The following is a 55,366-nucleotide window of genomic DNA, read 5'->3' as shown; positions in this document are numbered from 1 at the left end:
CGATATCTACCAGACCGAGACGCGCCTCGGCGCCGTCGAGATCGCCCCCGGCGCCACCGTGAACACCGAATCCCGTCTGTTCGCCGGCGCCAAGGAATGGGAGACGATCCGCGCCTACCAGAACGAACAGGGCGTCGCGGGCTTCGTCGACAGCATCGATTGGGGCTGGTTCTATTTCCTGACCAAGCCGATCTTCGCAGCGCTGCACTGGTTCAACGCGCTGATCGGCAACATGGGCATCGCCATCATCGTGCTGACTCTCTGCATCAAGGCGATCCTGTTTCCGCTGGCCTACAAATCCTACGTGTCGATGGCGCGGATGAAGGAACTCCAGCCCGAGATGGAGAAGCTGAAGGAGAAGGCCGGCGACGATCGTCAGAAACTCCAGCAGGGGATGATGGAGCTCTACAAGAAGAACAAGGTCAACCCGGCCGCCGGCTGCCTGCCGATCTTGCTGCAGATCCCGATCTTCTTCTCGCTCTACAAGGTGATCTTCGTCACGATCGAGCTGCGCCACGCCCCCTTCTTCGGACCCTTCCAAGACCTGTCGGCACCCGATCCCACCTCGCTGATGAACCTGTTCGGCCTCCTGCCCTTCGCCGCGCCCGAACCGGGCAGCATCCTGGCGCTGGTCTTCATCGGCATTCTCCCGATCCTCCTGGGCGTCTCGATGTGGCTGCAGCAGAAGCTCAACCCGGCGCCGACCGATCCGACACAGGCGATGATCTTCGCCTGGCTGCCATGGGTCTTCATGTTCATGCTGGGCGGATTCGCCAGCGGTCTGGTCGTCTACTGGATCGCCAACAACACGATCACTTTCGTGCAGCAGTACACGATCATGCGCAGCCACGGCGCCAAGCCGGACCTTTTCGGCAACATCAAGGGCAGCTTCAAGCGCAAGCCGGCAGTCGCGAATGACGGCAAGCCCCCGTCGAGTCGCAAGTGAAACTGACCGAGATCTGGCGGCACCCGATCAAGGGACACGGACGCGAGTCCGTCGCCGGATTCGACATTGCCGCAAGCGGAACACTGCCGGGTGACCGGGTCTGGGCCGTCGCGCATGAGGCGTCGCGTCTCGACGGCGGCACCTGGGTCCGGTGCGCGAATTTCATGCGCGGCGCGAAGACGCCCGCATTGATGGCCATTACCGCCGAGACCGGCTCGGACACCGTTACCCTGCGGCACCCGGATCGCCCGGACCTGACCTTCGATCCGGATGGCGACGGGCGGCCTTTCCTCGACTGGATCGCGCCGCTGGTCGACCCGACGCGCACCGCGCCGGTGGGGATCGTCCGCGCGACCGGGCGCGGCTTTACCGATTCAGATTTTCCGTCGCTTTCGCTGAACAACCTCGCCAGCCATGCCGCGGTCGAGGCGGCCGCCGGCAAGACGCTCAGCCGGGATCGCTGGCGCGGCAATCTCTGGATCGCGGACGCGGCGCCTTGGGCCGAATTCGATTGGATCGGACGCGACCTGACCGTGGGCGGCGCCCGGTTCCACGTCGAGACGCCGATCACCCGGTGCCGGGCCACGATGGCGAACCCCGATACGGGCCATATCGACACCGATACCCTCGGGATACTTGAGTCGCGCTGGGGTCACCGGGATTTCGGCGTCTATCTGCGTTGCATCGAAGGGGGGCCCGTCGCGCGCGGCGACGCCCTCGTCCTGCAATGACGGGGCCGGATCCGGACACGCTTGCACCGATGGCGCCGAGCTATGACGGAGTCGTCTTCCTGCGGACCTTGGCGCAGGGTCGCGCGAACGTCACCGTGGGCGCCTACAGCTATTACGATGACCGCGACGGCGCCCGGGATTTCTTCGACCGGAACGTCATGCATCATTACGACTTCACGGGCGACCATCTGACGATCGGGCCGTTCTGCGCGCTGGCCCATGGCGTGCGCATCTTCATGAACGGCGGGACCCATGCAATGGACGGATTCTCGACCTTTCCATTCAACATCTTCGGGCATGGCTGGGAAAAGGGGTTCGACCCCGAGAGCTGGAACACGGGGCACAAGGGCGACACGGTAATCGGGGCGGATGTCTGGATCGGCGACCATGCCGTCCTGATGCCCGGCGTCACCATCGGGGCGGGCGCGATCATCGCGGCCCACGCGGTCGTGACCGGCGACGTGCCCGCCTATGCCGTCGCGGCCGGCAACCCGGCGCGGATCATACGCATCCGCTTCGACGCGGAGACCGTGGCACGCCTGCTGGAGATCGCCTGGTGGGACTGGGACAGCGAACGGATCACGCGCAACCTGGACGCCATTCGCGGCGCCGACCTCTCCCGTCTGGAGAGTGCCCGATGAACGCCCTGCCCTTCCCCGAGGTCCCCGCCCCCAGCCCCGAAGCGGAGGAGGCGGGTCGGCGCCTGTTCGCCGGCGGCGGCGAGTTCCTGAAAGGGGTCGTCGCGATGTCGGGCATGCCCCCGTCGGACAGGCTGGAGGTCTGCTTCGCGGGCCGGTCCAATGTCGGGAAATCCAGCCTGATCAACGCGTTGACCGGCCGTAAGGCACTGGCACGTGCGTCCAACACGCCCGGACGGACGCAGGAGATCAATTTCTTCACGCTGGCCGACAGCCATTACCTGGTCGATCTGCCCGGCTACGGCTTCGCCAACGCGCCCGTGGCCGTCGTCGCCAAGTGGCAGGCGCTGCTCCGGGCGTATCTGTCCGGCCGGCCGAGCTTGCGACGTGCCTTCGTCCTGATTGACGCCCGCCACGGCGCCAAGCCCGTCGACGAGGAGATCATGTCGCTGCTGGATGCGTCCGCGGTGACCTTCCAGGTGGTGCTGACCAAGGCCGACAAGGTGAAGGCGGCCGAGCGCGAGGCGGCGCTGGCCCGCACTCGCGCGGTTCTCGCGACCCATCCGGCGGCGTTCCCCGAGCTGATCGTCACCAGCAGCGAGAAGGGCTGGGGCATGGCAACGCTGCGTGCGACCATAGCCGGGATGGAATGAGGATGAGGACCCAGGACGCCATGACCCGCGACAACGCCGCCATCGCGCGCACCCTGAACGAGGCGCTGCCCTATCTGACCCGCTATGACGACGCCGTCGTCGTCATCAAGCTGGGCGGCCATGCGATGGGGTCGGACGAGGGGATGGCCAGCTTCGCGCGCGACGTCGTGCTGATGCGGACGGTGGGCATCAATCCGGTGATCGTCCACGGCGGCGGTCCGATGATAAACGAGCTGCTGGCGCGCCTCGGCGTCACCTCGGAATTCGTGCGCGGCAAGCGCGTCACCGATGCCGAGACGGTCCGCGTGGTCGAGATGGTCCTGGCCGGTCAGGTCAACAAGCGGATCGTGCAGGCCATCAACTCGGCCGGCGGGCGTGCGGTTGGCCTGTCCGGCAAGGATGCCGACATGATGGTCTGCACCCAGGCCGATCCGGAGCTGGGGTTCGTCGGCGCCCCGTCGCGGGTCGATCCGTCGCTTCTCCATTCGTTGTTCCGCGACGAGATGATCCCCGTCATCGCGCCCATCGGGACGGGCGAGGCCGACGAGACGTTCAACGTCAACGGCGACACCGCGGCCGGGGCCATCGCCGGGGCGCTGAAGGCGGATCGCCTGCTGTTGTTGACGGACGTGTCGGGCGTCAAGGACGCTACAGGCGAGGTGGTGACCCAGCTATCGGCGGCGAAGGTTCGCGAGCTGACCGAGGCGGGCGTGATCGCGGGCGGGATGATCCCGAAGACGGAAACCGCACTCGACGCCTTGGCCGCGGGGGTCCGGGCCGTCGTGATCCTGGACGGTCGGGTGCCGAACGCCGTCCTGCTGGAACTGTTCACCAGCCACGGCGCCGGCAGCCTCATCCGTGCGGAGGCGGACGGCGCCTAGCTGCCCATGCCACGACGGATGCGTTGGACAACCATCCACACGAGGATGACCACCGGGAGCACGACAAGCGCGGCCACCATTTCCTTGGTCAGGCCCGCCCGCGCGCCGACCGGATAGAGCAGCGCCGATACCAGACCCAGCGCGTAATAGCTGATGGCCACGACCGACAACCCCTCGACCGTGCGCTGCAGGCGCAACTGCATCCCGGCCCGTTCGTCCATCGACCGCAGCAATCGGGCATTCTGCTCGGACCGGTCGACATTCACGCGGGTCGACAGCAGATCCCCCGCACGCTTGGCCCGTTCGGCCATTGCTTCCATTCGGCGCTGGACGGATTTGCAGGTACGCATGGCCGGATCAAAGCGGCGCATCATGAATTCGGCAAAGGTCTGTCGCCCGCCGAAACGCGTCTCCCGAAGGACGGAGATCCGCTGCTCGACCAGAGCCTCGTAGGCCTCACGCGCGCCGAAGCGAAAGGACGACCGCGCGAGCATCGACTCTAGGTCGGACCCGATGGTCAGAAGGCCGGCCAGCGTCTCTTCGGTCTGCGCGGCGCCGGCGCGAAGACCACCGACCAGCGACGACAGGGTCTGATCCATCTGCGCCAGTTCGGCCGACAACGCGCGCGCCCGCGGCAAGGCCAGCATCGCCACGGTCTTGTAGGTCTCGATCTCGCAAAGGCGTTGAACGATCCGGCCGACGCGCCGTTCGCCGGTGTCCTCGGCAGCGAAGACGGCGAAGCGGACATGCCCCGCGCTGTCGATGCGGAAGTCGCTGGCGATCACCGCGCTGTCGTCCAGGACGCGGCTGACGGCCAGGCTCTCTGCCGAGAACCAGTCGTTCAGCTTGCCGTCGATCTCGGCGGGCTGGATCCCGGCCTCGACCCGCACCAGTGCAGACGTCAGCGTCACGCCCGGCGCCTCGGCCAGCCAGTCGGGCGGGAAATCGGCGAAGGTGCTGCCGTCGAAGGGGCGGTCGGCCACGTTGTCGGTGAAGAGCGTGTAGGTGACGAACTCGGTATGGCTCTCCCATTTCAGGCGGTGCTTTCCCAGCGCGCCGAAGAAATGCGTGGCCCCCGGCGCGGGGTGCGCCGCGCCGAACCGGTCGAGCAGCGCCTCCAGATGGGCGCGATCGGCGGCACGGTCGCGATTGGCGGCGTCGGTTTCAGGCTTGATGGCCAGGAACGCGGCCCGGCAAGGTGCGCGAAGGGTCGGGAAGGGCCGCGCGTGCAACTCGTTCGCCAACTCGTAGCGCAGGGGATGGTCGCGCAGCATCGCAGTCTCCGGTGGCGGCCTTTCCTGTCAGGAGCTAGCGGACGTCCGTCGGAGGGCAAAGTCGTTTCGCGGCATGCGAAGGTATATGTTCCATTCACGTCACCATGCGGCGCCGGGCAAATTCCGCGTGTTCAAAGGCGCGCGTGTCCAGAACATCGGCCAGGTGATCGACCGCGCCATCGACTTCCGCCTCGCCGATGAATAGCGGGGTGAAGCCGAAGCGCAGGATGTCGGGCGCGCGGAAATCGCCGATCACACCGCGGGCGATCAAGGCCTGCATAATGGCATAGCCCTGCGGGTGACGCAGGCTGAATTGCGAGCCGCGCGGAACATGCGGGTCGAGCGCAGGGGCCAGATCGGGACACCGTGCCGCCACGCCCCGGGCGAACCTGTCCGAAAGCTGCTGCGACCGGGCCCGAAGCGCGGCCATGTCGACGTCGTCCCAGATGTCGAGCGCCGCTTCAAGCGCCGCGAGCTGCAGCACGGCCGGGGTCCCGACCCGCATCCGCGCGATGCCCGCGCCGGGACGATACGCCGCATCGAACGCGAAGGGTTCCGCATGGCCCAGCCAGCCCGACAGCGCCGGGCGGACACGGTCATGCAGGTCGGGGCGGACGTAGATGAAGGCCGGCGCGCCGGGTCCGCCGTTCAGGTATTTGTAGGTGCAGCCGACCGCGAAATCGGCGCCGGCCCGGGTCAGGTTCACCTCGTGCGCGCCGGCGGAATGCGCCAGATCCCAGACCGTGACGGCACCGGCTGCGCGCGCCCGTGCCGTCAGGTCGGCCATGTCGTGCATTCGTCCCGTACGGTAGTCGACCTGCGTCAGCAGCATGACAGCCACGTCGTCGTCGATCGCATCCGCCACCGCTTCGGGCGCGACGATCCGCATTTCGTGCCCCCGCCCGAGCGAGGCGATCAGCCCCTCGGCCATGTAGAGATCGCTTGGAAAATTGCCGCTGTCCGACAGGACCACGCGTCGTCCGAGGTTGAGTTCGAGCGCGGAGGCGAGCGCCTGATAGACCTTGATCGAAAGCGTGTCGCCGACGACGACCGACCCCGCCGGTGCGCCGATCAGGCGGCCGATCCGGTCGCCGAGGCGCGCCGGCCAGTCCATCCAGCCGGCGTCGTTCCAGCTTCGGACCAAGCCATCGCCCCATTCCTCCTCGACCGTTCGGCGGACGCGGTCGGCGGTTGCCTTGGGCAGCGGGCCGAGCGAGTTGCCGTCGAGATAGATCACGCCGTCGGGCAGGTGGAAGCGATCGCGGAAGGCGGACCAGTCCATCAGAACTCTCCTCCGGCGATTTGGATGGCCTGGCCGTTCACGCTTCGCGCGTTCGCACCGCAAAGCCAAAGCGCGGCGCCCGCGACCTCCTCGACCTCGATCAATCGGCGATGCGGATTCGCGCCGATCATGACCTCGCGCGCGTCGGACTCGGACATGCCGGTCCGAGACATGATGCGCGCGGTGTTGTCGGTGACGATGTCGGTGTCGACATAGCCGGGGCAGAGGGCGTTGAACGTGACGCCTCGGCCCAGATGGTCGGCGGCCAGCGCGCGGATGAGGCCGATCAGGCCGTGCTTGGATGCGGTGTAGGCCGCGGCGCCTTTCAGCCCCTTCAGACCTGCGATGGACGACACGGCGATCACCCGTCCCCAATCGTCCATGTCCGGCAGGCAAGCACGGATCACGCGATAGGCGCCGTCCAGGTTGGTGGCCATGACGGCGCGCCACATCTCCTCGTCGGTCTTGGCAAGGGACGCACCGACGGCGATGCCGGCATTCGGGACGCAGATATGGATGGGCCCGTTTTGGTCGCGGGCCGTGGCGATGCCCGCGGTGACGGAGGACGGATCCGCCACGTCCATGACCACCGGCGCGGCGCCGGTCACGGTCTGCAATGGCCCTGCCCGCCGTCCGGTCACGGTAACCGTTGCCCCCTCGACCATCAGCGCTTCGGCGATGGCGCGACCGATGCCGGTGCCGCCGCCGGAGATCAGGGCGTGCCTGCCCTTCAAGAACTGCCCCAACGTCATTCCCCCGTACGCAATGAAGTGTCGCAACGGCGCCTGTTGCCTTGAGCATCCTGAGCGCCGCAGATAGGACGACAGCACTGCCATCGCCCGGGGAGAGCATGCAATGAAGATCGGCGCACCGAAAGAGGTCCATGAGGGCGAAGCCCGCGTGGCGATCACGCCGGAAAGCGCGGGGCATCTGCAGAAGCTGGGCCACGAGGTCTTCGTCGAGACGGGCGCGGGCGCGGCGGCCGGGTTTACCAACCAGGCCTATCGGGACGCGGGCGTCGAGATCGTGAAGACGGCCGCGGCACTTTTCAAGGCGGTCGATATCGTCGCCAAGGTCCGCCCCCCGACCGAGACCGAGGCCAAGCGCCTGACCAAGGGGCAGACGCTGATCAGCTTCTTCTATCCGTCCTCGAACGAGGCGTTGATGGAACTGGTCAAGTCGAAGGGCGCGACGGCCATCGCGATGGACATGGTGCCCCGCATCAGCCGGGCGCAGAAGATGGACGCGCTGTCGTCGATGGCGAATATCGCGGGCTACCGCGCAGTGATCGAGGCGGGGAACAATTTCGGCCGCTTCTTCACCGGCCAGGTCACGGCGGCGGGCAAGGTGCCGCCGGCCAAGGTGCTGGTGATCGGTGCGGGCGTGGCCGGGTTGGCCGCGATCGGGACGTCGACCTCGCTGGGCGCGGTCACCTATGCGTTCGACGTGCGACCCGAAGTGGCCGAGCAGATCGAGTCGATGGGTGCGGAGTTCGTCTTCCTGGAGTTCGAGGACAGCGAACTGCCCGACGGGGCCGAAACGGGCGGCTATGCGCCCCCGTCCAGTCCGGAATTCCAGGCCAGGCAGCTGAAGAAGTTCCGCGAATTGGCGCCGGATATCGATATCGTCATCTCGACCGCGCTGATCCCGAACCGCCCGGCGCCGGTTCTCTGGACGGAGGACATGGTCAAGGCGATGAAGCCCGGATCGGTCATCGTCGACCTGGCCGCCGAGCGGGGCGGAAACTGCGAGTTGACCCGACCGGACGAGAAATTCGTGACCGACAACGGCGTCACCATCATCGGCTATACCGACTTCCCGAGCCGGATGGCGGCGCAATCCAGCACGCTTTACGGCAACAACATCCGTCACATGATGGCCGACCTGACGCCCGACAAGAACGGCGTGGTCGTGCACGACATGGAGGACGACGTGATCCGGGGCGCGACCGTCGCGCATGGGGGCGAGGTCACCTGGCCGCCCCCGCCGCCCAAGGTCGCGGCCATCGCCGCCAAGCCCAGGGAAAAGGTGGTCATCCCCACCGCCGAGGAACAGCGCGCGACCGAGGTCGCCGCGTTCAAGGCGCAGACTCGCAACCAGGTGGCGCTTCTGGGCGGGGGCGCGGTCCTGCTGCTGCTGGTCGGGCTCGTCGCGCCGGCCAGCTTCATGCAGCATTTCATCGTCTTCGTGCTGTCGGTCTTCGTCGGCTTCCAGGTGATCTGGGGCGTCGCGCACAGCCTGCACACCCCGCTGATGGCAGTGACGAACGCCATCTCCTCGATCATCATCCTGGGGGCGCTGATGCAGATCGGCTCCGGCTCCTGGCTGGTGATGATCCTCGCGGCGCTCAGCGTCTTCATGGCCGGGATCAACATCTTCGGCGGCTTCATGGTCACGCGGCGCATGCTCGCCATGTTCCAGAAATCGTAAGGCGGGACGAACGCAATGGATTACGGATTCACCATCGCGGCCTATGTCGTGGCCGCCGTCTTGTTCATCCTCTCACTGGGCGGCTTGTCGGGCCAGGAAAGCGCCAAGCGCGCCGTCTGGTACGGGATCGCGGGCATGGCGCTCGCCGTCGTCGCCACGTTGATCGGGCCGGGATCGGGGCTATGGCTGCTGTCGCTGATCCTGATCGCGGGGGGCGGCTTCATCGGGATGCAGCTGTCGCAGCGCGTGCAGATGACGCAAATGCCGGAACTGGTCGCGGCAATGCACTCGCTGGTGGGCCTTGCGGCGGTCTTCGTCGGCATCAATGCCCATATCGAGATTGGGCGCGTGGCCGCGGCCTTCTTCCGCGCCGACGTGCCCTTCCCGCTTGCCGTCGAGGGGGCACATCTGGCCAACGCGGCGGCGAACGCCGTGGCCGAGACGTTCCGCGGTTTCGCCGCCGTGGTGGCGCACAAGACCGAAACAGAAATCACCATCCTGCGGGTCGAGCTGTTCCTGGGCGTCCTCATCGGCGCGATCACGTTCACCGGTTCGGTCGTCGCCTATGGCAAGCTGGCGGGCCGCGTGGATTCCGCGGCGAAGAAGCTGCCGGGCGGGCACTTGTTGAACGCGGCGGCGGCGGCAATCTCGATCCTGTGCCTGTTCTGGTACACGGCCTCGGGCGGGTTCTTCCCGCTCTTCCTGATGACGCTGGCCGCACTCTTCATCGGGTACCACCTGATCATGGGGATCGGCGGGGCGGACATGCCGGTCGTCGTCTCGATGCTGAACTCCTATTCGGGCTGGGCGGCGGCGGCGATCGGGTTCTCGCTCGGCAACGACCTGTTGATCGTGGTCGGCGCGCTGGTCGGCTCCTCAGGTGCGATCCTGAGCTACATCATGTGCAAGGCGATGAACCGCAGCTTCGTGTCGGTCATCCTGGGCGGCTTCGGCGGAACGTCGGGCCCGGCGATGGAGGTCGAGGGCGAGCAAGTCGCCATTGACGCGGACGGCGTGGCGCAGGCGTTGAACGAGGCCGACAGCGTGGTCATCGTGCCGGGCTACGGCATGGCCGTGGCGCAGGCGCAGGGCGCGGTGGCCGACCTGACGCGCAAGCTGCGCGCGAAGGGCAAGGAGGTACGGTTCGCGATCCACCCCGTCGCGGGTCGCCTGCCCGGCCACATGAACGTGCTGCTGGCCGAGGCGAAGGTGCCCTACGACATCGTGCTGGAGATGGACGAGATCAACGACGACTTCCCGTCGACCGACGTCGCCATCGTCATCGGGTCGAACGACATCGTGAACCCTGCGGCGCAGGACGATCCGAACAGCCCCATCGCGGGAATGCCGGTGCTGGAAGTGTGGAAGGCCAAGCAGGTCTTCGTGTCCAAGCGTGGCCAGGGGACGGGCTATTCGGGCATCGAGAACCCGCTCTTCTTCAAGGACAACACGCGGATGTTCTACGGCGACGCCAAGGCCTCGTTGGACACGCTGCTGCCGAAGATCGACTGACGCGTTTGGGGCCGTGCCACGGGGCGGCCCTTGACATTTCCCGTCGCGAAGCCACTTCTGCGAATAATTCTCAATCGCAGGCTTCCGATGTTTCGCGCGCTCCTCGCCACCGTATTTCTCGCCACGCCCGCGATAGCGGACGACAAGCTGAAGGTCGTTACAACCTTCACCGTGATCGCCGACATGGCCCGCAACGTCGCCGGGGACGCGGCCGAGGTCGTTTCGGTCACCAAACCCGGCGCCGAGATCCATGGATACTCTCCAACGCCACGCGACTTGGTAGGAGCGTCTGACGCGGATCTGATCCTTTGGAACGGACTGAACCTGGAGTTGTGGTTCGAGCAGTTCCTGGCGAACCTGGGCGACATTCCCGCCGTGACCGTTAGCGAGGGCATCGCGCCCATCCCCATCGCCGAGGGCGCGTATGAGGGGCAAACCAACCCGCACGCCTGGATCGGAACGGATGCCGCGCTGATCTATGTCGATAACATCCGCGATGCGCTGGCCGCTGCCGACCCCGCGAATGCCGAGACCTATGCCGCCAACGCGGCCGCCTACAAGGACCGGATCGCAGCCGTGCTGGACCCGGTGCGCGAACGGATCGCCGCCCTGCCGGAAGAGGACCGTTGGCTGGTCACCTGCGAGGGGGCGTTCAGCTATCTCGCCCGCGATCTCGATCTGACGGAGCTGTATCTCTGGCCGATGAACACCGACGCGGTCGGCACGCCGCAGCAGGTGCGCCGTGTGATCGACAGCGTCCGCGAACACGAGATCCCGGTCGTGTTCTGCGAAAGCACGGTCAATACCGATCCCGCGCGGCAGGTCGCGCGTGAAACCGGCGCCCGCTATGGGGGCGAACTCTATGTCGACAGCCTCTCGGCGGCGGACGGCCCCGTCCCGACCTATCTGGATCTGCTGCGCGTCACCGCCGAGACCGTCGCGAACGGCCTGACGGCGTCGGACTAGGCCATGCTCAACAATGTGCAGGATGGCGGCGGGATCGATGCGACGGACGTGACCGTCACGTATCGGAACGGCCACACCGCGCTGCGCGACGCGACCTTTCATATTCCCCGGGGCACGGTCACGGCCCTTGTCGGCGTGAACGGTGCGGGCAAGTCGACGCTGTTCAAGGCGATCATGGGTTTCGTGCCGGCGCGTTCGGGCGAGATCCGCCTGCTGGGTCACACGGTGCGCGCGGCGCTACGCAAGAATATCGTGGCCTATGTCCCCCAATCCGAGGAGGTCGACTGGGCCTTTCCCGTCTTGGTCGAGGACGTGGTGATGATGGGCCGATACGGCCATATGGGCCCGTTGCGCAGACCCCGCGCCGCCGACCTCGCAGCGGTCGGTCGCGCGCTGGACCGCGTCGGCATGTCGGCCTATCGCCGCCGCCAGATCGGCGAGCTGTCCGGCGGCCAGCGCAAGCGCGTCTTCCTGGCCCGCGCTCTGGCGCAGGATGGCCAGGTCATCCTGCTGGACGAGCCCTTCACCGGCGTCGATGTGAAGACCGAGGACCAGATCGTGGCCCTTCTGCGCGAAATGCGGGCGGAGGGGCGGGTGATGCTGGTTTCGACCCACAACCTCGGATCCGTGCCCGAGTTTTGCGACCGGACCGTGCTGGTGAAGGGCACCGTCATGGCCTATGGCCCGACGGAAGAGGTCTTCACCCGCGAGAACCTGGAACGCGCTTTCGGGGGCGTGCTGCGTCACTTCACCCTGGGCGGGACCGACCTGCATGACGACGACGATGCGCGCGAGGTCCGCATCATCACCGACGACGAACGGCCCTTCGTCCTCTACGGCGAGAAGGACGACGAACCCGGTGCTTGAACCGTTCGCCTATTCCTACATGGTCAACGCGATGTGGGTGTCGGCTCTGGTCGGCGCCGTTTGCGCGTTCCTGTCGTGCTACCTGATGCTCAAGGGATGGTCGCTGATCGGCGACGCGCTGTCCCACTCGGTCGTGCCGGGCGTCGCGGGGGCCTACATGCTGGGCCTGCCCTTCGCATTCGGCGCGTTCCTGTCGGGGGGGCTCGCAGCCGGGGCGATGCTGTTCCTGACCGGACGGTCGGGCCTGAAGGCCGACGTCATCATCGGCATCATCTTCACCTCGTTCTTCGGTCTGGGCCTGTTCATGGTGTCGGTGAACCCGGTTGCCATCTCCGTCCAGACGATCACCATGGGCAACATTCTGTCCATCACGCCCGAGGATACGCTGCAGCTCGCGCTGATCGGGCTCGTCTCGCTCGCCGTGCTGTTGTTCAAATGGAAGGACCTGATGGTCACCTTCTTCGACGAGAACCACGCCCGGTCCATCGGGCTGCGCCCGGACGTGCTGAAATTCGTGTTCTTCACCCTGCTCTCGGCCAGCGTGGTGGCCGCAATGCAGACCGTCGGGGCATTCCTCGTCATCGCCATGGTTGTGACGCCCGGTGCGACCGCCTACCTGCTCTGCGATCGGTTTCCCAGGCTGCTCGCGGCCTCGGTCGCCATCGGGTCGACGACCAGCCTCGTAGGTGCCTATCTCAGCTTCTTCCTCGACGGGGCGACCGGCGGCATCATCGTGGCGCTGCAGACAGCCGTGTTCCTGCTGGCCTTCGTCCTCGCGCCGCGGCACGGCCTTCTGGCTTCGCGCAGGCGGGCGCGCGCGGCATGATCGAGACGCTTCTGCTGCCGTTCCAGTTTCCTTTCATGCGGAACGCCTTCCTGATCTCGCTGATCGTGGCGCCGCCAACCGCGCTTCTGTCGTGTTTTCTGGTCATGAAGGGCTGGGCCCTGATGGGCGACGCGGTCAGCCACGCCATCCTACCCGGCGTGGTGCTGGCTTATATCCTGGGTCTACCCCTGATCGCCGGGGCATTCGCCGCCGGCATGTCCTGCGCGCTGCTGACCGGGTATTTGGCCGAGAACAGCCGCGTGAAGCGCGATACGGTCATGGGCGTCGTCTTTTCGGGCATGTTCGCGATCGGGCTGATCCTGTTCGTCGCCTTCCCGTCCGACGCCCATCTCGACCACATCCTTTTCGGCAACATGCTGGGAGTCGGACCGGCGGACCTGTGGACCGCGCTTGCGATCTCCGCACCCGTGGTCGCGGTTCTGGGTCTCAAATGGCGCGATTTCCTTCTGCATGCGTTCGATCCCGCACAGGCGCAGGCGTCGGGCCTGCGGACCGGATGGCTGCATTACGGGCTGCTCACGGTCCTGTCGCTGACGGTGGTTTCGGTCCTGTCGGCGGTCGGCCTGATCCTGGCGGTGGCGCTCCTGGTGACGCCGGGGGCGGTCGCGTTCCTGTCGACGCGCAGCTTCGGACGCATGCTCGTGGTGGCGGTGGCGGTATGCATGTCGGGCATGCTCATGGGCGTCTATGCAAGTTTCTGGTTCGACAGTGCGCCCGCCCCGACGGTGGTTCTGGTGCTGACGGCGATGTTCGCGGTGACTTTCGGCATGCGGCGCAGGCAGACGCTGCGCCAGGCGTAAGTGCGACAGAAGACGCCCCGGCCCTTTCGGACCGGGGCGCCGCTCAAACGGCCACTCCCCGCACCGCACAACCACCGGGAAGCGTCCGGAGCCTCGTCAGGCCGACAATCCCGCGCCGCCGCTGCGGCCAAGGCGGGTCCGGTCGACCAATTCCCAAACCGAAGCCTCGAAAGGGTGTGTCCTGCCCGGCCCCGCGTGCGGCGGTCGGACGTTCCGGACGGTTCTGGCCCGCGTCGCCGCGACGTGGCGCCGCGATCTGGTGGCGGGTAGCATGGCGCATTGCCGGGCCCGATCGGTGCTTCGTAGACCGAACGGGGAGAGGGCACCGAATGTTCCGTCGAAATCAGCGCGGATCGCAACTTCGCGCGCCGATCGGCGGCGGACTCATCACTCGGCCGAAAGGACCCCGCGGGCGACCTGATCGGCCTCGATCGACTCGAACAGGGCCTTGAAGTTGCCCTCGCCGAACCCATCGTCTCCCTTGCGCTGGATGAACTCGAAGAAGATCGGGCCGATGCAGGTCCGCGAGAAGATCTGCAGCAGGATGCGGGTCTGCCGTTCGCCGCCATCGGCGTCGATCACGCCTTCGCCATCGATCAGGATGCCATGCCGTTCCATGCGGTCCAGCGGCTCCTCGTGGCCGACCACGCGCTCCCGGCTCATCTCGTAGTAGGTTTGCGGCGGCTTGGGCATGAACTTCACGCCGTTCTCTGCGATGGCGTCGACGGCCGCGTAGATGTCCTTCGCGCCGACCGCGATGTGCTGGATTCCCTCGCCGTTGTAGCGCTTCAGATATTCGACGATCTGCCCGGACTCGCCGCGGTCCTCGTTGATCGGGATGCGGATCCGGCCGCAGGGCGAGGTCAGCGCGCGACTCAGAAGCCCGGAATATTTGCCTTTGATATCGAAGAACCGAATCTCGCGGAAGTTGAACAGGTCGCCGTAGAACCGGAACCATTTGTCCATGTTTCCCTTGTGCACGTTGTGCGTCAGGTGGTCGAGGTAGTGGAACCCCACGCCCTCGGGATGCGCTTTCGCGATCCAGTCGAACTCGGCGTTGAAGGGCGAGGCGTCGCGATACTGGTCGATGAAATAGATCAGGCTGCCACCGATGCCGATAATCGCGGGCACATCCATCGTCCGACCCGGCCCGTCATAGCCCTGCGCGCCGCACGCGACCGCATGCGCGTAGGCATGGTCCGCATCGGCCACGCGCCAACCCATCGAAGGGGCACAGGGGCCATGCTCCGCCACGAATTCCACCGCGTGCCCGCCCGGCTCGGCATTCAGCAGATAGCTGATGTCGCCCTGCTGCCAAAGCTCCACCGCCTTGGTCCTGTGACTGGCGACATGGGTGTAGCCCTGCCGGGTGAAGACGTCGCGAAGGGCCTGCGGATCCTCGTGCGCAAACTCGACGAAAGCGAAGCCATCGGTGCCGGCCGGGTTCTGTTCCGAGACCTCGGCATAGGGGGCGTCGTGGGGAAAGGGGCCCATGGAAATCCTCCAATTCGGTTTTCCCGAAGATCGCATAGGTCCGAAGCGAAGGGTGCGCATAACGGGCGTCCTCTCGGTATCGGACAACGCCCTTGACGCACTGTTCAGATCTTCTATGCGGAAGATGCGCATGATACCCTCCGCTGATGTTGGATGATCTGGACCGCGCGCTGCTGCGCCTTCTGCAGACAGACGCCACCCTGACGGCCGAGGCGTTGGGACAGGCGCTGAACCTTTCGGGCAGCCAAGCGGGGCGTAGGCGCGCGCGGCTGGAAGCCACCGGACATGTCCGCGCGATCACGGCAAGGCTCGACCCCGATCGGATCGGCCTGAACGTCCAGGCCTTCGTTCAGGTGCAGATGGCGAGCCATGCTCCCGAACGGGCCCGCGCCTTCCTGCGCCTTCTGGAGGGTGAGCCGCGCGTGGTGTCCGTCTGGACCCTTACGGGCGAGGCCGATTACCTGCTGCGGGTTTGGTGCGCGACCCTGGCCGAGTTGAACGACCTCGTGCATCGGGTGCTTCTGCCGCATGATGCGGTCGCCCGGGTCCAAAGCCAGATCGTGATGGATCAGCCGAAACGGGACGGGCCGCTTCCCGTTTGATGCGGGCTGCCCTAGACCTCGGACATGGAATCCTTCCTTTTCCAGGCGGCGATCTACCTCGGCGCGGCGACGCTCTGCGTGCCACTGGCCGTGCGTTTCGGTCTGGGTTCCGTCCTGGGCTATCTGGTCGCGGGCATCCTGATCGGCCCGATCACGGGTCTGGTCGGGTCGGAGGCGGAAACCTTGCAGCACTTCGCCGAATTCGGCGTCGTGATGCTCCTGTTCGTCATCGGGCTGGAACTGGAACCGAAGGCGCTCTGGGACATGCGGGCCCGACTGCTCGGCCTGGGGCTGGGCCAGGTGGTGCTTACCTGCGCGGCGATCACGGGCATCGCGTTCCTGCTTGGACAAACGTGGCAGGTGTCGCTCGCCATCGGCATGGTCTTTTCCCTCTCATCGACGGCGATCGTGATGCAGACGCTGGCGGAGAAGGACCTGACCTCCACCGCCGGCGGACGGTCGGCCTTCTCGGTCCTTCTGGCACAGGACATCATGGTGATCCCGATGCTGGCGATCATGCCGTTGCTGGGGACTGGCCATGGCGGCGGCGGCGGTCACGGGTCGGAGCTTCCGGCGGTCGGCGACGGAGAGGGCGCCACGATGGCCGCGGACGTGACGTCCTGGGTGGGGGGCCTGCCGGGCTGGGGCGCTGCCGCGGCGACCCTGGCCGCGGTCGCGATCGTCGTTCTGGGCGGAATGTTCCTGACTCGTCCGGTCTTTCAGTTCGCGGGCCGGGCACGCCTGCGCGAGATGAACACGATCGTCTCGCTGCTGTTCGTGATCGGGGTCGCCGTGCTGATGATGCTGGTCGGCCTGTCCCCCGCGCTCGGCACGTTCCTGGCCGGTGTGGTTCTGGCCAATTCCGAATTCCGGCACGAGCTCGAGGCCGATATCGACCCGTTCAAGGGGATCCTGCTGGGACTGTTCTTCATCACGGTGGGCGCGGGCATCGACTTCGGCACGTTCCTCGGCGCGCCGTTCGTCGTCCTCGGCCTCGTGGTGGCGGTGATCGCGCTGAAGGGTGCCATCCTGCTCGCCCTCGGGATGATGTTCCGACTTCGCGGACGGGATCGCGTCCTGTTCACCCTCAGCCTCGCACAGGCGGGGGAATTCGGATTCGTCCTGGTTTCGGTCGCCGTGACCGACGGCGTGTTCGGCGCCGAGGCCGCCGCTATCCTTCTGCTGTCGGTGGCGCTGTCGATGCTGCTGACGCCGCTTCTGTTCATCCTGTATGAACGGCTGACCATGCGGATGCTGATTGCGACCGAGGACGCGCCCGACGACAAGATCGACGAAAAGGCCGATGTCATCATCGCGGGCGTGGGTCGGTTCGGACAGGTCGTGCACCGCATGCTGCAGGGGGCCGGGCTGCGCCCCGTCGTCTTGGACCGCGACATTGAGACGATCCGGCTGCTTCGCACCTTCGGCATCAAGACCTACATGGGCGACCCCACCCGGCCGGAACTGCTGCAGGCGGCGGGCCTGGCCACAGCGAAGGTCCTGGTGATCGCGCTGGATTCGCGGGCCGACGCGGTTCGCCTGGCCAAGATGGCCCGCGCGGCCAATCCCGACATCCACATCATCGCACGCGCCTATGATCGCGTGCATGTCTATGAGCTGTTCCGCGCCGGCGCCGATCAGATCGTGCGTGAGATGTTCGACAGTTCCTTGCGGGTCGGCCGGTACGTGCTCGAACGCATGGGCTGGTCCGAGACCGAGGCGCATCATGCCCGCGAGGCCTTCTTCCGACACGACCGCGGGGCGATGCTGGATCTGGCGAAGCTCTGGCGGCCTGGCGTGCCGATTTCCGAGAACGCGGCCTATGCCGAACGTGCACGCGAATACAACAAAGGGCTGGAAAACGCCCTTCTGGCCCGCTTCGGCGAGGATGCGGCCGCGCAGGCCGAGTTGGAGGAGAAGGAGACCGATGGCTGAGGCGGGCCCGGAGCCCCCGTCCCGATCGAGCTAGAGCCCCTTGGCCTGATAGCTCGCCGCGATCCGGCTGATGGAGACAAGGAACCCTGCGGTGCGCAGGTCTGCGACCTCGTCACGGGCGTGCCAAACCTCGCGCATGGCGCCGTATGCGCTTCGCATCGTGTCGTCGAGGCCGGACCGGACGAGTTCCAGCTCACCCGCTCCGCGCAGGTAGTCACGCTTGAAATTGTCGGACAGCGTCCAGGCGACCTCCTTGTTCTTCGACAGGCGCTCCAGCTCGTTGACGAGGACTTGGTGGCGGGCCTCCTCGGCGCGGCGCTCCATCCGTCCGAAGCGGATATGGCTCAGGTTCTTGACCCATTCGAAATAGCTGACCGTGACGCCGCCGGCATTCGCGTACATGTCGGGAATGATCACGCAGCCGCGCTTGCGCAGGATGGCATCCGCCTCGGCCGTCACCGGGCCGTTCGCCGCCTCGATGATCAGTGGCGCCGTCACGCGGGCGGCATTGCCCTCGTGAATGACGCCTTCCAGCGCGGCGGGAATCAGGATGTCGCAATCCGCTTCCAGCAACTTGGCGCCCTCGGCCTCGAAACTGGCGCCGGGGAACCCCTTCACGCCTCCGTTTTCGCGAATGTGCATGTGCAGCTCGTCGACGTCGATGCCGTCATCCGAATGGACCGCGCCGTCGCGTTCGATGACGGCGACGATCTTGGCCCCGTCCTCGCGCGACAGGAAGCTGGCTGCATGAAAACCCACGTTGCCCAGGCCCTGCACGACGATACGCTTGCCCTCCAGACTGCCGGAGAGGCCGGCGATCTTCATGTCCTCGGGGTGGCGGAAGAACTCGCGCAGGGCGTACTGCACGCCGCGCCCCGTCGCCTCGATCCGGCCGGCGATGCCGCCGGCGTTCAGCGGCTTGCCGGTCACGCAGGCGCGCCCGTTGATGTCGGTGGTGTTCATCCGCTGGTATTGATCCGAAATCCAAGCCATCTCACGCTCGCCGGTGCCCATGTCGGGGGCGGGCACGTTCTGGGCCGGGTTGATCATGTCGCGCTTGATCAGCTCATAGGCGAAGCGACGGGTGATCTGCTCCAACTCGTGCGGCTCCCACTGGGTCGGATCGATGCAGAGCCCACCCTTTGACCCGCCGAAGGGGGTTTCGACCAGCGCGCATTTGTAGGTCATCAGCGCGGCCAGCGCCTCGACCTCGTCCTGATTGACCGCCAGGGAATAGCGGATGCCGCCCTTGACCGGCTCCATGTGTTCGGAGTGGACGGACCGGTAGCCGGTGAAGGTGTGGATCGCACCGCGCAGCCGCACGCCGAAGCGGACGGTGTAGGTCGCGTTGCAGACGCGGATCTTCTCGGTCAGGCCCGGGCTCAGATCCATCAATGCCACCGCCCTGTCGTACATCGCATTGACCGAGGCGCTGAAGCCGCCCTTGTGAACACTCATCGCTGTCTCCTCCTGCAGTCGGAGCGGCCCGGACCGCCTCGCGACGATCCTAGCGCGTGATACGCGAAACGACACCCACGTCGGTCATCCAGCGTAATCGATCCGTTAACAGTGCCTTCTTTTCACCTTATTCGCGCCCGTCAGGCACCCCGTTCGCCGTGCATAGAATTCGTCGCGACCACTCCGTCGCTTTGACTGATTCTGTAATTGAAGCGCGTGGTATCTGCCGTGAAACGCCAACAAGACCTGACCTGCCGCATCGCCCGTCCAGGGATGATCCGCGGCTTCCGCACCGCCGAAGACGGCAGCCTCACCATCTTCGGGCTGTTCATCTTCTTCATCATGATGCTCGCGGGCGGGATCGCCCTGGACATCATGCGATCCGAGGCCGAGCGCACCGAACTGCAATATGCTGTCGACCGTGCCGTCCTCGCGGCGGCCGGTCTGGACCAGGAGCGCGAGAGCGAGGCCGTTGTCCGCGACTACTTGCGCGCCGCCGGTCTGGACGAGGACAGCGTCACGGTGACGGCGACCAATACCGGCTCCGACCGGCGGGTGAAGGTCGAAAGCGACAGCAAGACCGCCAGTCTGTTCCTGGACGCCCTGGGGGTCGACGAACTGGTGCAGCCGATCTCGACCGAGGCGCGCGAGGTCCGCACCAGGCTGGAACTCTCGCTGGTGGTCGACATCTCGGGCTCCATGGGTGGCGCGAAGATCGAAAGGCTCCGCACGGCCGCGAAGGATTTCGTCGCCGAACTGCTGGAGGGCCGCGAGGAACTCACCACGATTTCGTTGGTGCCGTATAACGACCGGGTGAACGTGGGTTCGGTCCTGGGCAACGTCTTCGACCTGACGGACGAACATCACCTGTCCAACTGCGTGGTCTTCGACGACGCAAGTTTCAACCGCCTGCATCTCGATCCTGGCGAGCAGTTGCAGCGCATGGGCGATTTCGATTTCCGCACCAGCCGCAACTCCGGCAACCGTACGGGTCTGACCCGCAATCCGAATTGCCTGCGCAACGAGTATGGCGCCATCCTGCCCTGGTCGAACGACGTCGATGTCCTGCACACCCATATCGACGGGCTCGGCGCCGGCAACTGGACTGCGGTGGACCTCGGCGTGAAATGGGGCACCCTGCTCCTCGATCCGTCCTCGCAGGACGAGCTGTCGGTCTTCGCCAACTCGCCCGACATCCCCGCGGCACAGCGCGTCGACGCGAGCTTCGTGGGACGGCCGGTCGACTACGGCACCGAAGGCACGCACAAGGTGCTGGTCGTGATGACCGACGGCGAGAACACCCAGCAATGGGACCTGAAGGATGGCGACGGCGTCTATCGCAAGAGCGGTCCGTCGGCGATCTATGTCTTCCGCGAGCCGCGCGGTGCGAACAGCAACGGATGGGCCACCGGCACCTTGCCACGCCAGACCGGCGTAACCAGCAACCGCTTCTGGAAGAGCAGCAAGTACTGCTCCGACGAGTCCGAAGGCTACGCCTATTCGGAATGCCGCGCGCAGTTCGATGACACGGGCAACGGGGCCTATCGCATCCGTTACTCCGTCTGGTCGCCGCGCGTGGGCAAGTACTGGATCGACCACATCAACAAGTGGCGCGACCATCCCTATGGCGGCAACAACGCCGTGCGCCTGGACTGGGCCGATGTCTACTCCTCGCTGTCGATGCGCTACATCCGCTACTATATCGTGGACGGATCGGGCTGGTGGCCCAGCTGGCTCGACTACTCGAAGGGTTGGGAACAGACCCACAACCGCACCAGCGCCGACCGCAACCTGTCGAACATCTGCGCCGAGGCGCGGGCGAACGATAAGATCGTGATCTACACGATCGCGTTCCAAGCCCCGCCTGCCGGCCAGGCCGCGATGCGCGATTGCGCAGGTCCCGATCATGCCGCCAGGTATTTCGATATCACGTCGCTGAATATCGAATCGGCCTTCGACGACATCCTGGCATCGGTCAGCCGCCTGAGGCTCATCCAGTGATCCGCTTCCGCAACCTCGATCCGGGTCCGCGCCGTCTGGCGCGGGCCTGGACCGGCCTCGCCGACCGGACGATCGGCCGGCTCGACCGCGCCGCCGGCCTGTCCGCGCGTTTGCGCGAACGCGGCGCCGCAACGGTCGAATTTGTGCTGCTGATGCCCGCATTCATCATGGTGTTCATCTCCAGCTTCGACTCGTCGCTGCTGCTGATCCGCCAGGTCATGCTGGAGCGCGCCGTCGACATCGCCGTCCGCGAGGTGCGGCTGGATACGCCGGGCAACGTGACGCAGAACCAGATCCGCAACAGCATCTGCAACCGCGCGCGGATTCTGCCCGACTGCAACGAGAACCTTCTGGTCGAACTGTCCGAGGTCCAGCGCCCGGCCTACAGCTTGCCCGACTCGGACGCGCCCTGTGTCAACCAGCTCACCTCGATCTCGCCGCGTGCCGCTTTCGCAACGGACCGCACCGGCAAGCTGATCCTGCTGCGCGCGTGCTACTCCGTTCGCCCCGCGCTTCCGATGGCGATCAACACGATCAACCGCACGCTCGCCTCCAACCTCGTCAATGACGACGACGGCACGATCCGCATGGTGACGATGACCGCCTTCGTCGTCGAAGCGAACTGAGGAAACCCGATGAAACCCTTCCTGAACCGCATCGCCGCCCGATCCCGCGATTTTATCGCGAGCGACGACGCCGCGCTGTCCATCGAAGCCGCCATCATGCTTCCTCTGCTCTGCGCAATGTATGTGTCGGGCTACCAGTTCTTCGACGGCTACCGGCGCGAGGCGCAGATCTACAAGGCGAACTACGCCGTCGCCGACCTCGTGACCCGTCAGACGAAGTCGGACACGATCACGCCCGTCGACCTCGAGGGGTTGCAGCGTGTGTTCGAGACGCTCACCTCCTCGGAAGATCAGAGCTACATGCGCTTCACCGAAGTGCGGCGGAACGACGACGGGATCGAGGTGATCTGGTCCTATGCGTCCGACGGGCAGCCGGGGATGACTACGGCCCGGGCGCAGGGTTTCCTGAACCAGATCCCGACTTTGTCCCATAACGAGCGTGTCGTGTTGGTCGAGAGCTATACATACGATGCGCCGTTCTTTTCGGTCGGACTGGATGATCGCATCATTGATGTGATGATCCCGATCAGCCCGCGCTATCACGGTTGCATTCCCTTCACCGCCGATCCCGATCCGAACGCCCAGCCGATCGGATGCCAGGAAAAGGGCCCCGATCCCGACTCGGCATGACACCGCGCCCGCGCCCTCGGCAGGGCAATACGAACGAGAAAGGGACGGCCCGTCGATCGGGCCGTCCCTTTGATTTACCGGGGTCGCGCGGAACCGGCAGCGCCGTCACGGGTGGGGATCGACGCCCCGCGCTTCCATCGCGACGTTCAGGACCGCGATCTGATCCGCCGCGCGCCCCGGGTTCGAATAGTCCGGATCGGCCGCGCGATTGCGCCATGTCCGCTGCTGGTTGCGCAGCTGGTTCTCGCTCATGTCGTTCATTGCGCGGTCGAGCCGGCGTTCGGCCCAGCGATCGGACGATCCCTGGAGGTCGATATCGGCAACCACTTCGGCGGGACTGCGGCCGAAATTGGCGTTCCGAAACCGGGTCTCATCGGACGTCATGGCGCCGACGAACTGTCCGGTTGTACCGGCGGACCCGCCGATCACCACGCCGGTGACGAGCAGGCCGAGGCCGAGGACCGAGGCGGACAGGACGACCCAATTGACCGTCACGGCGCCGTGCTCGGATGCGAAGAAGTAGGAAATCGAATCATTTTTCATGGCGCGAGGGTCGTGGACATACACGACATGCGGATGCTCTGGATATGGCATCATGATGGCGCCTCTCGACTCTGGCATCGACGGCCCCGATATTCGGGATATGCGCCTGCCCGACAGTTTCCTCGACGATCTTCGCAACAGGCTGAGCCTGTCGCAGGTGGTCGGCCGCAAGGTGACCTGGGACATGAAGAAAACCAATCAGTCCAAGGGCGATTGGTGGGCCCCCTGCCCCTTTCATCAGGAAAAGACGGCCAGCTTCCACGTCGATGACCGGAAGGGGTTCTACTACTGCTTCGGCTGCCAGGCGAAGGGCAACCTGTTCGGTTTCGTCCAGGAAACCGAGAATGTCGGTTTCATGGAAGCCGTCGAAATCCTGGCCGCCGAGGCCGGGATGGGGATGCCCGAACGAGACCCGCGCGCCGCCCAGACGGCCGATCTCCGCACCCGCCTGGCCGAGGTGACGGAGGAGGCGGTACGATGGTTCCGTCTGCAGCTTCAGACCGGCGCCGGATCGCATGCCCGCGAATACCTCGACGGCCGCGGCCTTTCCCGGCAGACGCAGGAGCGGTTCGAGATCGGGTTCGCCCCGGATGCGTCGGACGCCTTTCTGCGCGACATGGCCGCCAAGGGCATCCCGTTCGACCTGCTGGAAGGTGCGGGCCTGGCCGTTGCCGCGGAGGATGGCCGCCCCGCGCGCGACCGGTTCATCCACCGCATCATTTTTCCGATCCGCGATGCCCGTGGACGGTGCATCGGCTTCGGCGGCCGGGCGATGAACCCGAACGCCAAGGCAAAATACCTCAATTCCCCCGAGACGGCTTTGTTCGACAAGGGCGCGAACCTTTACAATCTCGGCCCCGCGCGGACCGCGGCCGGCAAGGGGCAGCCGTTGATCGTGGCCGAAGGATACATGGACGTGATCGCCCTGAACCAGGCGGGGTTCGAGGCGTGCGTCGCCCCGCTCGGCACGGCGGTGACGGAGCGGCAGTTGCAGATGCTCTGGCGCGTCTCCCCCGAGCCCCTGATCGCGTTGGACGGCGACGCGGCGGGCCAGCGCGCCGGCCTGCGCGTGGCGGACCTGGCGCTACCCTTGATGCAGGCGGGCCAATCGCTCCGCTTCGCCATCCTGCCGGAAGGCTGCGACCCGGACGATCTGATCCGCGACAAGGGCGCCTCCGCCATGCAGGAGGTGCTGGATGCCGCCCGGCCGATGATTTCGCTGCTATGGCAGCGCGAGACCGGCGATCGAAGCTTCGACAGCCCCGAACGTCGCGCGATGCTGGACCGCGACCTGCGCGCGGTGCTGCGACGGATCGCGGACCCCAGCCTTCGGCGGCACTATGGCGACGAGATCGCACGCCTGCGCGGCGACTTGTTCGGCGTGCCGCCCCGGCGGCCCGACGGGCCCCGCACGTCCGACCGACCCTTCGTTCCGGGACGCCGGTGGCAGGCGCCGGCGGGCGCGAGTGCGACGGCGCGCGCTTCCGGTCTGGCTTCGGGCCAGTTCGACGGGGATGCGGTGCTTGAACAGGTCGTGCTGGCCGGCTTGGTGACGCATCCCGCACTGATCGCCGAGATGCGGGACCGGATCGAGCTGGCGGACTGGTCCCGCCCCGAACTCGGGCGGCTCGCGACGGCGCTGCTTGACGTCGATCCGGGATCCTCGAGCGCCGAGACCCGGGAAACGGTTGCGGAGAGGATCGGTGCGGAGGCACTTGAACTCGTGCTTGCGCAGCGCCATGTCCGCATCTCGCCCGTCGTCCGGTCGGACCTGCATGGCGCGCGGGTCTGCATTCTGGACGCGTGGACGAAACTGGCCGCCCGACACGGTGCGAACCGAGAAGCCCGCGAGGCGATGGAGGACTTCGCCGAAGGCGCGGATGAGGCGATGACCTGGCGTCTGGTGCAGGCGGCCCGCCGACGCGATGCGGCACAGCGCGCGTCGCGTGCGGATGAGGCAACCGATGCCGACGAGGCCGGGCTGTCGGAATACCTGCAAGGCCTTCTGGACACGAAGGTCTGGGAAAAGACGAAGAGAAAGTGATTCGGGGTGCGGCCCCTGGCGATTCGCGCTAGTGATTCGACCGAGCGACCCCGAAGAATCACTCCCTGAACGGAGCGCGGCGATGGCCAAGGACACGGACGACGACAAGCAGCAGGATGCGGACGGCGATCATTCGCTGGACATGAGCCAGGCGGCCGTCAAACGCATGATCGGCGAGGCGCGGACGCGGGGCTACATCACCTACGATCAGCTGAACCAGGTCCTGCCGCCGGAGCAGGTCTCGTCCGAGCAGATCGAGGACGTCATGTCGATGCTGTCCGAGATGGGCATCAACATCGTCGAGGCGGAGGAAGCCGAGGACGAGGACGAAGAAAAGCCGTCGGGTTCGACCGCGATCGTCGACGCGTCCAAGAAGGGTGGCGACGTCGCCACGACCGAGGGATCCACCGAGAAGCTGGACCGCACCGACGACCCCGTCCGCATGTACCTGCGCGAGATGGGGTCGGTCGAACTTCTCTCCCGCGAGGGCGAGATCGCCATCGCCAAGCGGATCGAGGCGGGCCGGAACACTATGATCCTGGGGCTTTGCGAAAGCCCGCTGACGTTCCAAGCCATCACGATCTGGCGTGACGAACTTCTGTCCGAAGATATCCTTTTGCGGGATGTCATCGACCTGGAGACGACGTTCGGCGACCAGCTGGGTGAGGACGAGGACACTGCCGTCGTGGGCGCGCCCGTAGCCCCCGCCAACGACAACAAGGCGGAGGCCAGCGCGGCCAAGCCCGAACTGGACGCCGACGGCAACCCGATCTCCACCGATGACGACGAGGAGGAGGACGAGGGCGCCAACATGTCGCTGGCCGCGATGGAAGCCGCGCTCAAGCCCCGCGTGCTGGAGACGTTGGACCGCATCGCCGACGACTACGCGCATCTGGCCGAGATGCAGGACCTTCGGATCAGTGCGACCCTGAACGAGGACGACAGCTTCACCGAGGGCGAGGAAGCGCAGTATCAGCAACTCCGCTCCGAGATCGTCGAGCTGGTGAATGGCCTGCACCTGCACAACAATCGGATCGAGGCGCTGATCGACCAGCTCTACGGGATCAATCGGCGCATCATGTCGATCGACTCGGGCATGGTGAAGCTGGCCGATCAGGCGCGCATCAACCGCCGCGAGTTCATCGAGGAATACCGCGGGCACGAGCTCGATCCCGGCTGGGTCGACCGCATGGCCGAGAAGACCGGTCGCGGCTGGCAGGCCCTGTTCGAACGCTCTCGCGACAAGGTGGATGAATTGCGCGCCGACATGGCCCAGGTCGGTCAGTATGTCGGCGTCGACATCAACGAATTCCGCCGCATCGTGAACCAGGTGCAGAAGGGCGAGAAGGAAGCCCGGCAGGCCAAGAAGGAGATGGTCGAGGCCAACCTGCGCCTCGTGATCTCGATCGCCAAGAAATACACCAATCGCGGCCTGCAGTTCCTGGACCTCATTCAGGAAGGCAATATCGGCCTGATGAAGGCCGTGGACAAGTTCGAGTATCGCCGCGGCTACAAGTTCTCAACATATGCGACCTGGTGGATCCGCCAGGCGATCACCCGGTCCATCGCCGATCAGGCGCGCACGATCCGCATCCCGGTGCACATGATCGAGACGATCAACAAGCTGGTCCGTACCGGCCGCCAGATGCTCCACGAGATCGGCCGCGAACCGACGCCGGAGGAACTGGCCGCCAAGCTGCAGATGCCGCTCGAGAAGGTCCGCAAGGTGATGAAGATCGCCAAGGAGCCGATCTCCCTCGAGACGCCCATCGGCGACGAGGAGGACAGCCAGCTCGGCGACTTCATCGAGGACAAGAACGCCGTTCTGCCACTGGATTCAGCCATTCAGGAGAACCTGAAGGAAACGACGACGCGCGTGCTGGCATCGCTCACCCCGCGCGAGGAGCGTGTGTTGCGTATGCGCTTCGGCATCGGGATGAACACCGATCACACGCTGGAAGAGGTCGGGCAGCAATTCAGCGTGACGCGCGAGCGCATTCGTCAGATCGAGGCGAAGGCCCTGCGTAAGCTCAAGCACCCCAGCCGGTCGCGCAAACTTCGGTCTTTCCTCGATCAATAGCAACGACAGGGACCCGGATCGCGTCGGGGTGCCGTCCTATTTCCGCGATTTCTCGTGCGTTTCGTCTTCGCCCTTGGGCGGATAGACATCGCGCGTCGGCTCCTCCGGGGTGCCGGTCGTGACCGAATTCGGATCATGCGTCGTCCCACGTGCGGGCGACGGCGCGACAGGCACGGTTCCAAGGCTTTCGCCCTGTGGCGTGGCGGCGCGGTCGCGCAGCGGCCGATCGTCGTCCTTGCGAATGGTCATGAGGATTGCTCCTTCCCGGTTATCGTTTCCTTGGGAAGGGCCAACGACGAACCGGCGGCGCGGGTTTCCCGCGGCGCCGTGACATCCGGCCTCAGTCCTCCAGGATGAACGTCACCATCATGTTGACCTGATAGTGGTCGACCTTGCCGTCGGTGACGCGGACATATTGCTCCTTCACCCAGGCACTCTGAACGTTGCGCAGCGTCTCGTTCGCGCGGGCGACGCCCTTGGCCACGGCGTCGTCGAAGCTCTGCGTCGAGGTGGCGGAAATCTCGGTTACGCGGGCGATGGACATGGGGTCTCTCCTATAAAACCGGTTCTCTTAGACTGCACAGGACGTTGCCGTAGCGTCAAGAACGCTGGACGCCAGCCAACGCGGCATCTGTCCGGCAGACAGGGATCGCGCTAGTCCTGCCGAGATGGAAAACGCCGTAGATTCTATCTTCGCCACGTGCGTCGCGATGGACCCGCTTGACAGGCGACTCCTCAACTTGTTCGCCTGATGCACACCATGTTCGAGATCCGCACCCATGGCCCCGGTCTGATGGAATTCACCGCCGATGTCGCGGCCTGGTTGCCTGCGGCATCAGGCCTGCTGACGCTGATGATCCGACACACCTCCGCCAGTCTGCTGATTCAGGAAAACGCCGACCCGGAGGTGCAGGTCGATCTGACCGAATGGCTGCGCCGCACCGTGCCGCCCACGACGGACCCTTCGATGGCCTATCTTACCCATACCTACGAGGGGCCCGACGACATGCCCGGCCATATCAAGGCGATGCTGCTGCCCGTCAGCTTGCAGATCCCGGTCTTGGACGGGCGGATGCGACTGGGCACGTGGCAGGGCCTCTACCTCGTCGAACATCGCGACCGGCCGCACACCCGCAGCGTCGCCGCGCATTTCGCCGCTGACCGCTAGGGCCTTGCCACACCACGGCTGGGGCGGCAGAGTGATGCGGCACCAAGGACTGGAGCCGTCGGCCATATCTGGCGGGTCCGAACCCCGGAGACCGCCTCATGCGCTGCCCCTTCTGCGGAAACGTCGACACGCAGGTCAAGGATTCCCGCCCCGCCGAAGATCACGTCGCGATCCGAAGGCGACGGTTCTGCCCCTCTTGCGGCGGGCGGTTCACGACCTATGAGCGTGTCCAGCTTCGCGATCTGGTGGTCATCAAGACCTCGGGCAAGCGCGAGGAGTTCGACCGCGACAAGCTCGAACGGTCGATCCGCATCTCGATGCAGAAACGCCCGGTCGAGCCGGAACGCATCGATCAGATGATCTCGGGCATCGTCCGGCGGCTGGAATCGATGGGCGACACCGATATCAAGTCGACCACCATCGGCGAGATCGTGATGGAGAGCCTGGCCCGCATCGACACCGTCGCCTATGTGCGGTTCGCGAGCGTCTACAAGAACTTCCAGGCCGCCGACGATTTCGAGGATTTCGTCCACGAATTGCGCCCGCCCGACGATACATGACCCTGCCGGATCGACGCTTCATGGACCACGCGCTGACCTTGGCGGCGCGGGGGCTCGGTCGCGTCTGGCCCAACCCCGCCGTGGGCTGCGTGATCGAGAGTGGCGGCATCGTCCTGGGCCGGGGATGGACCGCCGATGGCGGCCGACCGCACGCCGAAACCATGGCCTTGGCACAGGCCGGGTCCACCGCACACGGGGCGACCGCGTATGTCACGCTCGAACCCTGCGCGCATCATGGCCATACGCCGCCCTGCACCGATGCGCTGATCGATGCAGGGATCGCCCGCGTCGTCATCGCACAGCGCGACCCGGACCCGAGGGTGAATGGCCGCGGACTCGCGCGTCTTCACGCCGCGGGCATCGAAATCGTCGAGGGGATGAGAGAAGCCGCGGCCCGAACGCTTCAAAACGGATTTCTGACGCGCGTGACCATGGGCCGCCCGATGGTCACGCTCAAGCTCGCCACGACGCTCGACGGGCGCATCGCGACGGCCAGCGGGGAAAGCAGGTGGATCACGGGTCCCGCCGCGCGCCAGCACGTTCATGGGCAGCGGGCGCAGCATGACGCTGTCATGGTGGGTGCCGGAACGGCCCGCGCCGACGACCCCCGATTGACCGTTCGCGGGTTCGGCCAGAAACGCGCAGATAGCCCCCAACCGGTACGGATCGTACTTTCACGACGCCTGGGTCTGCCGGTGCCCTCTGCCCTGACGCGGGGCGGGCCGCCGGTCTGGGCCCTTCATGGCCAGGATGCCCCGGCGGCCGCGCGAGACCGCCTGCAGGCCCACGGTGTAAACCTGATCGCTGTTCCCGGCGACGGGGGTCGGCAGCTGGACCTGGTTGCGGCGCTGGCCGAACTGGGCGCGCGCGGATTGACGCGGGTTTACTGCGAAGGCGGCGGCACGATGGCCGCAGGGCTTCTGTCGGCGGGGCTGGTCGACCGGCTGGACTGCTATGTCGCCGGCGCCGCGATCGGAGCCGAGGGCATTCCCGCCATCGGCGCGATGGGTCTGTCGACGCTGGCGGAAGCGCCGCGCCTGCAGCTGGCCGAGACGCGACGCCTCGGCCCCGATCTGCTGCATCGGTGGATCGCAGTCTGACGGTTGTCAGACGTGCTTGGTCAGCGCCTCGGTCAGGTCCGTCCGTTCCCACGAAAAACCACCATCGCTTTCGGGCGCGCGGCCGAAATGACCATAGGCCGCGGTCCGTTCGTAGATCGGCTGGTTCAGCGCAAGATGCGTGCGGATTCCACGCGGGGTCAGATCCATGACCTGCCGGATGGCCGCCTCGATCGCGGTCTCGGGGACCTTGCCGGTGCCGTGCGCGTCCACATAGATCGACAGCGGCTGCGCCACGCCGATCGCGTAGGAAAGCTGCAGCGTCGCGCGCGTGGCCAGGCCCGCCGCGACGATGTTCTTGGCAAGATACCGGGCGGCATAGGCGGCCGACCGGTCGACCTTGGTCGGATCCTTGCCGGAAAACGCGCCGCCGCCATGGGGGGCGGCGCCGCCATAGGTATCGACGATGATCTTGCGTCCGGTCAGCCCGGCATCCCCGTCCGGGCCGCCGATCACGAAGATCCCGGTCGGATTGACCCACCATTCCGTCCCGTCATGGATCCAGCCATCGGGCAGCACCTCGCGGATATAGGGCTCCACGATCGCACGGATATCGGCCTGCGTCTGACTTTCGTGCCGATGCTGGGTGGACAGCACGATAGAATCCACAGCCACGGGGCGCCCTTCTTCGTAGCGCACGGTCAGCTGCGACTTGGCGTCCGGCAGCAGCGTCGGCTCGGTGCCGTCCTTGCGGACCTCGGCCAGTCGCCGAAGGATCGCGTGGGAATAAAGGATCGGCGCCGGCATCAGTTCAGGCGTCTCGCTGCAGGCATAGCCGAACATGATGCCCTGATCGCCCGCCCCCTCGTCCTTGCCGGCATCGGCATCGACGCCCTTTGCGATATGGGCGGACTGTTCGTGCAGAAGGTTGGTCACCTCCACCGTCTCGTGGTGGAACTTGTCCTGTTCATACCCGATGTCCCGAATGCAGGCCTTCGTGATCTGCTCTATCCGGCCCATGTAGTCCGCCAGCTTCGCCTGGTCGGCCAGCCCGACCTCGCCGCCGATCACGACGCGGTTCGTCGTCGCGAAGGTCTCGCAGGCGACGCGCGCTTCCGGCTCCTCGGCGATCAGCGCGTCCAGGATGGCGTCCGAGATGCGGTCGCACACCTTGTCCGGGTGCCCCTCCGAAACGGATTCGGAGGTGAAGGAATATGTCTCGCGACTGCTCATGGAATATATGCTCCGGTTCAGATGCCCTTACCCCGTCAGGAAGCCGTTGGGGCGGTCGACACTGGCTAGGTGGCTTTCCGGACGGGTTCAACACCATTCCGGCGCCGCAGGATCACGAGGGCGAGGGCGAGGCAAACGAGCAGCAGGCCCACGACCCAGTCTCCCAGCTTCACATAGGGCGTGGCCGACAGTGCGGCGGGAACGGCCACGTCCAGATGGCCATGTACCCCCAGTGGCAGCGAAGCCAGCACGCGGCCCCGGGCATCGATCGAGGCCGACACGCCCGTATTCGCCGCGCGCAGCACGGGCAATCCGGATTCGGCCGCGCGCAGCCTTGCCAGGGCGAGGTGTTGCTGCGGTCCGAACCGGGTTCCGAACCACGCATCGTTTGTCAGGTGCAGGATCGCGGCCGGTCGCGCGACCCGGCGAATGTCCTGCGGAAAGATCGCCTCGTAACAGATCAGCGGTAGAACGGACCCGACCCCGGGCAGGTCGATCAGCGATGGCCCCGGGCCGGCCGCATAGGTCCCGGCCAGCCGCTTGGCCATGGGCCCGATACCCACGGCGTCGAAGACCGTCTGCAGCGGAAGGAACTCTCCGAACGGCACCAGACGATGCTTGTCGTAGATCACTTCGATATCCCCGGCCGCGCCGTCCAGCAGGACCAGCGCGTTGCGGGGGCTTCCGTCGTCGCCGTAGCGTTGTGCCCCGACGATGACGGGACTGCCGCCCGAAGCCGCCGCCAGCATCGGCCTCAGATCGTCGGAATTGCTCAGCAGGGTGGGCAGGGCCGTCTCCGGCCAGACGACCGCGACGGGCGGCGTCGCGGCGGCGGCGGCGGTCTCCTGCAGGCCGCGGCGCCAGAACACGCCCTGCCACTCGGGGTCCCATTTCTGATGCTGCGGCGCATTCGGTTGAACCAGCCGGACGACCGGCCCCTCGTCCGCAGGCGCCGGGGGCAGCGAAAGCCCGACCGCGAACGGCGCGGCCCAGATCAGGCAGCCGACGGTCAGGGCGACCGGCCTGCGCAGGGCGACCGCCCCCGCCCCCAGCAGGATCGCCAGCCCCAGGCCATGCGCACCGCCAACGGACGCGGCGGACAAAGCCACCGTATCGATCAGGACATGCCCGGGAAGCGCCCAAGGGAAACCGGTCAATAGGTAGGACCGCACGAGTTCCACCATCGCCAGCGCGACCGCGACGCCGATCGCCCCGCCCAGCCAACGGCGCCCGGCCCAGGCGGCAATCGCCCAGAACAGCCCGAAGCCCACCGACACGCCCAGAAGCGCAAACGGGGCCAGCCAGGCCGTGGCCTCCGGGTCGACCTGGAACGGCTCGGTAATCCAGATCAGGGCCAGCGCGAAATGGGCCATGCCGAATATCAGCCCCGCGATGAATGGCCTGCCCGCCCGCATGATGGCATCGATGCCCAGCACGAATCCCGCGAAGGCCAACCACCACAGGCCCCAGGGCGCCTGTCCGAACGCGGCGGAAAGCCCCGCGACCGCGGGCACCAGAGGTCGCAGGACGCGCAAGTCAGGCCGCCTGCGGCATCCGAACGCGCAACCTCTTTATCCGACGGGGGTCGGCGTCGACGACCTCGATCTCGGCGCCGGACGGATGGGGGATCACCTCGCCGCGCGCGGGCACGCGCCCGGCCAGCATGAAGACCAGTCCGCCCAGTGTGTCGATCTCCTCCTCGTCCTCCGCCTCGACGAGCTTGAAGCCAACTTCGGCCTGGAAATCCTCGATCGGGGTGCGGGCCAGCGCCAGATAGCAGCCGGTCTTCTCCTGCCGCCAGAACTTGCCCTCCTCCTGGTCGTGCTCGTCCTCGATCTCGCCGATGACCTGCTCGATCAGATCCTCCAGCGTCACCAGGCCGTCCACGCCGCCATATTCGTCGATGACCAGCGCCATATGCGTCCGCTGCGTCTGCATCTTGGTCAGCAGCACGCCGATCGGCATCGAGGGCGGTGCATAGATCAGCGTGCGCAACAACGGCCGCATCTCGAACGGCTTGTCGCGGTCGCCGTTGAACCCGTGGTTCAGCGCCAGGTCCTTCAGGTGGATCATGCCCAGCGGCTCGTCCAGCGTCCCTTCGAAGACCGGTATCCGGGTCATCCCCGATTCCCGGAAGCGGGCCACCAGATCCGGCAGCGAGATGTCGACCGGCACCGCCACGACCTCGGCCCGGGGAATCAGCACGTCGTCCAGCCGCTTGAGCCGCAGGTTCAGCAGACCCGGCATCCGGTCCCGCGGCACATCCCGTTCGGGGCGTCCTTCGGTTTCGGGCATCAGGCCGCCGAAGACGCGGGCGATGAATCCGGGGCGCGGTCCGATATGGCCGCCTTCGTATCTGTCTTCGTCCTGCGCGCCCTGCGCGGCGCTAGACGATCCGTCTTTGTCCATCGGACCGGGAAAACCTCTTACCTGGCCGGATCGAACACCGGCGCCGTCAAACCTTACCAGATGCGTAGGGATCGGGGAATCCCAACACGTTCAAGATCTCGACCTCGCGCGCTTCCATGCGCGCGGCCTGATCGTCCTCGACATGGTCGTGTCCTAGCAGGTGCAGCGTGGCATGCACCAGAAGATGTATGACATGGGCGTCGAACGGCTTGCCCTGCTCGGCGGCCTCCCGCGCGCAGGTGTCGTAGGCGATGGCGATATCGCCGAGTTCGGGGCCTTCGGGGCTGTCATCCGGCGACATCTCCTCCGCGGGCCAGCTCAGTACGTTCGTGGGCACGGGCTTGCCGCGAAACTCCGCGTTCAACGTGGCGATGCGGGCGTCGTCGCAGCCCAGCACGGCGACTTCCCATTCGCCAGGCAGACCATCCAGCGCCGCTGAAATGGCGACTTCGGCCAGGCGTTCGAGCCGTTCCCAACGCGCATCCTCGACGATGACATCGACGTTCATGCGTAAAACGACCATAGGCCCAGAGCCACGACCGGCACGAAAAGCCAGCCTTGCGGCAACACGCGATAGCCCACGCCCAGTGCCGGCGCGGCGGCCAGCCCCCCCAGGGCCACCGCCGCGGCAAGCAACGTTCCGGCCAGGATGAGATCGGGCCGCCCGCCCCAAGCGCCCCAGAACAACAGGATCGCCATCAGAAACAGGGTGGTCGTGACCATGTGCCAGCACATCCAGGACGTCGCCCGGACGACCGTGGGAAGATCGGTCGCCTGACGAAGCGGACGCGCGATTGCCCGCCCGCCGACGAATGTGTGAACACATGCCAGCATCGCGGCCAACACGGCGGCGGCCAGTCCGGCGATCATCGCTCCGGTCCGGCCTCGCGGCGCGCATCCTCGGCATCGTAGGCGGTGATGATCTTGGCCACCAGCGGGTGCCGGACGACATCCGTGGCGCTGAAATAGTTGAAGCTGATCCCGTCGACCCCCCGCAGGATGTGTTCGGCATCGCGCAGGCCCGACTGCACGCCGCGCGGCAGGTCGACCTGGCTGCGATCGCCGGTGATCGCCATGCGCGACCCCTGCCCCAACCGGGTCAGGAACATCTTCATCTGCATCGTCGTCGCATTCTGCGCCTCGTCCAGGATGACGAAGGCGTTCGACAGCGTCCGGCCCCGCATGAAGGCCAGCGGCGCAATCTCCACCCGCTTCTCCTCGCGCAACTTCTGAAGCTGCTTGCCCGGCAGAAAGTCGTTTAGCGCGTCGTAAAGCGGCTGCATGTAGGGATCGACCTTCTCGTCCTGCGTGCCCGGCAGGAAGCCCAGCTTCTCACCGGCCTCCACCGCCGGGCGCGTCAGGATGATGCGGTCCACCTCGCCGGTGATGAACTTCGACACGGCGACCGCCACGGCGATATAGGTCTTGCCCGTACCCGCCGGACCGATCCCGAAAGTCAGCTCGTTTTCCAGAAGAGCGCGGGTATAGGCTTTCTGTGCCTCGGTCCGGGGCTCCATCGTCTTCTTGCGGGTGCGGATCTCCAGCGCCGGACCCGAGAACATTTCCTGCTGGTCGCCGTCGCGTGTGCCTTGGTCCTCCTCGACGGCACGCAACCGGATCAACCCGTCGATCGCGCCCATATCCACCTGCTTGCCCGATTCGAGCCGCGCATAGAGCGCGTTCAGCACCCGTTCCGCCTCGGCGGCGCCCTCGCCATGCACGACCAGCGCGTTGCCGCGATGGACGATCTGCACACCCAGAAGCTGTTCGATCTGGGCAAGATGCGCGCCATGCGGGCCCACCAGGTCGATCATCAGGCGGTTGTCGGGGAACTCCAGCTGGAGTGCGATGGACTCATCGGGGGCAAGGATGGTGGCCAAACAAGGCTCCTACGTGAGGTGTCGTCCAAGGGTGCCCCGCCGTCGCGGGGGCCGCAAGGCGGTGCGGGGGCGTTCGGCGGGAAAACACGCCTCGAATGCAACAGGGCCGTGACGTTTCCGCCACGGCCCCTGCCCCGCCGACCAGTCGGACAAGGGATCAGGTCGGGTCGTTGATGTCGGCGCCCCCCTGGAACGGTCCCGTCACGTAGGTCGGTGGCGCGGTGTTCCGGTCACAGACCGGCCGGCGTGTGCGCGGATCGAAGCGCGGCGTCAGATACCCCTCGACCCCGTCGTCGATCAGCCAATGCTCGCATCCCGTCGGATCGACCCAGATGCCAGGCGTCAGGTCGGTCAACGGCGTCGTGCCGACGGATCCACGGTCGACGGTCTTGTCGGGGCTGCTGCGCCCCTCGGCACAGGCGGACAGCAGGGCCGTCGCGGCGACCAGCGCGATGAATCGATGCATCGTCATCGTCCCGCCCCCCCGCAGATGGGTCGGCCATGCCGATCCAGGCGCGGTGACATGTATCCTTCGAACCCGTCATCCATGACCCAATGCTCGCATCCGTCCGGATCCACCCAGATCGCCGGGATGAAACGTTCCGCGAGGATCGTGCGATCGTTGCCGGGTCCGTCGCGACCCGGTGTCCACACGCCGCGGCCTTGGGCGTCGCGGGTGTAGGTATAGATGTTGCCGGCGCTATCGGCCCCCACATCGCCCACGTTCTGGCCCATGGCGGGCATCATGCCCGCCGTCGTCAGGGCGAATGCCAGGACACCCCGTTTCATCATCGTTCCGCTGCGCGACACCTTGTGGCCCCCAATTGCTGTCATCGTCCCGGTCCGCAACCTAGCAGGGTTCCCGCCGTTGCATACCCCCCGGCCCCAGATTTGGCGCTGAATTCGGCAACGCCGCATAGACCTTGTGGCCACGATGCGCTGAACCGCCGCGCGATCAGGCCCCGACGAGCACCGCCGCAAGGGAGTTCGCCTTCGCCTCGGTCACGCGCACGCGGGCGACCTTGCCAATCATGTCCTCCGGCGCCTGGGCATGGACGCCCTGCAGATAGTCGGACTTGCCCACCAGCTGCCCCGGCAGGCGACCGCGCTTTTCGAACAGCACGTCCGTCTCGCGACCGACCATCGCCTCCTGCGCCTGGACCTGCTGCTCGGTCAGCAGGGCCTGCAGACGGTGCAGCCGCGCGACTGCCACGTCCTGCGGGACATCTGGCCGCTCGGCGGCGGGCGTTCCCGGTCGGGCCGAATAGCGGAACGAGTAGGCCGCCGCATAGCGGACCTGCCTGACCAGGTTCAACGTCGCCTCGAAATCCTCGTCCGTCTCGCCTGGAAAGCCGACGATGAAATCGCCCGACAGCGCCAGATCCGGCCGCGCCGCACGCAGGCGTTCGATCAGGGTCAGGTAGGACGCCGCCGTATGCTTGCGGTTCATCGCCTTCAGGATACGGTCGCTGCCCGACTGGACCGGCAGGTGCAGATAGGGCATCAGCTTGGCGCAATCGCCATGCGCGGCGATCAGGTCGTCGGTCATGTCGTTCGGATGGCTGGTCGTGAACCGGATCCGCGCCAGCCCCTCGATCCCGTCCAGCGCCCAGATGAGGTCGGCCAGCGACCACGTGCGCCCGTCCGGCCCGTCACCGTGATACGCGTTCACGTTCTGGCCGAGCAGCGTGATCTCGCGCACGCCGCGATCGACCAGCGCGCGGGCCTCGTCGATCAGGCGTGCGGCCGGCCGGCTGACCTCGGCGCCGCGGGTATAGGGCACGACGCAGAAGGCACAGAACTTGTCGCAGCCTTCCTGCACGGTCAGGAAAGCGGACGGCCTGGCCACGGGCGCGCGCAGCCTGGGCAGGTGGTCGAACTTGTCTTCGGCCGGCATGTCGGTGTCGATGACCTTCTCGCCGCGGTCGACGCCGCGCATCATCTCGGGCAGGCGATGATAGGTCTGCGGCCCCACGACCAGGTCCACCAAAGGCTGCCGGGCCATGATCTCCGCCCCTTCGGCCTGGGCCACGCAGCCGGCCACGCCGATCTTGAGGTCGGGCTTCGCATCCCGCAACGGCCGCAGCCGGCCCAGATCGGAATAGACCTTTTCGGCAGCCTTTTCGCGGATGTGGCACGTGTTCAGCACGATCAGGTCCGCATCGGCCGGATCATCGGTCGTGACATAGCCTTCGGAGCCCATCGCCTCGGCCATGCGCTCGCTGTCGTAGACGTTCATCTGACAACCATAGGTCTTGATGTGCAGCTTCTTCGGCGTCGGCATTCCAAGAACCCCCGTTGTCGCGTTGCGCCAATACCGCAGAGGCTCCTCGCCCGCAACGCGGCCCCGTTGCGACCGCGCCCGCTTTGCGGGACAGTGCGTCGAAAAGGCGGGCGGGCATGGATTTCACCTCTCTCGAGGATCTGACGGCACGGGCGGGGACGCTCGGCGGCGCGCCGGCGCTGATGATCCTGTGCGAGGACGATTGCGAAGTCGCCAGCACCGTGCGCCATCACCGCGAGGTGGGTTTCGGCACGATCGTTCTGGCCGTTCCGCCGGGTGTGCCGGTCCCTCCCGTCCTGCCCGAGGGCGTTCACCGCCTGAACCTGGACCGACGCCCCGGAATGCTGGCCACCGCCTGCGTGAACGCATTCATCGCCGGGCGTCCCGACGGCGCCTGGACGGCCTATGCCTATAACGCGGAATACCTGTTCCACCCCTTCGCCGAGACCCGCCGCATCGGCGAGGCCATGGCTTTCTGCACCGAGGAGCGGCGCGACGCGATCCTGAGCTTCGTGATCGATCTCTATGCCGGGCGGCTGGAGGCGGGGGGAAACGGCGTCGATGCCGACGATGCCTGGATGGACGAAGCCGGATATTTCGCCCTCGGCCGGATGGGCGAGGACGGCCCCCTCGACCGACAGCTCGACTTCTTCGGCGGGCTTCGCTGGCGCTTCGAGGAGCATGTCCCCGAGGCGAGACGCCGCATCGACCGGGTCGCGATGTTCCGTGCCCGCAAGGACATACGCCTGCTGGCCGATCACCGGATGTCCGATGCGGAAATGAACACCTATGCCTGCCCCTGGCACCATTCGATGACGGCCTGCATCGCCTCGTTCCGTGCGGCGAAGGCGCTTGCGTTCAATCCGGGCTCGCGCGCGGCGATCAAGGGGTTCCGCTGGGATGGATCGGTCCCGTTCGAATGGCGCTCGCAACAGCTCATGGATCTCGGGCTGATGGAGCCGGGTCAGTGGTTCTGACGGGCGCCCGACGGCCCGCGAACCCGTGCGGAGGCTTGGCCGAAACCGGCAGGTGAGGCGCGGCTCGTCACCGGGTTCTGGCCGGATCGGTCCGCGCGGCATAGGCTGCAAAGGGTCTGGCCCAGCGAAGGAGCGAACATGAAAAAGATATCTGCCATCGGCGCCGTCTGCCTTTTGCCCCTTGCGGGATGTGTCGAACCTGACAGCGGGCCGGGCTATTCCCCGCCCGAGGCGTCCGGCCTCGTCGCGGTCCGCCCCTACCCGACTGACGACGACGTCTGTCAGGTCATCGGCGAGAACGCGCTGACCGTCGAATATCTCGACCATACCCGGACGCTCGTCGGTTGTCCGGCGGTCGAGACCGGCGCGATTGCCGATCGGATCGCCGAAGGCGGCGTCCGGGTGGACAGCGCAGGCGAATGGGTCCTGATCTCGATCCCCGACAGCTAACGGACCCCGCACGAAGAACGCGCGCCCCCGTTTCCGGGGACGCGCGCCACTCCTTCAACCGAAGGCACAGTCTTGGGGATCAGGCCTCGACGGTCTCGGAGGTTCCTTCCAGCGCCGGCGCATCCTCGCCCTTGGCGATCTCGATGCGGCGCGGCTTCAGGGCCTCGGGCACCTGACGCTCCAGCTCGATATGCAGCATTCCGTCGGCATGGCGCGCACCCGTCACATGGACGTGGTCGGCCAGCTGGAAGCTCTTCTCGAACGCACGCGTGGCAATCCCGCGGTGGAGGTAGGTCTTCTCGCCATCCTCCTCGGCCTTGCGGGCGGTGACGATCAGCGCCGTCTCGCGCGTCTCGATGCCCAGCTCGTCGGCGGTGAAGCCCGCGACCGCGATCGAGATGCGATACTCGTTCTCGCCGGTCTTCTCGATGTTATAGGGCGGATAGGTCGTGGCGGTGTCGGCTGCCATTGCCCTGTCGAGCAGGTTCGCCATCCGATCGAAACCGACGGTGGCACGGTAGAGGGGGGTAAAATCATAGGTTCGCATATCTGCATCCTTTTCAAAGCGATACATTCACGGCCCCCTCCTCGCGCGGACGGGGGCCCCTGGTTGCGCCGGACCCGATAAGGCGTCCGACGCCACAGATTTGGGATGTCCCGGCCTGCCGTTCAAGGGGTCCGTGTCGCGGATGCCGGGATGCGCGATCAGGCGCCGCGACCAGTCCGCTCCTGAAGCGCGTCGATGCGTTTCGACGCCTCGGCCTTGGTCATGTCCGGGTCGAAAGTCTCGCCGGCTTCCTCCGACAGGGTCTTGAGATAGCTCGCCTGCGCACCGGTCATCGGCTCGTCGCCGGTGGTCCAGTCATCGGGGTCCTTGTCGGCGTTGCCGGGGGCGTCCTGCTTGGGGGTCTGGGTCGTCTTGTCCATGGGAACTCCTGTGGTGGATGTTCCCATAACGTTCCAGCCAGTTTTGCGTTCCCGCGATACCTTCAGGCAGGTTCGATCAGATCCCACCGGTTGCCCCAGGGGTCGCGCCAGACGGCGACGGTGCCGTAAGGTTCGACGCGCGGCGCTTCCTCGAAGGTGCCACCGGCGGCCTCGATCCGCCGGGCGTCGCCGGCGAAGTCGTCGCTCCGCAGGAAAAGCCCCACCCGCCCGCCGAACTGGGCACCGATGGCGGCCATCTGCTCGGCGCCCTCCGCACGGGCCAGCAAAATCCGGGCCTCTCCGCCCGCGACGGTGACCCAGCGCTTGCGCCACTGGTCCTCGTCCTCCTCCACCCGCCAGTCCAGCGCGCGGGAGACGGCGATGGCCTCGTCGTAGTCGGGAACGAGCAACGCGACCGCGCCCAACCGACTCATGCCCGGGTGCCGGCGAAACGCGCCTCCCATTCCTCGCGCTGCGCGTCTGTGATCTTGGCGAACAGCACCTCCGGCACGGCAAAGGCATGGCCCGGGCCGAGTGCGGCCAGCGCGTCATCCACGTCATCGGGCCAGCCCGCACCCTCGTCCCCCATCGCCCGCAGCATTGCCTGCGCGGCGTCCGGGATGAATGGCGCCGACAGGACGGCATAGAACCGGATCAGGTTCAGCCCCAGACGGATCTGCATCGCCGCAAGATCCGGATCGGTTTTGAAAGTCGACCAGGGCGCCGCCTCCTGCAGGTATTCGTTCCCCGCGACCCAAAGGCCGCGCAATTCCGCCGCGGCCTTGCGGATCTCGATGGCGTCCATATGGCCCTCGTAGCGCGTCAGACCTTCGGCCAGACGCGCGACCAACGCCCGCTCCGCCTCGCCCCATGCACCACCTTCGGGCACGGCCTCGCCGAACTTCGAACGGCAGAACTTGGTCACCCGGCTGACGAAATTGCCCAGCACGTCGGCCAGATCCTTGTTCACGTCGGCCTGGAACCGCGCCCACGTGAACTCGGTGTCGCTGCTTTCGGGGACATGCGACAGGAGCCACCAGCGCCAGTAATCCGCCGGCAGGATCGACAGCGCCTGGTCCATGAACACGCCACGGCCCTGGCTGGTCGAAAACTGGCCGCCGTCATAGTTCAGGTAATTGAAGGACTTCAGGTAATCGACCGTCTTCCACGGCTCGCCCGACCCCAGGATCGTCGCCGGGAAGGACAGCGTATGGAACGGCACGTTGTCCTTGCCCATGAACTGGACGTAGCGGACGTCCTCCGCCCCCTTGTCGGCGCGCCACCAACGCTCCCAATCGCCGCCCGTCGCATCCGCCCATTCGGCGGTGCCGGCGATGTACTCGATCGGCGCGTCGAACCAGACATAGAAGACCTTGCCCTCCATCCCCGGCCAGGGCACGTCGCCCTTCCGAACCGGGATGCCCCAGTCGAGGTCGCGCGTGATGCCGCGATCCTGCAATCCGTCCCCGTCATGCAGCCACTTCTTGGCGATCGACGTGGTCAGGACGGGCCAGCCCTCCTGCCCGTCGATCCAGGCGTCGAGCCGGTCGCGCAGCTTGGACTGCAACAGGTAGAGATGCTTCGTCTCGCGCACCTCCAGATCGGTGCTGCCGCTGATCGCTGAACGTGGCGCGATCAGATCCGTCGGATCCAGCTGCTTGGTGCAGTTCTCGCACTGATCCCCCCGCGCGCGCTCATAGCCGCAGTTCGGACAGGTCCCCTCGATATACCGGTCCGGCAGGAACCGCCCGTCCGCCTTGGAATAAACCTGCCGCTCCGACCGCTCCTCGATCAGGCCGGCCTCATCCAACCTGCCCGCGAAATGCTGCGTCAGGCGGTGGTTCTGCGGGCTGCTCGACCGGCCGAAATGATCGAAGGACAGGCGGAAACCGTCAGCCAGATCCTTCTGCACCTGCCACATCTCGGCGCAATATTCCGCGACCGGCTTCCCGGCCTTCTTGGCCGCCAGTTCCGCAGGCGTGCCATGTTCGTCGGTGGCGCAGATGAACATGACCTCGTGCCCCCGCGCGCGGACATAGCGGGCATAGAGATCCGCCGGAAGCTGACTGCCGATCAGGTTCCCGAGATGCTTGATCCCGTTGATATAGGGAATGGCCGAAGTGATGAGCGTGCGGGGCATGGCTTTCTCCAGGACGTCGCGGCGCATGTAGTCCCGTGCGGGCCCCGGTCGCAAGGCGCAGGCGCGGGGTGCTTCCTCTGGCCGCAAATACCTCGGGGTCCGGGGCGGCGCCCCGGCGGGCCAAAGCCGGGCGCCGTCAGGTAAACTGCTCGCGCAGAAGTCGCTCCTCCAACCCGTGACCGGGATCGAACAGCAGGCGGTGGCGGACGGCTGGCTCGCTTGCCACCTCGACCGAGACGACGTCGCGCACCGATTGCCCATCCGCCTCGGCCATCATCGGGCGCTTGCCCGGCGTCAGTACGTCGAGGCGAACCCGCGCCGACTTGGGCAGAAGCGCACCGCGCCAGCGGCGCGGCCGGAACGCCGACATCGCCGTCAGCGCCAGCACCTCCGACCCGATCGGCAGGATCGGGCCGTGCGCGGAATAGTTGTAGGCGGTCGACCCGGCCGGCGTCGCGACCAGCGCGCCGTCGCAGACCAGCTCCTCCATCCGCACGCGATCATCGACGCTGATCCGCAGACGCGCCGCCTGCGCCCCCGCCCGCAGGAGCGAGACCTCGTTGATCGCCAGGGCCTCCACGATCTCGCCGTTCATCCGGGTCGCGACCATCTTCAAGGGGTTGATCGCCGCCTCCTCGGCGCGGGCCAGCCGGCCGGTCAGTCCGGTCTCGCGGTAATCGTTCATCAGGAACCCGACCGTGCCCCGGTTCATGCCATAGACCGGCGCGTCGACATGCATCGTGCCGTGCAGGGTCTGCAGCATGAAGCCGTCCCCGCCCAACGCGACGATGATCGCCGCCTCCTCCAACGGGGTCTGCCCGTAGCGCCCGGTCAGGCGGGTCAGGGCAGTCTGCGCCTCGGGCGTCTCCGAGGCGAGGAAGGCGATGTTCTTGGCGCGGGGCATGCGGTCCGTCCGGGTTTCGAAACAGGGTTGTCGCGCGTGGGCCCGAAAGGCAAGGCACCCGTCCGGGTCGTGCCCGATCCCGGATGCGCCGTTTTGGTCGCTTTCATGTCGGCGTCGGGCGGCGTATCACCCGGCCAGTCCTTGACCCCGGAGTGCATGCCATGAACGCCCCTCACCGCGATCAGACCTTCTTCACCGCAACGCTGGCCGAGACCGATCCCGAGATTGCCGAAGCCACCCGACGGGAGCTAGGCCGCCAGCGCGACGAGATCGAGCTGATCGCATCCGAGAACATCGTCAGCCGCGCCGTGATGGAGGCGCAGGGCGGCGTCATGACCAACAAATATGCCGAAGGGTATCCGGGCCGCCGCTACTATGGCGGCTGCCAATATGTCGACCTTGCCGAGGAGCTGGCGATCGAGCGGGCCAAGGCGCTGTTCGGCTGCGGCTTCGCGAACGTCCAGCCGAATTCTGGGTCCCAGGCCAACCAGGGCGTCTATACCGCGCTGCTGCAGCCGGGCGACACGATCCTCGGCATGTCGCTCGACGCGGGCGGTCACCTGACCCATGGCGCACGTCCGAACCAGTCGGGCAAGTGGTTCAACGCCGTCCAGTACGGCGTGCGGCGCCAAGATCTGACGCTGGACTACGACCAGGTGCAGGACCTCGCCACGGAGCATCAGCCGAAAATGATCATCGCCGGTGGCAGCGCGATCCCGCGGATCATCGACTTCGCCCGCATGCGCGAGATCGCCGACAGCGTCGGCGCCTACCTGCTGGTGGACATGGCGCATTTCGCCGGGCTCGTGGCCAGCGGTCACTACCCTTCGCCCTTCCCGCACGCGCATGTCGCGACGACGACGACGCACAAGACCCTGCGCGGCCCGCGCGGTGGCATGATCCTGACCGATGACGAGGGGATCGCGAAGAAGGTGAACTCTGCCATCTTCCCGGGCATCCAGGGCGGCCCCCTGATGCATGTCATCGCCGGCAAGGCCGTGGCCTTCGGCGAGGCGCTGCGCCCCGGTTTCAAGGACTATCAAACGCAGGTGATCGCCAATGCGCAGGCCCTGGCCGACCAGCTGATGCGCGGCGGGCTGGATATCGTCACCGGCGGCACCGACACGCACCTGATGCTGGTCGACCTGCGCCCCAAGGGCGTCAAGGGCAACGCGACCGAGGCCGCGCTGGGCCGGGCGCACATCACCTGCAACAAGAACGGCATCCCATTCGACGACGAAAAACCGACGGTCACCTCTGGCATCCGCCTCGGCTCTCCGGCGGGAACCACGCGCGGCTTCGGTGAGACCGAGTTCCGCGAGATCGGGGACCTGATCGTCGAGGTGGTCGACGGTCTGGCCGCGAACGGACCCGACGGCAACGACCGGGTGGAAGCGACCGTCAAGGCGAAGGTCCAGGCCCTGTGCGACCGGTTCCCCGTCTATCCCGGTCTCTGACCCGGCCGGTTCGGGCGTGACTTTCGGACGGCGGTTTCCCACCCTACGCGAAACCGCCCACCCGGAGGTGAACGATGGCGACTGGTTTCTTCCATGATGAACGCTGCCTCTGGCATGGCGGCGGCAACTACGCGCAGATGGCGCCGGTCGGCGGGCTGGTCCAGCCGATCGCCGGCGGCGGCGGCCTGCCAGAGAACCCCGAGACCAAGCGGCGCTTGGTCAACCTGCTGCGCGTGACCGGCCTTATGGCCGAACTCGAGGAGCGCACCGCCCCGCCCCTCACGCGCGAGGATCTGCTGCGCGTCCACCCGGCGGACTATCTGGACGCCTTCGCCGCCGCGTCCGAAGCGGGGGGCGGCGAGCTGGGCCTGCGCGCGCCGTTCGGGCCCGGCGGCTACGAGATCGCGGCCCTGTCCGCCGGGCTGGTCGCGGACGCGGTCGAGGCCGTGCTGGCGGGCGACATGGCCAACGCCTATGCCCTGTCGCGCCCGCCGGGGCACCACTGCCTGCCCGACCGGCCCAACGGATTCTGCCTGCTGGCCAACATCGCGCTTGCGATCGAACGCGCCCGTGCACGCGACCAGTGCGCCCGTGTCGCGGTGCTGGACTGGGACGTCCATCATGGCAACGGGACGGAGGCGATCTTTCTGGACGATCCCGACATCCTGACCGTGTCGATCCATCAGGAGCGGAACTATCCGCTGGACACCGGCGGCTTCGACGTGCGCGGCGCACATGGCACAAACCTGAACGTCCCGCTGCCGCCGGGGGCCGGCCACCGGACGTATCTGGCCGCGATGGAACGCCTCGTCCTGCCCGCGATCCGCGCGCATGCACCCGAGATAATCATCGTGGCCTGCGGCCTCGACGCGGCCGTAATCGACCCGTTGGGCCGGATGCTGGCCACGGCCGAGACGTTCCGAATGATGACGTCGCAGGTGATGGATCTGGCGGACGATATCTGCGACGGCCGCGTGATGTTGGCGCACGAGGGCGGATATTCGGAGGTCTACGTTCCGTTCTGCGCACATGGCGTCGTCGCGACGATGGCCCGCTCCGCAACCATCGCAGCCGATCCGTTTGCCGACACTTTCACGAAGCGGCAGCCGGGCCCGGCCTTCGACGCATTCGCCGAAGGGCAGCTCGCGCAGATAGCCGAGGCATTGCGCGGCTAGGGCCCGGGCCGCCCGCGCGCCGGGACGCGGGGGCGGATTGAAACCGTCCGGTGCAGGCGATACGACCGGTGCAGGCGCAATCGGGAAGGGGCGGATATGAAGAAGGTCTACGGCTCGGCCGCGGAGGCCCTAGACGGGCTCCTTCGGGATGGCATGACGATCGCGGCGGGCGGATTCGGCCTCTGCGGCATCCCGGAGCTTCTGCTGCAGGCGATCAAGGAAGCCGGAACGAAGGACCTGACCTTCGCGTCCAACAATGCCGGCGTCGACGATTTCGGCATCGGCATCCTGCTGCAGACGCGGCAGGTGAAGAAGATGATCTCCTCCTATGTCGGCGAGAACGCGGAATTCATGCGCCAGTACCTATCGGGCGAGCTGGAACTGGAATTCACGCCGCAGGGCACGCTGGCCGAGCGCATGCGCGCCGGCGGCTGCGGCATCCCGGGCTTCTACACCAAGACCGGCGTCGGCACCGTCATCGCCGACGGCAAGGAAGTGAAGGAGTTCGACGGTCAGGACTATATCCTGGAACGCGGGATCGTGGCGGACCTGGCCATCGTGAAGGCGTGGAAGGCCGACGCGACGGGCAACCTGGTGTTCCGCAAGACCGCGCGGAACTTCAACCCGCCCGCCGCGATGTGCGGACGCACCTGCGTGGTCGAGGTCGAGGAGATCGTCGAGACCGGATCGCTCGACCCCGACCACATCCACCTGCCCGGCATCTACGTGCATCGCATCATCCAGGGCGAACACGAGAAGCGGATCGAGCAACGCACCATTCGGGAGGCAAGCTGATGCCCTGGGATCGCAACCAGATGGCCGCGCGCGCGGCCGAGGAGCTGGAAGACGGGATGTACGTGAACCTCGGCATCGGGATCCCGACGCTGGTGGCCAATTACGTGGGCGACAAGGACATCACCCTGCAATCCGAGAACGGGATGCTGGGCATGGGCCCCTTCCCGACCGAAGATGCGGTCGACCCCGACCTGATCAACGCCGGCAAGCAGACGATCACCGAGCTACGGCGGACCTCCTATTTCGACAGCGCCACGTCTTTCGGGATGATCCGCGGCGGCAAGATCGCCTGCGCCATCCTGGGCGCGATGGAGGTGGCCGAGAACGGCGACCTCGCGAACTGGATGATCCCCGGCAAGCTGGTCAAGGGCATGGGCGGCGCGATGGACCTGGTCGCGGGCGTGGGGCGCGTGGTCGTGGTGATGGACCACGCCAACAAGCACGGGCAGTCCAAGGTCCTGCGCGAATGCACCCTGCCGCTGACCGGCACGGGGGTGGTCGACCGGATCATCACGAACCTGGGCGTGCTGGACGTGGTCGCGGGCGGCCTGAAGCTTGTGGAACTGGCCGACGGCGTGACCGAGGCGGAGCTGCGCGAACGGACGGAGGCGACGCTGGTCTAATGGCCGATCCCGCCGATCGCATCACACGCGAGGACGGCGAGAGCGGCGGACGCTGGGTCTATCGCGCGGACGGAGCGGAAGCGGAAATGACCTATTCGCGCCTGGGCCGGACAAAGATCATCGTCGACCATACCGGCGTGCCGGACGCGTTTCGCGGCCGGGGCGTCGGTTTGGTGCTGGCTCACAGAATGGTCGCGGATGCGCGCGCCGAAGGGGTCGGGGTCATCGCGCTCTGCCCCTTCGTCAAGGCGCAGGCGCGCAGGCACGCCGACTGGTCGGACGTGGTGGAATAGGCACGGTTCGGCTAGCTGTCGACCAGCGACGTCTCGAACACGCAACCGTCCCCCGGCATCTCGGGCGGGGTGCGGCACATCAGGCGCGCGACGTTCCAGGCGGCCATGACCTTCGGCACGTAGGCCCGCGTCTCGCCATAGGGCGGAACGCCTTCATAGCGCCGAACGGCCCCTTCACCGGCATTGTAGCCCGCAAGTGCCAGGACCGGATCATTGCCGAACTCGGACATCAGCCAGTCGAGATAGGCGACGCCTGCACGGATGTTCTGCGCCGGATCGCGCGCATCGGTGATGCCGAACCGTTCCGCGGTGGCGGGGATCAGCTGCATCAGGCCCGCCGCACCCTTGTGGGAGACGGCATCCGTCCGCCCCGCCGATTCCACCGAGATCAGCGCCAGCACCAGCGCAGGCGACACCCGCGTGCCAACCGAGCGCGCCAGTATCTCGGGTCCATGCGCCCTGGCGATCGCGCGCAGGTGTTGCAATGACGGAGCCGCGATCCCGCTGCCGGCCGGTGGACGCGCGGCGACCTGCGCCGCCTTGCGGAACCGGCCGGGCTCCGGCGCGATGCCGGGCGAAATGGCCGACCAGAACCACGCCTGGTGATCCGACCGCGCGGCCGGTTCGGCGGGCCGCGTCCGGGTGGCCGGGGTATCGGGCGCCTGCGGGATGCCGGGCCGCGGCGCCGACTGCGCGGCGAACGCCTCGGCGTCGATCTGGATGTTGATCCGGTTCGACGCGTCCGCCGCCGGGGGCCGCACCCGCTTGAAGGTGAATTCGGCCTGGACCGGCCCCGAAGGCCAGCCAAACGACAACGCCCCGACGAGCGCGGCTGCGTGGATAGGTTTCATGTCTGACTGCCCGGCCATTTTGGCGATTGTTGTTGCGGGCAATGTGGCATCCGCCGCCCCGCCCTGTCATCGCCTTCGCGAATTTTGCGCCCGGCATGTGACAATTGCCCCGCGCCGGCCGTGAACCGGGCGGAGTTCGGCGCCGTACGGGGCGCTGCCGCGGCCGCTGTTGTTGCCGTGCAGCCGACAATCCGGGAATTTTCGCCGAGTGTCCGCAATTCAATCCGAATTGGACACGATCTTGCCTCAATTGCCCGACATACGGGAAGCATCCGAAGCGACGGGCGACGGCAGACCGCCCAATGCGATGGATCAACAAGCACCGATAAACTCGGGCAGGAACCGTGGCGATCGAGCAATCCCCACCGATCCGTTGGCAGGCGGAAAGGACAACGCGGGACACGTCACATCTACCTTGGCTCATGGAACCGAGGGACAGGGGGGTCGTGCTGGCAGGCGCGACCCCCGCTTCGTCCAGGTCGCAGGTGATCGGCGAACGGCACGCCGGAATCGCCTTGGCGGGCGGGGCAGGTATCAGCGGAAAAGACGGGGCCTTCGCGGCATTCATGTCCGGACATCATTTAAGATCAGAGGGTTAGCGGAAATTCACCTTTCTTTAACCCGGAACTTTCCCCTACACGGTCCCGAACCGGTCTCATTCCCGCCCCGTTTGGCCAGCATACCGACCTCATCGAAAGGGCAGCACGGCCCGACGATGTGAAACCGAAGTGAACCTAAGGAACGAACAAATGCTGAAGTCCATCAACACCTTCCTGAAAGCCGAAGACGGCGCCGTGACCGTCGACTGGGTCGTGCTGACCGCCGCCCTCGTGGGCCTGGGCCTGGCCGTCATGGGCGTCGTCTCGACCGGCGTCGGTAACGTCTCCGCCGAGATGAAGACGCAGCTGGAGGTCGACCATGTCAAGGCATCGAAGGAGCTCTTCAACGCCGGCCTGAGCGGCTCCTCCTCGTCCTCGTCCACGACCGGCGGCTGATCGCCTCCGATCCACGGATCGACAAGATTGCCAGGCGCCCCGGGGACCCGTTCCCGGGGCGCCTTGCCGTCGGGACCCCGGCTTCCATCGGATAACCCCGTCGTCACCATCCTCTTGCCGCAATCCGACGCCAATAGGGAAACGATCGCCGCGATTGCGCGGCACGAGCTTCACGAGGAAACGAAAAGATGCGCCTCATCTTCGGACTTCTGCTGCTGGTGGGCCTCGGCCTCGCCGGGTTCGCAGTCAAGACGGCCAGCGGCCGCTTCTCCCAATATCAGGACGCCCTGGCCCGCACCCAGGAAGCGGTCGTGCCGGTCAAGGACGTCTATGTCGTGACCCGGCAGTTGCGTTACGGCGACGTGCTGCAGCCCGAGGACGTGCGCGCCGTCAAATGGCCGGCCGACGCGTTGCCCATCGGCACCTTCGACTCGATGGAGAAGATCTTCCCCCCCGAACGCGAAGGGGAACGCACCGTGCTGCGCGTCATGGAACGCGACGAGCCGGTGCTGCTGGTCAAGGTCACCCAGCCCGGCGCCGATGCGGGCCTGGCCGCCGCCCTGACGCCCGGGATGCGCGCCTTCGCGTTGCAGGTCGACGTGAACTCCGGTGTTTCCGGCTTCCTGCGGCCGGGCGACCGGGTGGACGTCTACTGGACGGGCAACCGCGAACAGGGCGGGGTCACCCGACTGATCCACGCGAACCTGCCCCTGATCGCCATCGACCAGCAGACCGACGAGGAGCGGAACAGCCCCACCATCGCCCGAAACGTCACTGTCGAGGCGACGCCCACGGTCGTGGCCAAGCTGGCCCAGGCCCAGGCCACCGGCCGCCTGACGCTGGCTCTGGTCGGTGTGCGCGACGAAACGGAATCCGCGCAGGTCCAGGCGACGCTCGATCAGATCCTCGGCCCGAAGGAAACGGTCGAACAGGCGCGCACCTGCACCATCCGCACCCGCAAGGGCGCCGAGCTGGTCCTGATCCCCATCCCCTGCCCCGTCGAAGGCTAGGACGGAACTTCCGACGAAAACCGCAGGCCGCGCCCCGATCAGGCGCGGCCTGTCGCCGTCCGGGAATGTGACCGAATAACGGCGATGTGTGTCCTGCAGGCCCTGTTTCATGGGGATTCATGGCCCCGGCGTTGCAATAATTCGGCGATCTGCCATGGTTTGCGTCGATGCGGGCAAAAGATCCGCCGCTTGAGCAGCGTGATCAGAGAGGCAGGTCACATGAAACTTCGAACAATTCTTCGGGCAGCGATGCTCGGGGTGCTGGTATCCGGCACGCCGATCCTGCAGGCCCATGCACAGACCCTCCGCCTGAGCGAGGGACGGACGCAATCCGCACTTCGGGTGCCGCTGAACAGGGCCATCGTCCTGGAGTCGGAGGTTCCCTTCGCCGAACTTTCGGTAGCGAACCCCCTGATCGCGGACATCGCGACGCTTTCGGAACGCACCGTCTACGTGCTGGGCAAGCAGCCCGGCCGGACGACGCTGACGCTTCTGGGGCCCGACGGACGCCTGATCACGAATGTCGAGGTGCAGGTCACCCCCGACATCGCCGAGTTCAAGGAACGTCTGCGCGAGCTGATGCCCAGCGAACATATCGAGGTCCGCACCGCCAATGACGGAATCGTCCTCTCGGGCACCGTCTCCTCGATCCAGCATGTCGACCAGGCGATGGAGATCGCCGATCGCTACGCCCCCGGTCGCGTCCTGAACATGATGGCCGTCGGCGGCAGCCAGCAGGTCCAGCTCAAGGTGCGCTTCGCCGAGATGTCGCGAAGCGTGTCCAAGGAACTGGGCGCACAGCTCAACGTCATCGGAACCGACGTGGCCTTCGCCAGCGACACGGCCGATGTCGGCGGGTCCGGCGGCGCCGCGGGCGCGTTCGGCGTGGGCTTCGGCATCGATTCCGCGCGGATCGAGATCCTGCTGGCGGCGCTGGAGGAGAAGGGCGTCGTCCGCACCCTGTCCGAGCCGAACCTGACGGCGCTGACCGGGCAATCGGCCAGCTTCCTGGCGGGAGGCGAGATCCCCGTACCCGTCGTCGACGACGAAGGCAACGTGGGCATCGAGTTCAAGCCCTTCGGCGTCGGTCTCGATTTCGTGCCGACCGTCGTGACCGACGACATCATCAACCTGGTCCTGCAAAGCGAGGTCTCCTCGGTTTCGGACTCGACGACGAATGTCGACGGCGCGTTCATCCCGAACTTCGACGTCCGGCGCGCCCAGACGACGATCGAGCTGCGCGACGGGCAGAGCTTCGCGATCGCGGGCATCCTGCAGGACGATTTCGTCGATGCCGCCCGTCAGGTTCCGCTTCTGGGCGACTTGCCGATCATCGGTGCGCTGTTCCGGTCCGCCCGGTTCAACCGCCAGCAGACCGAATTGGTGATCATCGTCACGGCGAACCTCGTGTCGCCCACCTCGGGCGAGGCGCTGACGCTCCCCACCGACCGTATCCGGCCGCCGACGGAGAACGAATTGTTCCTCTACGGCCGTGTCTCGGGCAGCGACACCAACACCGTCGGAAGCAGCCGGGGCGGGGACGCGGCGGCCCAGGACTTCTCGGGCAACTATGGCTACGTGCTGGAGTAAGATGATGAAAAACAGCAACTACTCCCGCCGCTTCGTGGCCCTGGGCCTGGGCATGACCGCCTTGTCGGCCTGCACGGGGACGCAGTTCAACCGTCCGGCCGGGTTCGAGGTGGACGAGGGCAACTTCGGCACCCCGACCATGCAGAACATGCTGGTCATGACCGGCGAAGCCCCGGCCCTGAACCATCTCGGCGGCCGCTTCGCCGCCGAGGTGCCGACCACGATCAACTTCGCCTTCAACAGCGCCGCCCTCGGGCCCGAGGCGCGTGCCATCCTGGATGAGCAGGCGAATTTCATGCGCACCTTCCCCGAGGTCCGGTTCAGCGTCTACGGGCATACCGACAAGGTCGGCTCGCAGGCCTATAACGAACGGCTGGGCCGGCGCCGGGCGCAGGCGGCGGTCAACTATCTGGCCGCGCGCGGCGTATCGCTTTCGCGGCTCGAGGCGCTGGTCAGCTTTGGTGAGACCCGGCCGCTGATCCCGACGCAGTCGCGCGAGCGGGCCAACCGCCGGACCGTGACCGAGGTTGCGGGCTTCGTGGCCGGCAACCCGCTGGTCCTGGACGGAAAATACGGCCAGATCGTCTATCGCCGCTATGTTGGCGGCGCGGCGGGCCAGGCCAAGGCCGCCGAGGTCGCCGGCGGCGCCGCGAGCCCGATGGGTGCCGGCATCTCCACCGGATACGGCGGCGGAGGCGGCGAGGGCTGACCGCCACGACACCCCCACCGCACGACCCCAAGGGCCCCGCCGACAGAGATGTCGGCGGGGCCTTAACGTCAGCGACGGCGGTTTGACGAACAAGTCACATTCCCCGCCCCCAGGCCCGGATAATTTCATTTTTCCCGTCCAATTGTTGCCTGAATTGTCCGCCATCACTGACGCAAAGGGGCTTTTCCGCCCCTGCAACCGGGACGACGGATATTCGGCCGTCCCCCGGTGTTGTGAATGCCCCCGACGGGGTGCCGATAAGACGTGTGGTGACCCTCGATGGCGAGTAATCTGGCCCTTCTTCCCGAACCCGAACCGCTCCGTGCCGTCACCGTTTCCCGTGACGTGCAGGAATTCGACCTTCTGATCGAGGACATGGAGACGGAGTTGGGCGAGGCCTGGGGCGATCTCGACTTCGCGGAGGCACTCGCCTTCCTGCGGCAGGACGAGGCGCAGACGCTCGAATTCATCGTGGTCGCCGTCGACCGGGAGGATGAACGCAAGCTCGCCCAGGTAAGCGACGTGCTGCGCCAGGCCAAGCGCGCCGGCTTGAAGGCGATCCTCGTGGCCGATGGCCTGGGTCCGATGGCGCTGCACGAGCTCTTGCGCTCCGGCGCCGACGACTTCGCCCCCTACCCCCTGCCCGAGAACGCCTTGTCCGAAGCGGTCGGCCGCATCCGTGCGCCCGGTCGCAGCGATGATGCCGAGATCCTCAAACGGGCCGGCGCGGATGTGGTCGAAGGCGACCTGCCCGTCGCCGCCAGCGCACCCGTTCCCGCGACCATCCCCGGCGTGAAGCGCGACGGCGCGGTGTTCGCAATCCAGTCCGCCGCAGGTGGCGACGGGGCCACGACGGTCGCCGTCAACCTGGCATGGGAACTGGCGAACGCATCCAAGGAGGACGCGCCCAAGGTCTGCATCATCGACCTCGGATTGCAGTTCGGTTCCGTCGCGACCTATCTCGACCTGCCGCGCAAGCCGATGATCTACGAAGTTCTGTCCGACATCCCGTCGATGGACGAACAGGCGTTCCGCCAGGCGCTGGGCAACTACAAGGACAAGCTGAGCGTCTTCACGGCGCCGTCCGACATCCTGCCGCTCGACCTGATCGGGCCCGAAGATGTCATCGGGCTGCTCAGTCTCGCGCGGACGTGCTTCGACATCGTGATCGTCGATATGCCCGTGACGGTGACGGGCTGGACCGATGCGGTCTTCAGCCATTCGGACCTGTACTTCGTGGTCTGCGGGCTGGAGGTGCGTTCGGCGCAGAATGCCCTGCGGTTCCAGAAGCTTCTGCAGGCCGAAGGGCTGGCGACGGAGCGGTTGTCCTTCCTGCTCAACCGGGCGCCGGGCAAGATGGACATGTCCGGCCGCGGCCGGGTCGACAAGATGGCCGACAGCCTGGGCATCAAGTTCCACGCCGTGCTGCCCGATGGCGGCAAGCAAATCACCGAGGTCAACGACCAGGCCGCGCCGCTGAGCGCGCTGGCCGCGCGCAATGCGCTAACCAAGGAAATTCAAAAAGTGGCCCGCGGCCTCTACGAAGCCCGCCAGGCCATCGAGGCCGGCAAGGACCCCGCTGCCGCCGGAAAGGCCGCCCGCAAGGGCATATTCGGCTTGAAGTTCGGCTGACGGTTCAAAGGAATACCTGATGTTCTCACGCTACAAGAAGCCGCAGATCGAAGGCGCCAGGCCGATCGGCACCGCCGCGGATGCAGCGACGGGCGCCGCGCCGGCCCAGCCCGTGGCCCCGGCCGCCGCGCCCGCGGCCCCGCCCCCGCAGGCCAAGGCACCGGCCGCGCCCGCTGCCCCCGACAAGGATATGAAGCGTCGAGAGCGGATCGAGGAGCTGAAGACCGAGATGCATCACAGGTTGCTCGACAACCTGAACCTGTCTGCGCTGGAAAAGGCCGATGCGGGTGCCCTTCGGGCCGAGATCGTCTCGATCACGTCCGAGGAACTGGGCGAGATGGGAGTCGTGCTGGGCCGCGACGATCGCGACATCCTCAACACCGAGCTTTTCGACGAGGTCATGGGCCTCGGCCCGCTGGAACCGCTCCTGAAGGACGAGTCGGTCAACGACATCCTGGTGAACGGGCCGCATTCGATCTTCATCGAACGCGCGGGCAAGCTGCAGAAATCCGATATCCGCTTCAAGGACGAGAAGCACCTGATGCGGATCATCGACAAGATCGTGTCGGCCGTGGGCCGGCGCGTCGATGAATCGAACCCCTATGTCGACGCCCGCCTCAAGGACGGGTCGCGTTTCAACGCGATGGTGCCGCCGGTCGCGGTCGATGGCAGCCTCGTCTCGATCCGTAAGTTCAAGAAGGAAAAGCTCGCCGTCGACGACCTCGTCAAGTTCGGCGCCTTCACCGAGGAGATGGCCGCCTACCTGCAGGCCGCGGTGTCCTGCCGGCTGAACGTGATCGTCTCGGGCGGTACAGGTTCCGGCAAGACGACCACGCTGAACGCGCTGTCGTCCTTCATCGGGAATACCGAACGTGTTCTGACCATCGAGGATACGGCCGAACTTCAGCTGCAGCAGGACCATGTCGGCCGGATGGAAAGCCGTCCGCCCAATGTCGAAGGCAAGGGCGCGGTCACGCAGCGGGACTGTCTGCGCAACGCCCTGCGG

56 protein-coding genes, 1 pseudogene and 1 riboswitch (2 of these 58 running past the window's edge) are annotated in these 55,366 nt (G+C 66.5%); of the genes and pseudogenes, 34 read left to right on the top strand and 23 right to left on the bottom strand.

Translation table 11 applies throughout. The annotated features are described in order from the left end of the window. The 5 genes in view from yidC to argB are tightly spaced (at most 29 nt apart) and all read left to right on the top strand, a layout consistent with a single transcriptional unit that may run on beyond the window. Window positions 1–946, top strand: partial view of a membrane protein insertase YidC gene (gene yidC, locus MWU52_RS17480; RefSeq protein ID WP_246954428.1) — the 3' portion only. The gene continues 920 nt to the left of window position 1, outside the view; 946 of the gene's 1,866 nt are visible here — the last part of the coding sequence; the start codon falls outside the window, past its left edge; the stop codon is at window positions 944–946. Beyond that, a complete protein-coding gene (locus MWU52_RS17475) occupies window positions 943–1,677 on the top strand; it encodes an MOSC N-terminal beta barrel domain-containing protein (protein WP_246954425.1) in 735 nt (244 codons plus the stop codon). The genes yidC and MWU52_RS17475 overlap by 4 nt, the downstream gene beginning before the upstream one ends. Before the next feature lie 29 nt (window positions 1,678–1,706). After that, a complete protein-coding gene (locus MWU52_RS17470) occupies window positions 1,707–2,318 on the top strand; it encodes a CatB-related O-acetyltransferase (protein ID WP_246954424.1) in 612 nt (203 codons plus the stop codon). Beyond that, window positions 2,315–2,968 carry a ribosome biogenesis GTP-binding protein YihA/YsxC gene (gene yihA / locus MWU52_RS17465; RefSeq protein ID WP_246954423.1) on the top strand — a complete coding sequence of 218 codons (654 nt, stop codon included), beginning with the start codon at window positions 2,315–2,317 and terminating at the stop codon, window positions 2,966–2,968. Before MWU52_RS17470 ends, yihA begins: the two co-directional genes overlap by 4 nt. Window positions 2,969–2,970: 2 nt before the next feature. Further along, entirely contained in the window at window positions 2,971–3,849 is an 879-nt protein-coding gene (gene argB / locus MWU52_RS17460; protein WP_246954665.1) for an acetylglutamate kinase, read from the top strand. Here argB and MWU52_RS17455 read toward each other — a convergent pair. The 3 genes from MWU52_RS17455 to MWU52_RS17445 all read right to left on the bottom strand — a co-directional run bounded on the left by MWU52_RS17455 (window position 3,846) and on the right by MWU52_RS17445 (window position 7,139). After that, window positions 3,846–5,123, bottom strand: a complete 1,278-nt coding sequence (locus MWU52_RS17455) for a DUF3422 domain-containing protein (RefSeq protein ID WP_246954422.1) — start codon at window positions 5,121–5,123, stop codon at window positions 3,846–3,848. The two genes, argB and MWU52_RS17455, sit on opposite strands and share 4 nt — an antisense overlap. A gap of 94 nt (window positions 5,124–5,217) precedes the next feature. After that, window positions 5,218–6,405: a kynureninase gene (gene kynU, locus MWU52_RS17450; RefSeq protein ID WP_246954421.1), complete on the bottom strand. Its 1,188-nt coding sequence runs from the start codon at window positions 6,403–6,405 to the stop codon at window positions 5,218–5,220. Next, on the bottom strand, window positions 6,405–7,139 hold the full coding sequence (locus MWU52_RS17445; protein WP_246954419.1) for an SDR family oxidoreductase: 735 nt from the start codon (window positions 7,137–7,139) through the stop codon (window positions 6,405–6,407). Before MWU52_RS17445 ends, kynU begins: the two co-directional genes overlap by 1 nt. A 121-nt stretch (window positions 7,140–7,260) precedes the next feature. On the opposite strand from MWU52_RS17445, the gene MWU52_RS17440 reads away from it, so the two are divergent. The 6 genes from MWU52_RS17440 (at window position 7,261) to MWU52_RS17415 (ending at window position 13,827) form a co-directional block, all read left to right on the top strand. Next, window positions 7,261–8,835, top strand: a complete 1,575-nt coding sequence (locus tag MWU52_RS17440; RefSeq protein ID WP_246954417.1) for a Re/Si-specific NAD(P)(+) transhydrogenase subunit alpha — start codon at window positions 7,261–7,263, stop codon at window positions 8,833–8,835. Window positions 8,836–8,850: 15 nt separating this feature from the next. Further along, the gene (locus MWU52_RS17435; protein WP_246954415.1) at window positions 8,851–10,347 is read left to right on the top strand and encodes an NAD(P)(+) transhydrogenase (Re/Si-specific) subunit beta; all 1,497 of its coding nucleotides are present in this window, start codon (window positions 8,851–8,853) and stop codon (window positions 10,345–10,347) included. A gap of 87 nt (window positions 10,348–10,434) precedes the next feature. Then, window positions 10,435–11,313 (top strand): metal ABC transporter substrate-binding protein, encoded by an 879-nt coding sequence (locus MWU52_RS17430; RefSeq protein WP_246954413.1) that lies wholly within the window; start codon window positions 10,435–10,437, stop codon window positions 11,311–11,313. Window positions 11,314–11,316: 3 nt separating this feature from the next. Next, complete coding sequence (locus tag MWU52_RS17425; protein ID WP_246954411.1) at window positions 11,317–12,180, top strand: manganese/iron ABC transporter ATP-binding protein; 864 nt, start codon at window positions 11,317–11,319, stop codon at window positions 12,178–12,180. Between the two features lie 19 nt (window positions 12,181–12,199). Next, window positions 12,200–13,006: a metal ABC transporter permease gene (locus MWU52_RS17420; RefSeq protein WP_246954662.1), complete on the top strand. Its 807-nt coding sequence runs from the start codon at window positions 12,200–12,202 to the stop codon at window positions 13,004–13,006. Further along, window positions 13,003–13,827, top strand: coding sequence for a metal ABC transporter permease (locus MWU52_RS17415; RefSeq protein WP_246954409.1), 825 nt, complete (start codon window positions 13,003–13,005; stop codon window positions 13,825–13,827). Before MWU52_RS17420 ends, MWU52_RS17415 begins: the two co-directional genes overlap by 4 nt. 387 nt (window positions 13,828–14,214) lie before the next feature. On the opposite strand, the gene hppD is transcribed toward MWU52_RS17415, so the two are convergent. Beyond that, window positions 14,215–15,321, bottom strand: coding sequence for a 4-hydroxyphenylpyruvate dioxygenase (hppD, locus tag MWU52_RS17410; RefSeq protein ID WP_246954407.1), 1,107 nt, complete (start codon window positions 15,319–15,321; stop codon window positions 14,215–14,217). Between the two features lie 146 nt (window positions 15,322–15,467). Between hppD and MWU52_RS17405 the strand changes: the two genes are divergently transcribed. Beyond that, on the top strand, window positions 15,468–15,923 hold the full coding sequence (locus MWU52_RS17405) for an Lrp/AsnC family transcriptional regulator (RefSeq protein ID WP_246954405.1): 456 nt from the start codon (window positions 15,468–15,470) through the stop codon (window positions 15,921–15,923). A 24-nt stretch (window positions 15,924–15,947) separates the two neighbouring features. Beyond that, a complete protein-coding gene (locus MWU52_RS17400) occupies window positions 15,948–17,858 on the top strand; it encodes a cation:proton antiporter (RefSeq protein ID WP_246954403.1) in 1,911 nt (636 codons plus the stop codon). A gap of 30 nt (window positions 17,859–17,888) precedes the next feature. On the opposite strand, the gene MWU52_RS17395 is transcribed toward MWU52_RS17400, so the two are convergent. Next, window positions 17,889–19,316 (bottom strand): Glu/Leu/Phe/Val dehydrogenase, encoded by a 1,428-nt coding sequence (locus MWU52_RS17395; protein WP_246954401.1) that lies wholly within the window; start codon window positions 19,314–19,316, stop codon window positions 17,889–17,891. Between the two features lie 228 nt (window positions 19,317–19,544). On the opposite strand from MWU52_RS17395, the gene MWU52_RS17390 reads away from it, so the two are divergent. Genes MWU52_RS17390 through MWU52_RS17380 form a run of 3 tightly spaced genes read left to right on the top strand, consistent with a single transcriptional unit; the run spans window position 19,545 to window position 22,573 of the window. Further along, window positions 19,545–21,317 carry a pilus assembly protein TadG-related protein gene (locus MWU52_RS17390; protein ID WP_246954399.1) on the top strand — a complete coding sequence of 591 codons (1,773 nt, stop codon included), beginning with the start codon at window positions 19,545–19,547 and terminating at the stop codon, window positions 21,315–21,317. Further along, the gene (locus MWU52_RS17385) at window positions 21,314–21,943 is read left to right on the top strand and encodes a TadE family protein (RefSeq protein ID WP_246954397.1); all 630 of its coding nucleotides are present in this window, start codon (window positions 21,314–21,316) and stop codon (window positions 21,941–21,943) included. Before MWU52_RS17390 ends, MWU52_RS17385 begins: the two co-directional genes overlap by 4 nt. A 9-nt stretch (window positions 21,944–21,952) precedes the next feature. After that, window positions 21,953–22,573 carry a hypothetical protein gene (locus tag MWU52_RS17380; RefSeq protein ID WP_246954395.1) on the top strand — a complete coding sequence of 207 codons (621 nt, stop codon included), beginning with the start codon at window positions 21,953–21,955 and terminating at the stop codon, window positions 22,571–22,573. Between the two features lie 105 nt (window positions 22,574–22,678). On the opposite strand, the gene MWU52_RS17375 is transcribed toward MWU52_RS17380, so the two are convergent. Beyond that, the gene (locus MWU52_RS17375; protein ID WP_246954393.1) at window positions 22,679–23,116 is read right to left on the bottom strand and encodes a hypothetical protein; all 438 of its coding nucleotides are present in this window, start codon (window positions 23,114–23,116) and stop codon (window positions 22,679–22,681) included. Window positions 23,117–23,216: 100 nt separating this feature from the next. On the opposite strand from MWU52_RS17375, the gene dnaG reads away from it, so the two are divergent. Continuing rightward, window positions 23,217–25,160 (top strand): DNA primase, encoded by a 1,944-nt coding sequence (dnaG, locus tag MWU52_RS17370; RefSeq protein ID WP_246954659.1) that lies wholly within the window; start codon window positions 23,217–23,219, stop codon window positions 25,158–25,160. An 82-nt stretch (window positions 25,161–25,242) separates the two neighbouring features. Beyond that, window positions 25,243–27,240 (top strand): RNA polymerase sigma factor RpoD, encoded by a 1,998-nt coding sequence (gene rpoD / locus MWU52_RS17365; protein WP_246954390.1) that lies wholly within the window; start codon window positions 25,243–25,245, stop codon window positions 27,238–27,240. Window positions 27,241–27,276: 36 nt separating this feature from the next. Here rpoD and MWU52_RS17360 read toward each other — a convergent pair whose 3' ends face one another. Then, entirely contained in the window at window positions 27,277–27,489 is a 213-nt protein-coding gene (locus MWU52_RS17360; protein ID WP_246954388.1) for a hypothetical protein, read from the bottom strand. A gap of 91 nt (window positions 27,490–27,580) precedes the next feature. Then, window positions 27,581–27,784: a dodecin family protein gene (locus MWU52_RS17355; protein WP_246954386.1), complete on the bottom strand. Its 204-nt coding sequence runs from the start codon at window positions 27,782–27,784 to the stop codon at window positions 27,581–27,583. 207 nt (window positions 27,785–27,991) lie between these two features. Between MWU52_RS17355 and MWU52_RS17350 the strand changes: the two genes are divergently transcribed. The 3 genes from MWU52_RS17350 to ribD all read left to right on the top strand — a co-directional run bounded on the left by MWU52_RS17350 (window position 27,992) and on the right by ribD (window position 30,068). Beyond that, window positions 27,992–28,408, top strand: a complete 417-nt coding sequence (locus MWU52_RS17350; RefSeq protein WP_246954384.1) for a secondary thiamine-phosphate synthase enzyme YjbQ — start codon at window positions 27,992–27,994, stop codon at window positions 28,406–28,408. Window positions 28,409–28,506: 98 nt separating this feature from the next. Beyond that, window positions 28,507–28,968, top strand: coding sequence for a transcriptional regulator NrdR (gene nrdR, locus MWU52_RS17345; RefSeq protein WP_246954382.1), 462 nt, complete (start codon window positions 28,507–28,509; stop codon window positions 28,966–28,968). Further along, entirely contained in the window at window positions 28,965–30,068 is a 1,104-nt protein-coding gene (gene ribD / locus MWU52_RS17340; protein ID WP_246954379.1) for a bifunctional diaminohydroxyphosphoribosylaminopyrimidine deaminase/5-amino-6-(5-phosphoribosylamino)uracil reductase RibD, read from the top strand. Before nrdR ends, ribD begins: the two co-directional genes overlap by 4 nt. Window positions 30,069–30,074: 6 nt before the next feature. Here ribD and metK read toward each other — a convergent pair whose 3' ends face one another. From metK to miaB, 9 genes and pseudogenes are all read right to left on the bottom strand, one after another. Then, entirely contained in the window at window positions 30,075–31,259 is a 1,185-nt protein-coding gene (metK, locus tag MWU52_RS17335; RefSeq protein ID WP_246954377.1) for a methionine adenosyltransferase, read from the bottom strand. An 8-nt stretch (window positions 31,260–31,267) separates the two neighbouring features. Next, a riboswitch (SAM-SAH riboswitch) is annotated at window positions 31,268–31,317 on the bottom strand. A 7-nt stretch (window positions 31,318–31,324) separates the two neighbouring features. Beyond that, on the bottom strand, window positions 31,325–32,773 hold the full coding sequence (lnt, locus tag MWU52_RS17330; RefSeq protein WP_246954376.1) for an apolipoprotein N-acyltransferase: 1,449 nt from the start codon (window positions 32,771–32,773) through the stop codon (window positions 31,325–31,327). 22 nt (window positions 32,774–32,795) lie between these two features. After that, window positions 32,796–33,668 (bottom strand): hemolysin family protein, encoded by an 873-nt coding sequence (locus MWU52_RS17325; protein ID WP_246954375.1) that lies wholly within the window; start codon window positions 33,666–33,668, stop codon window positions 32,796–32,798. 46 nt (window positions 33,669–33,714) lie between these two features. Continuing rightward, the gene (gene ybeY / locus MWU52_RS17320) at window positions 33,715–34,176 is read right to left on the bottom strand and encodes an rRNA maturation RNase YbeY (RefSeq protein WP_246954374.1); all 462 of its coding nucleotides are present in this window, start codon (window positions 34,174–34,176) and stop codon (window positions 33,715–33,717) included. Continuing rightward, window positions 34,173–34,538: a hypothetical protein gene (locus MWU52_RS17315; protein ID WP_246954373.1), complete on the bottom strand. Its 366-nt coding sequence runs from the start codon at window positions 34,536–34,538 to the stop codon at window positions 34,173–34,175. Before MWU52_RS17315 ends, ybeY begins: the two co-directional genes overlap by 4 nt. After that, window positions 34,535–35,482 carry a PhoH family protein gene (locus MWU52_RS17310; RefSeq protein ID WP_348645534.1) on the bottom strand — a complete coding sequence of 316 codons (948 nt, stop codon included), beginning with the start codon at window positions 35,480–35,482 and terminating at the stop codon, window positions 34,535–34,537. The genes MWU52_RS17315 and MWU52_RS17310 overlap by 4 nt, the downstream gene beginning before the upstream one ends. 223 nt (window positions 35,483–35,705) lie before the next feature. Further along, window positions 35,706–36,020 carry a hypothetical protein gene (locus tag MWU52_RS17305; protein ID WP_246954371.1) on the bottom strand — a complete coding sequence of 105 codons (315 nt, stop codon included), beginning with the start codon at window positions 36,018–36,020 and terminating at the stop codon, window positions 35,706–35,708. 14 nt (window positions 36,021–36,034) lie between these two features. After that, window positions 36,035–36,166 (bottom strand): annotated as a pseudogene (locus tag MWU52_RS17300) (OmpA family protein); the annotation flags it as partial. Between the two features lie 337 nt (window positions 36,167–36,503). After that, the gene (gene miaB / locus MWU52_RS17295; protein ID WP_246954369.1) at window positions 36,504–37,832 is read right to left on the bottom strand and encodes a tRNA (N6-isopentenyl adenosine(37)-C2)-methylthiotransferase MiaB; all 1,329 of its coding nucleotides are present in this window, start codon (window positions 37,830–37,832) and stop codon (window positions 36,504–36,506) included. Window positions 37,833–37,948: 116 nt separating this feature from the next. Here miaB and MWU52_RS17290 point away from each other — a divergent pair, with 116 nt between their 5' ends. Beyond that, a complete protein-coding gene (locus tag MWU52_RS17290) occupies window positions 37,949–38,809 on the top strand; it encodes a hypothetical protein (protein ID WP_246954368.1) in 861 nt (286 codons plus the stop codon). A gap of 138 nt (window positions 38,810–38,947) precedes the next feature. Further along, complete coding sequence (locus MWU52_RS17285) at window positions 38,948–39,259, top strand: hypothetical protein (protein WP_246954367.1); 312 nt, start codon at window positions 38,948–38,950, stop codon at window positions 39,257–39,259. A gap of 79 nt (window positions 39,260–39,338) precedes the next feature. Here the strand turns inward: MWU52_RS17285 and MWU52_RS17280 are convergent, their stop codons facing one another. From MWU52_RS17280 to MWU52_RS17260, 5 genes are all read right to left on the bottom strand, one after another. Continuing rightward, window positions 39,339–39,806, bottom strand: a complete 468-nt coding sequence (locus MWU52_RS17280; RefSeq protein ID WP_246954366.1) for an Hsp20 family protein — start codon at window positions 39,804–39,806, stop codon at window positions 39,339–39,341. A 158-nt stretch (window positions 39,807–39,964) separates the two neighbouring features. Further along, entirely contained in the window at window positions 39,965–40,186 is a 222-nt protein-coding gene (locus MWU52_RS17275; protein ID WP_246954365.1) for a DUF3072 domain-containing protein, read from the bottom strand. A 62-nt stretch (window positions 40,187–40,248) separates the two neighbouring features. Then, entirely contained in the window at window positions 40,249–40,620 is a 372-nt protein-coding gene (locus MWU52_RS17270; protein WP_246954364.1) for a VOC family protein, read from the bottom strand. Further along, on the bottom strand, window positions 40,617–42,326 hold the full coding sequence (gene metG / locus MWU52_RS17265) for a methionine--tRNA ligase (protein ID WP_246954363.1): 1,710 nt from the start codon (window positions 42,324–42,326) through the stop codon (window positions 40,617–40,619). The genes MWU52_RS17270 and metG overlap by 4 nt, the downstream gene beginning before the upstream one ends. Window positions 42,327–42,462: 136 nt before the next feature. Next, window positions 42,463–43,230, bottom strand: coding sequence for an NAD kinase (locus MWU52_RS17260; protein ID WP_246954362.1), 768 nt, complete (start codon window positions 43,228–43,230; stop codon window positions 42,463–42,465). 161 nt (window positions 43,231–43,391) lie between these two features. Here MWU52_RS17260 and glyA point away from each other — a divergent pair, with 161 nt between their 5' ends. The 5 genes from glyA to MWU52_RS17235 all read left to right on the top strand — a co-directional run bounded on the left by glyA (window position 43,392) and on the right by MWU52_RS17235 (window position 47,573). Beyond that, complete coding sequence (glyA, locus tag MWU52_RS17255; protein ID WP_246954360.1) at window positions 43,392–44,687, top strand: serine hydroxymethyltransferase; 1,296 nt, start codon at window positions 43,392–43,394, stop codon at window positions 44,685–44,687. Window positions 44,688–44,761: 74 nt separating this feature from the next. Next, window positions 44,762–45,862, top strand: coding sequence for a class II histone deacetylase (locus tag MWU52_RS17250; RefSeq protein WP_246954359.1), 1,101 nt, complete (start codon window positions 44,762–44,764; stop codon window positions 45,860–45,862). Between the two features lie 96 nt (window positions 45,863–45,958). Then, on the top strand, window positions 45,959–46,657 hold the full coding sequence (locus MWU52_RS17245; RefSeq protein WP_246954358.1) for a CoA transferase subunit A: 699 nt from the start codon (window positions 45,959–45,961) through the stop codon (window positions 46,655–46,657). Beyond that, a complete protein-coding gene (locus MWU52_RS17240; protein ID WP_246954357.1) occupies window positions 46,657–47,280 on the top strand; it encodes a 3-oxoacid CoA-transferase subunit B in 624 nt (207 codons plus the stop codon). The genes MWU52_RS17245 and MWU52_RS17240 overlap by 1 nt, the downstream gene beginning before the upstream one ends. Continuing rightward, window positions 47,280–47,573 (top strand): GNAT family N-acetyltransferase, encoded by a 294-nt coding sequence (locus MWU52_RS17235; RefSeq protein WP_246954356.1) that lies wholly within the window; start codon window positions 47,280–47,282, stop codon window positions 47,571–47,573. The genes MWU52_RS17240 and MWU52_RS17235 overlap by 1 nt, the downstream gene beginning before the upstream one ends. Window positions 47,574–47,584: 11 nt before the next feature. On the opposite strand, the gene MWU52_RS17230 is transcribed toward MWU52_RS17235, so the two are convergent. Beyond that, window positions 47,585–48,424: a lytic transglycosylase domain-containing protein gene (locus MWU52_RS17230; RefSeq protein ID WP_246954355.1), complete on the bottom strand. Its 840-nt coding sequence runs from the start codon at window positions 48,422–48,424 to the stop codon at window positions 47,585–47,587. 749 nt (window positions 48,425–49,173) lie between these two features. Between MWU52_RS17230 and MWU52_RS17225 the strand changes: the two genes are divergently transcribed. The 6 genes from MWU52_RS17225 to MWU52_RS17200 form a co-directional block, all read left to right on the top strand. Beyond that, window positions 49,174–49,419, top strand: a complete 246-nt coding sequence (locus MWU52_RS17225) for a pilus assembly protein (protein ID WP_246954354.1) — start codon at window positions 49,174–49,176, stop codon at window positions 49,417–49,419. Window positions 49,420–49,607: 188 nt separating this feature from the next. Then, window positions 49,608–50,429, top strand: a complete 822-nt coding sequence (gene cpaB / locus MWU52_RS17220; RefSeq protein ID WP_246954353.1) for a Flp pilus assembly protein CpaB — start codon at window positions 49,608–49,610, stop codon at window positions 50,427–50,429. A gap of 219 nt (window positions 50,430–50,648) precedes the next feature. Then, on the top strand, window positions 50,649–52,019 hold the full coding sequence (locus MWU52_RS17215; RefSeq protein ID WP_246954351.1) for a type II and III secretion system protein family protein: 1,371 nt from the start codon (window positions 50,649–50,651) through the stop codon (window positions 52,017–52,019). A 4-nt stretch (window positions 52,020–52,023) separates the two neighbouring features. Next, the gene (locus MWU52_RS17210; protein WP_246954350.1) at window positions 52,024–52,728 is read left to right on the top strand and encodes an OmpA family protein; all 705 of its coding nucleotides are present in this window, start codon (window positions 52,024–52,026) and stop codon (window positions 52,726–52,728) included. A gap of 279 nt (window positions 52,729–53,007) precedes the next feature. Beyond that, the gene (locus MWU52_RS17205) at window positions 53,008–54,360 is read left to right on the top strand and encodes an AAA family ATPase (RefSeq protein WP_246954349.1); all 1,353 of its coding nucleotides are present in this window, start codon (window positions 53,008–53,010) and stop codon (window positions 54,358–54,360) included. Between the two features lie 19 nt (window positions 54,361–54,379). Then, window positions 54,380–55,366 carry the 5' portion of a CpaF family protein gene (locus MWU52_RS17200; RefSeq protein WP_246954348.1) on the top strand. The gene runs 465 nt beyond the window's last position, so 987 of the gene's 1,452 nt are visible here — the first part of the coding sequence; its start codon is at window positions 54,380–54,382; the stop codon falls past the right edge of the window.

The sequence above is a fragment of the Jannaschia sp. S6380 genome, from assembly GCF_023015695.1.
GTDB lineage: Bacteria > Pseudomonadota > Alphaproteobacteria > Rhodobacterales > Rhodobacteraceae > Jannaschia.
The sequence above is the reverse complement of the archived record's forward strand: the minus strand, read 5'-3'. Positions and strand labels throughout refer to the sequence as shown.

What these genes read in the sequence shown, in the direction of transcription:
- MWU52_RS17250 (WP_246954359.1), top strand. Translation starts at nt 44,762, where the DNA reads ATGGCGACTGGTTTCTTCCATGATGAACGCTGCCTCTGGCATGGCGGC.
- MWU52_RS17455 (WP_246954422.1), bottom strand. Translation starts at nt 5,123, where the DNA reads ATGCTGCGCGACCATCCCCTGCGCTACGAGTTGGCGAACGAGTTGCAC.
- MWU52_RS17235 (WP_246954356.1), top strand. Translation starts at nt 47,280, where the DNA reads ATGGCCGATCCCGCCGATCGCATCACACGCGAGGACGGCGAGAGCGGC.
- nrdR (WP_246954382.1), top strand. Translation starts at nt 28,507, where the DNA reads ATGCGCTGCCCCTTCTGCGGAAACGTCGACACGCAGGTCAAGGATTCC.
- MWU52_RS17230 (WP_246954355.1), bottom strand. Translation starts at nt 48,424, where the DNA reads ATGAAACCTATCCACGCAGCCGCGCTCGTCGGGGCGTTGTCGTTTGGC.
- MWU52_RS17315 (WP_246954373.1), bottom strand. Translation starts at nt 34,538, where the DNA reads ATGATCGCCGGACTGGCCGCCGCCGTGTTGGCCGCGATGCTGGCATGT.
- MWU52_RS17280 (WP_246954366.1), bottom strand. Translation starts at nt 39,806, where the DNA reads ATGCGAACCTATGATTTTACCCCCCTCTACCGTGCCACCGTCGGTTTC.
- MWU52_RS17210 (WP_246954350.1), top strand. Translation starts at nt 52,024, where the DNA reads ATGAAAAACAGCAACTACTCCCGCCGCTTCGTGGCCCTGGGCCTGGGC.
- miaB (WP_246954369.1), bottom strand. Translation starts at nt 37,832, where the DNA reads ATGCCGACGCCGAAGAAGCTGCACATCAAGACCTATGGTTGTCAGATG.
- MWU52_RS17430 (WP_246954413.1), top strand. Translation starts at nt 10,435, where the DNA reads ATGTTTCGCGCGCTCCTCGCCACCGTATTTCTCGCCACGCCCGCGATA.
- MWU52_RS17245 (WP_246954358.1), top strand. Translation starts at nt 45,959, where the DNA reads ATGAAGAAGGTCTACGGCTCGGCCGCGGAGGCCCTAGACGGGCTCCTT.
- MWU52_RS17415 (WP_246954409.1), top strand. Translation starts at nt 13,003, where the DNA reads ATGATCGAGACGCTTCTGCTGCCGTTCCAGTTTCCTTTCATGCGGAAC.
- MWU52_RS17325 (WP_246954375.1), bottom strand. Translation starts at nt 33,668, where the DNA reads ATGGACAAAGACGGATCGTCTAGCGCCGCGCAGGGCGCGCAGGACGAA.
- MWU52_RS17360 (WP_246954388.1), bottom strand. Translation starts at nt 27,489, where the DNA reads ATGACCATTCGCAAGGACGACGATCGGCCGCTGCGCGACCGCGCCGCC.
- MWU52_RS17470 (WP_246954424.1), top strand. Translation starts at nt 1,707, where the DNA reads ATGGCGCCGAGCTATGACGGAGTCGTCTTCCTGCGGACCTTGGCGCAG.
- MWU52_RS17440 (WP_246954417.1), top strand. Translation starts at nt 7,261, where the DNA reads ATGAAGATCGGCGCACCGAAAGAGGTCCATGAGGGCGAAGCCCGCGTG.
- glyA (WP_246954360.1), top strand. Translation starts at nt 43,392, where the DNA reads ATGAACGCCCCTCACCGCGATCAGACCTTCTTCACCGCAACGCTGGCC.
- MWU52_RS17290 (WP_246954368.1), top strand. Translation starts at nt 37,949, where the DNA reads ATGGATTTCACCTCTCTCGAGGATCTGACGGCACGGGCGGGGACGCTC.
- MWU52_RS17285 (WP_246954367.1), top strand. Translation starts at nt 38,948, where the DNA reads ATGAAAAAGATATCTGCCATCGGCGCCGTCTGCCTTTTGCCCCTTGCG.
- MWU52_RS17435 (WP_246954415.1), top strand. Translation starts at nt 8,851, where the DNA reads ATGGATTACGGATTCACCATCGCGGCCTATGTCGTGGCCGCCGTCTTG.
- MWU52_RS17355 (WP_246954386.1), bottom strand. Translation starts at nt 27,784, where the DNA reads ATGTCCATCGCCCGCGTAACCGAGATTTCCGCCACCTCGACGCAGAGC.
- MWU52_RS17305 (WP_246954371.1), bottom strand. Translation starts at nt 36,020, where the DNA reads ATGACGATGCATCGATTCATCGCGCTGGTCGCCGCGACGGCCCTGCTG.
- MWU52_RS17215 (WP_246954351.1), top strand. Translation starts at nt 50,649, where the DNA reads ATGAAACTTCGAACAATTCTTCGGGCAGCGATGCTCGGGGTGCTGGTA.
- kynU (WP_246954421.1), bottom strand. Translation starts at nt 6,405, where the DNA reads ATGGACTGGTCCGCCTTCCGCGATCGCTTCCACCTGCCCGACGGCGTG.
- MWU52_RS17420 (WP_246954662.1), top strand. Translation starts at nt 12,200, where the DNA reads ATGGTCAACGCGATGTGGGTGTCGGCTCTGGTCGGCGCCGTTTGCGCG.
- MWU52_RS17270 (WP_246954364.1), bottom strand. Translation starts at nt 40,620, where the DNA reads ATGAGTCGGTTGGGCGCGGTCGCGTTGCTCGTTCCCGACTACGACGAG.
- MWU52_RS17425 (WP_246954411.1), top strand. Translation starts at nt 11,317, where the DNA reads ATGCTCAACAATGTGCAGGATGGCGGCGGGATCGATGCGACGGACGTG.
- MWU52_RS17240 (WP_246954357.1), top strand. Translation starts at nt 46,657, where the DNA reads ATGCCCTGGGATCGCAACCAGATGGCCGCGCGCGCGGCCGAGGAGCTG.
- MWU52_RS17405 (WP_246954405.1), top strand. Translation starts at nt 15,468, where the DNA reads ATGTTGGATGATCTGGACCGCGCGCTGCTGCGCCTTCTGCAGACAGAC.
- MWU52_RS17380 (WP_246954395.1), top strand. Translation starts at nt 21,953, where the DNA reads ATGAAACCCTTCCTGAACCGCATCGCCGCCCGATCCCGCGATTTTATC.
- MWU52_RS17225 (WP_246954354.1), top strand. Translation starts at nt 49,174, where the DNA reads ATGCTGAAGTCCATCAACACCTTCCTGAAAGCCGAAGACGGCGCCGTG.
- MWU52_RS17395 (WP_246954401.1), bottom strand. Translation starts at nt 19,316, where the DNA reads ATGAGTGTTCACAAGGGCGGCTTCAGCGCCTCGGTCAATGCGATGTAC.
- metK (WP_246954377.1), bottom strand. Translation starts at nt 31,259, where the DNA reads ATGAGCAGTCGCGAGACATATTCCTTCACCTCCGAATCCGTTTCGGAG.
- MWU52_RS17205 (WP_246954349.1), top strand. Translation starts at nt 53,008, where the DNA reads ATGGCGAGTAATCTGGCCCTTCTTCCCGAACCCGAACCGCTCCGTGCC.
- argB (WP_246954665.1), top strand. Translation starts at nt 2,971, where the DNA reads ATGAGGACCCAGGACGCCATGACCCGCGACAACGCCGCCATCGCGCGC.
- MWU52_RS17400 (WP_246954403.1), top strand. Translation starts at nt 15,948, where the DNA reads ATGGAATCCTTCCTTTTCCAGGCGGCGATCTACCTCGGCGCGGCGACG.
- MWU52_RS17310 (WP_348645534.1), bottom strand. Translation starts at nt 35,482, where the DNA reads ATGATCGACCTGGTGGGCCCGCATGGCGCGCATCTTGCCCAGATCGAA.
- rpoD (WP_246954390.1), top strand. Translation starts at nt 25,243, where the DNA reads ATGGCCAAGGACACGGACGACGACAAGCAGCAGGATGCGGACGGCGAT.
- hppD (WP_246954407.1), bottom strand. Translation starts at nt 15,321, where the DNA reads ATGGGCCCCTTTCCCCACGACGCCCCCTATGCCGAGGTCTCGGAACAG.
- MWU52_RS17275 (WP_246954365.1), bottom strand. Translation starts at nt 40,186, where the DNA reads ATGGACAAGACGACCCAGACCCCCAAGCAGGACGCCCCCGGCAACGCC.
- cpaB (WP_246954353.1), top strand. Translation starts at nt 49,608, where the DNA reads ATGCGCCTCATCTTCGGACTTCTGCTGCTGGTGGGCCTCGGCCTCGCC.
- ybeY (WP_246954374.1), bottom strand. Translation starts at nt 34,176, where the DNA reads ATGAACGTCGATGTCATCGTCGAGGATGCGCGTTGGGAACGGCTCGAA.
- dnaG (WP_246954659.1), top strand. Translation starts at nt 23,217, where the DNA reads ATGCGCCTGCCCGACAGTTTCCTCGACGATCTTCGCAACAGGCTGAGC.
- yihA (WP_246954423.1), top strand. Translation starts at nt 2,315, where the DNA reads ATGAACGCCCTGCCCTTCCCCGAGGTCCCCGCCCCCAGCCCCGAAGCG.
- MWU52_RS17260 (WP_246954362.1), bottom strand. Translation starts at nt 43,230, where the DNA reads ATGCCCCGCGCCAAGAACATCGCCTTCCTCGCCTCGGAGACGCCCGAG.
- MWU52_RS17375 (WP_246954393.1), bottom strand. Translation starts at nt 23,116, where the DNA reads ATGAAAAATGATTCGATTTCCTACTTCTTCGCATCCGAGCACGGCGCC.
- MWU52_RS17350 (WP_246954384.1), top strand. Translation starts at nt 27,992, where the DNA reads ATGCACACCATGTTCGAGATCCGCACCCATGGCCCCGGTCTGATGGAA.
- ribD (WP_246954379.1), top strand. Translation starts at nt 28,965, where the DNA reads ATGACCCTGCCGGATCGACGCTTCATGGACCACGCGCTGACCTTGGCG.
- metG (WP_246954363.1), bottom strand. Translation starts at nt 42,326, where the DNA reads ATGCCCCGCACGCTCATCACTTCGGCCATTCCCTATATCAACGGGATC.